Here is a 52132-nt window from a genome sequence, read left to right on the forward strand (position 1 = left end):
CTGATTGTGCGCTCGCTGATGACACCCTCCCTGGCGGCCCTGCTGGGCCGCTGGTTCTGGTGGCCGCAGCGTGTGCGTCCCCGGCCCCTACCTCAGCCATGGCCTCAACCCTCGCGCCAGCAGACCGAGGAGATGCAGCCGGCATGAGCGTCCGAGCGCTACGTTCCCGTTCCGCTGAGTCGCCCTGCGATCACCGAAATGTCAACCGTAAATGGGCCAAAAGCACTCGGCGGTGACGACTCGTCGTCGGCCCAACGAACTCGAAAGGGCGATCTATGATGCGACTTTGACCCAGCTGAAAGCCGCCGGCTACGACGGTGTGACCATGGAAAACATCGCCGCTCGAGCACGCTGCAGCAAGGGGTCGCTGTATCGGCGCTGGCCAGGCAAGCATGCGTTAATACACGCTGCCTTGCGATCCCAGTTGCCGCCGATCTCGACCGCGCCACGTGGTGGGACAGCGCGCCAAGAGCTGTTCTCGGTCCTGAACTCATTCGCTAAAGTCCTCACCGGCAATGCGTCTTACCCTGAATTGGTAGTGATGGTAGGACTTTTCGGTGACGCCGAGATACGGGCTATTTACGACGAACTGGTCGTCGGACGTACCGTCACCATGTTAGAGCGCATCATCCTTGCCGGCATCTGTTCGGCAGAGATCGATGCCGCGGCGGTGACAACGCTAGCCACGCGAATGGGGACGGCCTTGATCGTCCAGCACGTGCTGCTGACGCAGTCCGCGCCTACTGCATCCGAGATCAGGCGAATCATCGACACCATGATCGGGCAGCCCTAAAGCGCGTCGAACAACTCCGATGAGTCGCCGCGTAAGCCGGTGCCTTGCCGCCGGCGATCAAAAGCGACGTCGCAGAGTTCGCCTTGAGGCAAGGGATGGAAGCTGAACAGCGCAATCGTGGTCGGCAGAAAGTCGTGGCGGCTTCAACTGCGATGAGCGATTCGTTGGTTTGGAAACGCTGCGGCTGAAGCAAAGTGGTAGCACCCGCTGGGGGCCTCCGGGCATGTCGCTTCTAATGATTTTGGACCTGTTGGCTCTTCTTTGCCTCACCTGAACCGCCGGCGCGCGCAACCAAGCAATGCATGTGGCCGATTAACGGCGAGGGCGTTGTTGCACCACATCTCGAGCGAACTCGACATACTGATTCGCGATTTGTTCTGGTGTCAGCGACCCGTCGACGCGATACCAACTCGGAATGGCGACACACATGGTGACGATGGCGCGGGCGGCTTCTCGTGGATGGGGTGTGGCGAATCGCCCCAGGCGGGCGGCCGCTTCGACTTCGCGGTCAAGCATTCGTTGCTGGGCGATGCGCATGGCAACGATTTCGCGGCGATTGAGAGGTTTGAGACTGCGCATCTCGGTGGCGCCCACGAAGCCGAGAGCTCGACGGTAGGTGTGCCACAGAGCGAGATGTTCGACGAGCAGGCTGAATCGTTCGACGGCATCGCTGCCTTCGTCGCGTGCACCGGCAGAACGCCCCAGCAGATCGGACGCCGCCAGCTGAAGCAGTGAGCGCAAGATCTCCTGTTTGCTCGCATAGTGATGGTAGACCCCGGACACCGATAGATTGGCCGCTCGCGCAATGTCGCGCATAGACGTGCCGTGGTAGCCAGCGCGCAGGAACTCAGTAAGTGCGGCCGCCAGTACGGGATCGAGGGTCAGCGGAGGGTACTCGCGCCACCCCGAACAACGTGAGAAGCCGATCAGATCGGGTATCGAGGTTGTTGCCAAGGGTTCACGTCGCTCGGCCAAGATCACTTCAGCGCTGCTCTCGAGCGCGTCGGCGATCCGACCTAGCCGGTCCACGCTCAAGGTCGCCTTCCCAGTCTCGATATTGCTAAGGGTGGCGGGGCTTACGTCAACTTTGGCAGCCAAAGTCCGCAAGCTTATTCCCCGGTTAACCCGGAGCATGCGAATTTTCTGTCCAGCGTTCAGTCCATTACGCCCGATGTTTGGCATATATAAACAATACGAGGGCTATCTACTAAACGCCATCTCATCAGTTGACATGCATGTTTGCGATGCCGTAAGCCTATCGGTGGGCGGTAGGCCAATCGATCGTTCGCACTGAACAGTGCGGCTGAGGCGCTGACTGACGGCCAGCCGCGCACTGCTTCGCAACATCCCCGAATCCCGGTCGGTAGACGATGACGACCGCGGCGCGATCGGAGGATACGAACGACAGAACGTGGAGAACTAAGTGTCAACGCACATGTCTGGCCAAGTCGCGGTGGTGACTGGAGCCAGTCGCGGGATTGGGCTCAGCATCGCGCGCCGCCTGATGGACTCCGGCGCCAGAGTCTGCCTCACCGGTCGCGACTCGGATGCGTTACAGGCGGCTGTGGACAGCCTGGGCGATCCCGGGAAAGCGATCGGCGTCGCGGGAAAGGCGGACGACATCGAACACCAGGCCGAGACCATTGCCTGCGCGCTTGAAGTGTTCGGTCGCATTGACATGCTGGTCAACAACGCCGGCATCAATCCGGTGTACGGCCCAATGATCGAGATGGACCTCGACGCCGCACGCAAGATTGTCGAGGTGAATGCGATCGCAGCTTTAGCGTGGGTTCAGCAAGCGCACAAAGCGTGGATGGCAGACAACGGCGGCGCAGTGGTGAACGTTTCGTCAGTGGCCGGTTTCAGACCGTCTCCCGGAATCGGGTTTTATGGCGCGAGCAAGGCCATGCTCGCGCACATCACAAAGCAATTGGCAATCGAGCTGGCACCCCGCGTCCGGGTCAACGGCGTGGCTCCGGGCCTGGTTAAGACCCAGTTCGCCGCAGCGCTCTACGAAGGCAAGGAAAACCAAATGGAGGTGGACCATCCGATGCAGCGGCTCGGAGTCCCCGAGGACGTCGCCGGGGCGGTGAGCTTCCTACTGTCTAGCGACGCTGCTTGGGTGACCGGCCGTGTGATCGTGATCGACGGCGGCATCACGCTTACCGGAGGTGTCTAGCCGTGAAGCGAGAAAGTGTCGAGGCGGTATGCACACCGTCGAAGACCTTCCGCTTGCATCGGGTTGCGAACCCTCGACGCCACCTACGGGCCCTGGATGGGATTGGACGACACCTGGTGGGGGACGCGACAAGTTGGTGCGTATGGTCGCCTCCACTGAGAACATCGGCCAGCAGCTAGCCCATCGGGCAGCTGGAGTACGACGAGATGGATTAGGGAATCGTGAATCACGACCTTCCGGGGCTTGATCTGGTTGCGCTGCAATCCTTCCTGGACGACCACCGTCCAAATCTGATCCAGGGCGAACTGGATGCCACACTCGTCGCGGGCGGCCGGTCGAATTTGACCTACGAAGTCACCGACGGCACCAGCTCATGGATAGTGCGCCGACCCCCGCTGGGCCACGTCTTAGCGACGGCACACAACATGCGCCGCGAATATCAGGTAATCACGGCGCTAAGGCATTCAGGGGTCCCGGTACCCGCCACGATCGTCCTGTGTGAGGACTCCGTCGTGCTCGGCGCCCCCTTCTTCGTAATGGAAAAGGTGACCGGCGAAACTTACCGACGCGCGGACCAACTGCTACCACTCGGGGCCGTCCGGACCCGGACGGTCTGTGAGCGAATGGTCGACACCCTTGTCGTCCTACACGCGGTGGATCCCCAGGAAGTGGGCCTGGGTGATTTTGGACGACCCGAAGGTTTCGTTAGTCGCCAGGTCAACCGCTGGAAGTCACAACTCGATGCCTCCCACAGCCGGGATGTGGCGAAGATCGAGGCGCTGCACACCAAGCTGATAAGCCGTATCCCGCCAACTGCCACCGCGACCATCGTTCACGGCGACTACCGTCTGGACAACCTCCTAGTCGACCACGACGACGCGATCGCCGCCGTACTCGACTGGGAGATGGCGACTCTCGGCGATCCATTCACCGATGTCGCCCTGCTCATGGCCTACATCACTTTGTCCGGACTGGACGGTTCGGATGCGGTGACCGACGCGGGCTCCGCGGCTGGCTTCTTGTCACCAGACCAGGTGCTGGCTCGCTACCGTCAAGTTTCCGGCCGCGACGCCGCTGACATGGGCTTCTATCTGGCCTTCGCGTACTTCAAGCTGGCCGTGATTCTGGAAGGAATCCACTTCCGCTTTACCCAAGGCAAAACGGTCGGCAGCGGTTTCGACCGGATAGGCCCCTTAGTGGAACCCCTGGCCATCGCCGGACACGCTGCGCTACAGGAGATCTGATGGATTTCAGCTACGACACACAGACCGATCAGTTGTGCGCGCGCCTGCTCGACTTCATGAATTCGCACGTCTATCCCGCGGAACCTGTTTTCGAGCAACAACTTCGCGAACGGACCCACCCGTGGAGCACGGTTCCGATCGTCGAAGAACTCAAGGCGGAGGCGCGTCAGCGAGGTCTGTGGAATCTGTTCCTCCCCAGCGACGACGGAGCAGGCCTGACCAATCTGCAGTACGCGCCGTTAGCGGAGATCACCGGGCGCAGCATTCACCTCGCACCGACAGCGCTCAACTGTGCGGCACCCGACACCGGCAACATGGAACTGCTATCACTATTCGGAACCGCACAACAAAAGAAGGAATGGCTCCAACCGTTGCTCGACGGCCAGATCCGCTCGTCTTTCGCGATGACCGAACCCGATGTCGCCTCATCGGACGCCACCAACATCGGCACTCGCATCGAACGGGATGGCATGGACTACGTAATCAACGGCCGCAAGTGGTGGATAACCGGAGCGCTGAACCCTGAGACAAAACTTTTCATCGTGATGGGCAAGACGACGCCCGCGCTTGCTCGACACCGGCAGCAGAGCATGATCCTGGTCCCCCGAGACGCTCCGGGCGTGACGGTCATACGCGGGACGACCGTGTTCGGATACGACGACAGTGACCACGGCGGCCACGCCGAGGTCGATTTCCACGAGGTGCGGGTGCCCAAAGAGAACCTGCTGGGCGGCGAAGGCGATGGCTTTACCATGGCCCAAGCCCGCTTAGGACCGGGCCGAATCCACCACTGCATGCGTGCAATCGGTGTCGCTGAACGGGCCATGGAGCTGGTATGCCGGCGGGCCATCAACCGCACTGCTTTCGGCAAACCCCTCTCCACGCAGGGCGTGATCCGCGATTGGATTGCCGAGTCGCGTGTCCGTGTCGAGCAATTGCGCCTGCTGATACTCAAAGCCGCTTGGCTCATGGATACCAGCGGCAACAAGAGCGCCCACGCCGAAATCCAGGCCATCAAAATCGCCACCCCGAAAACTGTTGAATGGATCCTCGACAAAGCCATCCAAATCCACGGCGCCGGCGGACTGAGCCAGGATTTGCCGCTCGCGCAATGGTTTGCACACATCCGGACGCTGCGCATAGCCGACGGCCCCGACGAGGTACACAAAGCATCACTGGCCCGTAAAGAACTCCAAAAACATGCTCGCGATGCATAATTGAGGCTGTGCATGGGCCCCGCCCCCGCAGCGGCCGACTACTGACCACCAACGACCGTAGGGTCAGCACGCGGGCTACCCTCGCGGGACCGACAGGAATCCAATGACCTGCGTTACTGATGACGCCCGCCAGATCCGCGACACGATCGACAACTGGGCGATATGGCGCGATGCCGGCTTATGGGACCGATTCTCCACAGTGTGGCATGAACACGGGCATATGTCGGCTACCTGGTTCCAGGGACCAGCAAGCGAGTTCATCACCGCCAGCCGCCGCGGTTTTGACGCCGGCGTCCAGATTCTTCACTTCTTGGGCGGAACGTCCGTCGATGTTGTGGGCGACCGTGCGACAGCTCAGACGAGAATGACGATCAATCAGCGCGGTTTAGTCCACGGCCAACTCGCCGATGTCACCTGCACCGGCCGCTTCTACGACTTCTTGCTGCGATGCGCTGACGGCTGGAAAATCGTTCGCCGCCAACCGATCTATGAGAAGGACCGCATCGACTTCGTCGATCCCGCGGCCACCGTATCCCTTGATGAAAGGCGACTCTCAGGGTTCCCCGAAGGCTACCGCCATCTGGCTTACCTGCAGGAAGAAGCTGGCTTTTCGGTTAAAGATGAGTTGCCGGGTCTGGCCGGCGACGCCGTCGAGCTGCTCTACCGCCAGGGCAAAACTTGGCTCGCGGGCGGTGAAAGCGCCTTTCTTGAAGAGCTCGCTCCTCCGCCACTTCCGACCCAACCACATTGTGAGACCGCGTTTTCGCGGGACACTCCGAACATACAGAACTCATGATAGCCCGCATCTAGCCAGTTACGTGGTCACCACCTGTACATTCGCCGATCACCCGCGAGCGACCTTCCGCAAAATCATCAGCACTCGAGCGAGAAGTGACGAATTTCCTTGTGCGGCGCGGGCTGCCACCAAATCCACCCCAAGTCGATCTGGAACCAACCGTCGAAAGCAGACCCCGGCAATGTCAAGCGCGGCAGTCGGTTCAGGGACGACTGCCACACCAAGCCCAGCAGCGACAAGAGTGACCAACGTCGAGGTCTCCTCCACCTCATGGCGCACCCGCGGCACGTAGCCCGCCTGCGCACCCATTGCCATCACCACACTGTTCATCACCGACCGGCCATGGCCGGCGTGCACGATGAAATCCTCTGAGCGCAGGTCGGCTAGGCACAACTTGCGGCGGGTCGCCAGGGCGTGACCGCGCGGCAGGGCGGCAAGCAGACGATCGCGACGCACCGTCTCCACAAGCAGGCGCGGCTGCTCGACGGGCGGGCGCAGCAGGCCGAGGTCAATACGGCCGGCCAGCAAGGCCTCGATCTGTGCCGGTGCCAGCATCTCTCCGCGGACGTTAACCTCGAGCCCGGGCAACTCTTCGCGCAGTGCCCGAACGAGCCGCGGCAGAAGCGAATACGTTGCCGAACCGACACAACCGATCGCTAGGCGGCCCTCGGTGCCTTGGGCGATACGGCTGGCCTGCTGGGCCGCGTCGTCGACGGCGTCGAGAATGGCGATCGCGCGGGAAAGATAAGCCGTGCCGGCAGCGGTCAGCTCCACTCGTCTGGTGCTGCGCTTGAGTAGCTTCACCCCGAGCTCTTGCTCGAGCTGCCGGATCTGTTGTGACAGCGGAGGTTGTGCCATGCACAGCCGCTCGGCGGCCCGGCCGAAATGCAATTCTTCGGCGACCGCTCGAAAGTAGCGCAGATGTCGAAGCTCCATCTATTCATATTGGCAGTCTCTCAATCCGCGCAAAATAGATATTTTGAAATATCAAGACTGATGGATAGCGTCGACCCCCATGGACCTGATGGTCGCGAGGGCCGCTGGGCGCTCCCGGACTACGACCACGACCACCCCGTCGCCTTTCTCCGCGGCTGATCGAGCATGGGAGCGAGCGTGGCCCTAAACAAATTGGTCGGCTCGGCGGCTGAGGCGATCGCCGACATCCCTGACGGGGCAACACTGGCCGTGGGCGGTTTCGGCCTTGCCGGGATCCCCTGGTTTCTTATCGAGGCGCTGCTCGAGCAGGGCGCCGCGCACCTCACCATCGTGTCAAACAACTGCGGCGTCGACGGCGCCGGATTAGGTCTGCTGCTCGAGTCTCGCCGGATCAACCGGGTTATCGCATCCTATGTCGGGGAGAACAAGGAGTTCGCCCGCCAATACCTCAGTGGACAGTTGACTGTTGAGCTCACCCCCCAGGGCACCTTGGCGGAGCGAATGCGAGCCGGCGGCAGCGGGATTGGTGCATTCTTCACCCCCACCGGCGTCGGCACCCTGGTCGCCGAGGGTGGCTTGCCGTGGCGTTACCACCCCGACGGCAATGTCGCGCTCGCTTCGCCTGCCAAGGAGGTGCGGATATTCGGCGGCAAAGAGATGGTCCTCGAAGAGGCGATTGTCGCCGACTTCGCACTTATTCGTGCCGCCGTCGCCGATAGGGCCGGCAACTGCCGATTCCATGCTGCTGCCCGCAATTTCAATCCACCGGCGGCGATGTGCGGTCGCATCACCGTTGTCGAAGCCGAACGGGTTGTTAATGTCGGCGAGCTGCATCCCGACCACATCCACTTGCCCGGCATCTTCATACAGCGAATTGTCGCCTTGACCCCGGACCAGGCCTGTCGCAAGCACATTGAACAACGCACCACTCGGTGGCGGGGAGGCACACGATGAGCTGGACCCGGGACCAGATGGCTTGTCGTGCCACCAGGGAGCTGCGCGATGGGGACTACGTGAACCTCGGCATCGGCTTGCCGACGCTGATTCCCGAGCACATACCGGAAGGTTCCCAAGTCACCCTGCACGCCGAAAACGGCATCTTGGGAGTCGGTCCATTCCCATACGAGGATCAGATTGATCCCGACCTGATCAACGCCGGCAAGCAGACTGTATCGGTGGTTCCCGGGGCATCCTTCTTCGACTCGGCCACTAGCTTTGCCATGATCCGCGGCGGCCATGTCGACGTAGCGGTGCTTGGTGCCATGCAGGTCGCCGTGACCGGCGACCTTGCGAACTGGATGGTCCCCGGCGCGATGGTCAAAGGCATGGGCGGCGCAATGGATCTCGTCAACGGCGCGCGCCGCGTCATCGTACTAATGGACCACCTGACCAAGGCGGGCGCACCCAAACTGGTCACTGAATGCAACCTGCCGTTGACTGGACGCGGTGTGGTCACCCGCGTGATCACCGACCTCGCGGTGCTCGATATATCCGGCACGGCTTTCGAGGTTGTCGAACTTGCCCCAGGAGTGGATTTCACCGACGTGGTAGCCCAGACTGCTGCTTCTGTGACCGATGCTCGCCAACGACGCGGCGTCTCCGGCTTTCCCCCCGAAGAGGCGTCGGCCCTGACATAGGGCCCACCGGAGGAGGACCAAGCCGCGTATTCGTTCATTGAATGAGCGAGCAGGTTCCCCCGTCGCCTCCACTCGCGAACCATCGTCTTTATGACTGCATTCACTGGGCAGCACCCCCGTGTGGCCATTATCGGTGGCGGTATCGGCGGCTTGGCCGCGGCGGCGTTCCTGCACCGTGCCGGACTTTCGAGCGTCGTCTATGAGCAGGCCCCACAGCTCAAGGAAGTCGGCGCCGGGCTGGTGCTGGCGCCAAACGCGGTGCGGTTACTGCGTCGACTGGGTGCGATGGAGCCGCTTCAAAACCGTGCGGTCCCCCTCGATGTGGGGTGGGAGTTCCGCCGGTGGGATGACGGACGGGTGCTGTCTGCTGAGAACCTGGCCGAGTCATGCCAGCGGTTGTACGGCGAACGCACTTATACAGTGCACCGCGCACACTTGGCCGATGCAATTGGCGCGGCGGTTCCCGCCGGAACCGTTCGGCTGGGTAAACGTTGCGTCTCCCTCGAGGCTAGCGACACAGCCCCGGTGCTGACGTTCAGCGACGGCACGTCGGTCGAGGCCGACGTGGTGATCGGTGCCGACGGTGTGCATTCCACGGTGCGCGGCGCGGTGATCGACTCCCGCCCCGCGACCTACTCTGGGATGTGCGCGTTCCGCGCGATCGTTCCCGCCGAGCGTGCCCCCGAATTCGCCCGCCGCCGAGCACATTCGCTGTGGATCGGCCCGGACCACCATCTCGTGCACTACCCGATCTCGGGTCAGACCGCAATCAACATCGTGGCCTTCGCCCCCGCCGGTGACTACACAACCGAGTCCTGGAGCGCCACGGCGACAGTTGAGGAATTCCTTGACGAGTTCGCCGGCTGGGACCCGCGCCTACAACAGCTGATCGCAGGCGCTGGCACACCGGGTCGGTGGGCGCTGTTGGATCGTGAGCCGCTCATGCGCTGGAGCCGTGGCCCACTCACTCTCCTCGGTGACGCCGCGCACCCAATGTTTCCATTCTTTGCCCAAGGGGCCGCCCAGTCCATCGAAGACGCGGCAGTCCTAGCGCGCTGCCTGGCCGAGGGCATCCAAGCGCCGGCCCGCGCACTGAAGCGCTACGAATCACTCCGTATTCCACGGACCACACGACTCCAAGACATCAGCCACGCCCGGGCACACCTCAACCACCTGCCAGATGGACCAGAGCAGGAAGTCCGTGACGCATCGCTCAGCGACGACGATCCCCTCGTCTCCAATGGCTGGATTTACTCCTACGACGCGGAATCGCTGCAGGCGACCGGTGCGGCCTGATACGGCCATGACAAACCTGAGGAACCCCTATATGGAACTGTTCAGCGAAGAGCGCTCGGCACAAGTGGTTACCGCCAGCTTCGCCAACACACCGGATGAGCGGTTGAAAGAACTGCTGGCCACGTTGGTGCAGCATCTGCACGCGTTCGTCAAAGAGGTGCAGCTGACCGAGGACGAATGGGCAGCAGCCATAGACTTCCTGACCCGAACCGGACAAAAGTGCGACCCGGTGCGACAGGAGTTCGTCCTGCTCTCCGATGTTCTCGGAGTTTCGATGCTGGTGGAGACGATCAATCATCGCACCCAAGGCGTCTCGACCGAGTCGACGGTCCTGGGCCCATTCCACATGGTCGAGTCACCACCACGGGAATTGGGCGACAACATTGCGCTGGATGGCAAGGGGGAGCCGTGCCTAGTAACCGGCGAAGTAGCAGGGCCGCACGGAGAACCAGTGCCAGGCGCTCTCGTCGATGTATGGCAGGCCAACGCCGAGGGCTTTTACGACGTGCAACAACCTGATGTGCAGCCAGAGCATAACCTGCGCGGGTTGTTCCGGGCCGACGAGGACGGACGGTTCTGGTTTCGGACGATCGTTCCTCGCTACTACCCGATTCCCGTGGACGGTCCGGTCGGGACGCTGCTGGGCGCAACCGGCCGGCACCCAAACCGGCCCGCGCATGTGCACTTCATCGTCACCGCACAGGGATACCGGCCAGTGACCACGCACCTATTCGTCGACGATAGTCCTTACTTGCACTCCGACGCGGTGTTCGGCGTCAAAGACAGCCTGATTCGGCACTTTCCGGTAATCGATGACCCGGCGCGAGCGGCGGAGGTCGGGCTGCCCAACCCCTTCCGCAGCGTTCACTTCGAGGTCACCTTGTTGCGCACTGAAACGAAGGAGCTCTCATGACTCGCTCATTCACCTATCGAGCGCTGCCGATGCGGGTCACATTCGGTGCCGGGGCTCTTCATCGGCTGCCCGACGAGGTCACAGCACTTGGTCTAGTTCGCATGCTTGTCCTGTGCTCCCCCGACCAGGAAGCCACGGGCAAGCTGGTCGCTAATGCACTCGGGTACCGTGCCGCCGGGGTGCTGGCCGACGCCCACATGCACGTCCCGGTCGAGGTCGCCAACCACGCCCGCCAACGAGCTGCCGAGCTGGATGCGGACGGCTGCATCGCGGTCGGTGGCGGCTCAGCGATCGGGCTGGGGAAAGCTGTTGCGCTACAACATGATCTACCTGTCATCGCTGTTCCCACCACCTACGCGGGATCGGAGATGACCCCAATCTGGGGTTTGACCGAAAGCGGTGTCAAGCGCACCGGCCGCGACAACCGGGTGCTGCCGATCAGCGTGCTCTACGACCCCGAACTGACCCTCACGCTGCCCGCAATGCTATCGGCGACGAGCGGCATGAACGCCATCGCCCATGCCGTCGAGGGCCTCTACGCCCCCGACGCTTCGCCCATCATCTCGCTCATGGCCCAGGAAGGCGTTCGGGCACTGGCCGCGGCGCTCCCGCGAGTGGTCGCCGATGGCGACGATCTCGAGGCCCGGACGGAGGCCCAATACGGCGCGTGGTTGTGCGGGGCTGTCCTAGGTGCCACCACAATGTCGTTGCACCACAAGCTCTGCCACACCCTCGGCGGCACCTTGAATCTTCCCCACGCCCCGACTCACACGGTGGTCTTGCCGCATGTCCTGGCCTACAACGCCGCGGGCGCTCCGCAGGCCATCGCCGCCCTGTCTCGCGCCCTCGGCGATACCGGCGACCCAGCCCGCGAGCTGTGGGAGCTCGCGGGTCAGCTCGACACGCCGCGTTCCCTCCGCGACCTCGGCATGAACCCGGACGACATTCCTCGCATCGCTGAGCTCACTCTCGCCAGCCCATACGCCAATCCGCGCCCGCTGACACGCGAGGCGGTGGAAGCCCTGCTGAAGGCGAGCTGGGAAGGAAGCCCACCGGCGGCTTTGGCATGACCGCTTCCGATGCCGGCAAAGCTTTCGAACAGCGCACCGGGAAGGCCCGCTGTCGGTATGCCACGAACCAGTGACCCCGGGAGAAGTGTCGGCTCTCGCCTGATGCGCGTTCTCTTTTCGTTTCGAGCCGACCGTCCACGCCTGAACATGGCCGAAGTAGCGCAACTGACCGGCATACCACCTGCCACTGTGCGACGACTTGTCATGGAACTGGTGGATGCTGGGGCACTTGCCCGTGAACCCGACGGCCGATTCACGATCGGAGTACGACTGTGGCAACTGGGAACCCTTGCGCCGCTCACGGAATCACTGCGGACATTGGCGCAGCCATTCATGGAGGATCTGTACACCGCATTGCACCAACACGTGCAGCTCGCCGTCCGAGATGGCGAGGAGGCAGTGGTCATCGAACGGCTGTCGGCACCGCACGCCGTTGGATTGGCATCCCAAGTGGGCGGGCGGATTCCACTGCATTGTTCGGGAGTCGGTAAGGTGCTCCTCGGCCACGGTGGGCCCTATCTAATCGAGCGCGTGTTGTCTGGCCCGCTCCGGCGCTACACGCCGCACACCCTTACTGATCCCGCCAAGCTGCGCGAACAACTTGCTGCCTGCCGCCGGACTGGAATCGCGACCGTCTACGAAGAGCTGACCAACGATGCCGACTCTGTGGCTACCCGGATCATTGACTCCGAAGGCCATGTTGTCGCGGCGCTGTCCGTGGTTCTAAAAGCAGGCTCGGTCAAACACCAGGCCGCTGTGCCCTCGATTGTGGCCAGTGGGCTGGGAATCTCCCGACGCTTGGGCTGGCGGCCTGGGATACGTCTACGAGAAACGGGCACTACAGATGCTGTCGCGATGCAGGAAAGATTGATAGGAATCGCAGGGCTCCAACGCCCCGAAGAGTCCGGAGACTTTCCGATGTGAGTTCAGCCAGCGGCTGGTCTCTGGTGTTGAGCGCAATAGCGGTCCGAGGCGCGGTACCCCGGGAACCCAATATCGATGGCGGCGCGCGCCCCCAGACGCCGTACGGCTGAACAAGCGCTGCACCGCGGTCAATCGCGACGCCACAGCGCGACACTGACTTTCGCCGACGGCACCACCGCGCACGCCGATGTGATCGTCGGCGCAGACGGGGTGCGTTCCACGGCGCGTGGCGCAATCATCCCGCCGCCACCGCCGACTTGCTCAGCGATGTGCGCGTTCCGGGCTACTGCGCCTCCACAAAGATCCGCTCGCCGCCAACGGCTGGATCTACGCCTACGAAGCCGACCTCGCGGGCGGCACCCGCCGGAAGCGAATGCCTAGCCGCCCGCAACGGGGTCATGAGAGGGTGAAGATTCGTGGCGTGATCGCGTTCGAATGCCACCACAATCCTCCGGCCGATCTCCGTCAGCTGTCGTTGTTGCAGTTCTGTCAACGCTTCGAAGACATAACGCCGACGGTCGCAACATGACCAGGAGCGCAGGAGATGACCCGCTGCGGTAAGAACGGCAAGAGTGCACCGACCGTCGCGCGAATCGGTACAGCGGCGAATCCACCCACGCTTTTCCAGCCGACCAACGACCTGCGACAGTCGGCCCTGCGATGCCTGCACCATGTTCGCCAGCGCACTCATTCGCACAGCGTCGCTTTCAATCACGGAAAGGGTTGCCAGTACCTAATATTCGACGTGACTCATGCGGCATCACGCTGCAGCTGCGCTTCGAGAGCGGCGGGTAGCTACACAGCGATACCCAGTACAGCGATCCGCACCTGCCGCTCCGCATCATCGAGCCAGCGGGGTTCGGGCGAGTCAGCCGTCACTGGCGGCAGATGCGGCGCTGCTCGAAGGCAACCCGACAGTGTAGGACGCCATCGAGACCGCTCCATACCCGTATCCGTCAACGAGGATGTCGACAGATTCGCTTGCAACACTGGCCAACCCGGCGATGTAAAGCAGCGGGAGGAAGTGATCAGGCGTGGGCACCGCGGCGTGAAAGTCCGGGTGCCCATCAAGCCGGGCGATGTCGGCGGGAGCCGACAACATCCGGTTCGTGGTTTCCTCACCAAAGCGCAACGCCCAGTCGAACCCCGTATCTTCGAGCCGCGCGTCCAACGCCCGCAGGTTGTGGACAATGTTGCCGCTGCCGACGATCAGCACACCGTGTTGGCGCAAAGGAGCCAGCGCTGCGCCCAACTCGAGGTGATAGTCCAAAGATTTGTCCGCGTTGATCGACAGCTGGACCACAGGGACCGAAGCATCGGGAAACGCGTGTTTGAGCACTGACCATGCCCCGTGGTCGAATCCCCAGCTGTCGATGTCGGCGCCCACCCACGTCGGGTGGACGACGTCACTGACCTCGTCCACGAGCCCCGGATAGCCGGGTGCGGGATATTGGATGTCGAACAAAGCCTTTGGGAAACCGTAAAAGTCGTGAATCGTCCGCGGTTGCGACATCGCCGTGATAGCCGTCGCGTTGACAAACCAGTGGGCGCTGACCACCAAAATCGCTCGCGGTCGTGGCAGATTCCTGCCGAGCTCCCGCCATGCGGAGGTGTAACGGTTGACCTCGAGCGCGTTCATCGGACTTCCGTGGCCGACGAAGACGGTTGGCATCTGTCGCGTCGACGCGGCGCCATCGGCATCACGCACTTAACGATTAAAGCAGTCGTTAAGAAATGCTGGCAAGGATCACCACACTTGCCACCGACGCGAGGATAGGTGCTGAGAATCCGATTACATCAGTGCCAGGAGGACCGCCGGATTCCACCCGCATCGCGACCGGCCAACTACCGTAGCGATGCGGTCGAGAGAATCCCTTCCGGGTCCCCCGCATCTTTGGTCCACTCACAGAAGCGGCGGTAGGCGTGATCGACCCACCGGTACTGGTGGGCCGCCGCGGCAGGCATTTAGTCGGACACAATCTTAAAGGCAGGGATTTCAGTCCTTCCCAAGGTGGCCTGGTTCGTGGAACACTCATCAGGATCGTGATGAATAGTTTGCGTTAACCGAGACTGCCGCGTCTTCATGCACCGGTGTGTGCGTCGATGGCCGGCGGCGAGCCTGCCCAGCTTGACCGTAAGAGAAAGGATGAGTCATCTCGATGCACTACGTGCGCGCACTCGACGACGACAAATTGGTAGACACCGGCTTTCCAGGCTACCGCGCGCAATTCATCTCATCACTGGAAAGTGCATTGATGATCGCCAGCCACATTGAAGAGGGCGGCTGTGGTCCCGGACTGCATTATCACCGCAGCGACCAACTCTACTACCTACTGAACGGGTCGATGAACGTCCAACTCGGACACGACATCCAGCGCATCACCGCCGGCACGTTCGTGTTCATCCCGGCGGGCCTGGCCCACCGCAACTGGAACGACGGGCCCGGCCCAGAAACCCATTTCGAAATGATCATCCCCGCCCCCGCGCCGACAGCCCCAATAGCGCTGATGGTCGAAAGCCCCGACCATGTGCCCGCCACCGACCGTACCGACCGGCCCGGTTATATCCGTCGCAACGCTGATGAGCTCAGCCAGATCCTGCCCGGCCTGCGTATGAGCACGCTGACCGGCCCCGGCATGGGCTGCGATCACGCGGTGGTCAACTACATGGAACTCGAGCCAGGAAGCGCCGGCCGCAAACTTCACATCCACCGCTTCGACCAGTACTACCTCGTGCTTGAGGGCGAGCTCACCGTCGAAGTGGCCCTACAAACCCACTTCGTGCGCCCCCACACCCTGGTCGTGCTGCCCGCCGGAGTGCCCCACCACCAATACAACAGCGGCACTACGACCGAAAAACACCTCGCCGTGCACACTCCGCCACCGGAACCGGCCAAACCGTGGGACCACGGCGTGCACTTCCACGCCAACGGCGACGACCATACCGGCCCTCAAACCATTTTCGAGCCCGTCAACCTCGCCTCGCACTAGCGATCCGAGAAAGAAAAACCCACCATGAGCACCCCCATCTACACCGACGTACTTGTCGTCGGCGCCGGAGTTACCGGCCTGACATCTGCGGCGTTACTTGCGCGCCAAGGTATTCCGGCTGTGACTATAAGCAAGTACCCCAGCACCGCAAATACACCTCGGGCGCACATCACCAACCAACGGACCCTAGAAGTGCTGCGGGACCTGGGCATTGAAGACCGCGTCTACCAAGACGGGCTGCCAATGACAGTGGTACCCAACACTACTTGGGTCACCTCGCTCGCCGGTCGCGAATTGGCTCGACGACGTTCCTGGGGCACGCACGTGGACCGTCAGGCCGACTACCAAGCGTCCAGCCCATGCTCGATGGTCAACATCGGCCAGCATCTCCTGGAACCGATCATCCATCGGCGAGCTGTCGAACTCGGCGCTGACATACGATTTTTGAACGAGCTAGTGGAGATCGCCCAGGATGATTCCGGAGTGACCGCAACGGTGCGCTATCGCCCAACTGGGGATGTGCACCAGATCAGAGCCAAGTATGTCGTCGGCGCCGACGGTGGTCGATCGCTGATCGCCGATCAGCTCAATTTTAGATTCGAGGGTGAGACGAATTTGGGATATGCCCTCAATGCATGGTTCGAAGCAGATCTGAGCAAATTCGTCGCCCACCGGCCAGGCGTGCTGTACTGGACGAGCTATCCCGGGCGCGACGACCTGTTCGGGTCAGGCACATTCCTGGCGGTGCGACCGTGGAACGAGTGGGTCATCCAATTCAGCTACGACCCCGCAAGCGAGAACCTGGACACCTCCGAAGAGCTCATTTTGCCCCGGATCCGCTTGGCAATCGGTGATGACACTGTGCCGGTCGAGATAAAGGCCATGACCAAGTGGGAGGTCAATCATGTTGTGGCACAAGACTATCGGGTAGGAAGAGTATTCCTTGCCGGAGACGCGGCCCACCGTCATCCCCCCGCAAACGGCCTCGGCTCGAACACCTCCATCCAAGACGCCTACAACCTCACATGGAAACTGGCCTTGGTGCTTCGCGGCAAAGCCGATCCGTCGTTGTTGGATACCTACAGCAGCGAACGTCAACCCGTTGGACGCCGGATCATCGATCGGGCCATCGAATCAGTGGGCCTAGCAGGCGATATCTTGCGCGCGATGGGCATCGAACGCGGCCAGGACGAGCAGCAAGGTTGGGCCGCCCTTGACCGCTTGTTCTTGCCGACTACCGACGGCGAGTTTCGACGTCAAGAGCTGGACCGGCAGTTGGAGCGGTTCGACTACGGCGTGAACTGCCATGGCGTCGAGATGGGTCAACGCTACGAAACAGGGGCGCTCGTCGATGACGGAACCCCTTGGCCCCCATACCGACAAGACCCACAATTGTTCTACCAGCCGACCACGCACCCGGGCGCGTACCTTCCGCACGTCTGGCTCGAACATCGAGGCGCCCTGGTGAGCAGCCTGGACGTGGTTCCTGAAGACTCCTGGGCGTTGCTCACCGGCGTCGACGGTGAGAGCTGGCGCGGGGCAGCCAAACAGGTCGCTGATGAACTCGGTGTCGAACTTGTCAGCTGCGCTATCGGACGCGGGCTCGACTACGCCGACGTCTACGGCGACTGGACAGCGACTCGTGAGATTACTGATCGCGGATGCCTATTGGTCCGTCCCGACAGGCACATCGCCTGGCGCAAGGTGGACACCTCGAGTGAACCGGTCACCGAGCTGCGCGATGCGCTGCGTCGCATTCTGCACCCGTCGACGTAGGAAACTCCTTGTCCATGCCTTTCACCGGCCGCACCGCTGTCATATCAGGCGGCAGCCGCGGTATCGGTCTCGAGATCGCTTCCGCACTCGGCTCCCGGGGAGCAAACATCGTGCTGCTGGCCAAGACTGCCGAACCGACTCCGAAGTTGCCGGGCACGATTCACACCGCTGTCGCGGAAATCGAACGCCGCGGCGGCACGGCGGTCGCGGTTTGCGGGGATGTTCGCCACCAGCAGGATGTGAGGCGGGCAGTCGACGTGGCCGTCAATCATTTTGGCGGAATCGACATGTGCATCAACAACGCCAGCGCGCTCAATCTCAGCTCCACGACCGACTTGGAATTGAGCAAGTTCGACCTGATGATCGACGTGAACATCCGCGGCACATTTGCCCTTACACAAGCATGTCTGCCCTACCTCAAGACATCACCGTGCGCGCACATCCTGACGCTGTCACCGCCGATTAATCTGAGTCCGAAATGGCTAGGCGCACACCCGGCTTACACGCTAAGTAAGTACGGCATGAGCACCCTTGCGCTTGGCTTCGCCGAAGAGCTGCGGGCATTTGATATTGCCAGCAACTGCCTGTGGCCCGAAACAACGATTGCCACAGCGGCGGTCAACAATGTCCTTGGCGGTGAACAAGCGATGCAGCGAGCGCGCCAACCGGCGATCATGGCCGACGCCGCTTGCCTGATCTTGCAAACCCCCCCGTCCCAGCTAAGCGGCCAATGCCTCATCGACGCTGACGTCCTCACCAATGCAGGTGTCTCCGACCTGAGTCGCTACGGCGGCCAACCACCATTGCAACTCGACATATTCGTCGATGCCCGCTCCGAATGAGGTGATGAATACTATGCGTCTGGCCACATATCTGCCCGGGACTACCGAACGCCCCGCAGTCGTCGTCGGCACACGATTGTGCCCTCTCGACCACGCGGTCGACCATGCCGGCATCGCTGCCAGTGTCGACCCGGGATCCGTTCGGCGGCTTTTGGCTACCAGCGGCCGGCCCGATTGGGGCGCTATCGTCGACAGCGCCCAACAAATCGTTGCTGCTGACCCTTCGGCCTTTCCCCGCATCGACTCGGTCGCGCTGCTGCCACCGGTCCCGGATCCGCAAAAGATTTTGTGCTTGGCCCTGAACTCCAAAGACCACTGCGCAGAAGTCGGCTTGCCGGAGCCCGCCATACCGTGGTTTTTCCCAAAGTGGACCACATCACTTACCGGGCATCGCGCCACGGTGCACCCCGCTCCGGCAATCACCCAGCTCGACTGGGAAGGTGAAATCGCCGTCGTCATCGGCAGTATCGCAAAATGCGTTCCAGCCGAGCGCGCTTTGGAGCACGTCGCGGGGCTGACGATTGTCAACGACCTGAGCGCACGCAATCTCATCCACGGAATTGAGACGATCGCGGTAACCAAGGCCGGCGACGGCCAGGCTCCATGTGGCCCCGCCCTGGTGACCCTAGACGAGGTTGGTGACCTCAACGACCTTCATTACCGGACACTGGTCAACGGAATCGTCAAGCAGGACGGTTCAACCAGCGACTACATCTTCGGTATCGAAGACGCCATCGCCTCCATCTCTCGCGTGATCACGCTGGTTCCCGGCGACATCATCTCGATGGGCACCCTTCCCGGCGTGGGGCTTAGCCGCTCACCGCAAGAGTTTCTGAATGAAGGTGATGTCATCGACATCGAGGTCGACGGTATAGGCACGTTGCGAACAACGATCGGTTCTCCCAGCGCGACACCGCAGCTTGGTCCATTGGCAGGCAGGGCCCACTCAACGACGGTGGACACATCCGCGGTGGACGGATCGCATGCAGCCCTCAAGTGACAACCGCGACGAACGCTCACTTAGCTACCACGGCTATCGCCCTCGCCCCCAACAACTGCCACTTCACCGCGGCGTGGTCGACTTCACCGACGAGGACGGTGTCAAGCAAGTCGCGGCGTTGATTGGAGACGCCGAGCTGCCCCCGGTCGAAACCGCCGCGCAGCCGTTCGTCGGTGTTACCACTGACGGACTGCCCGTATATGGCCTCGACGCCGGAGGTGATGGGTTCAACCCTGCACCGGCAATCAATGCCGCGAGCGCCTATCTGCGTGCGCTGGATACCGGCCAACGGAAGGCGGCGACGCTGCCCCTGGATGCTCCGGAAATACGGATGTGGTCCAACGCCTTCCTCACGTTCCCCGAACATGGATTGCTGTTGCAGGAGCTGTCCACCGAGCAGCGCCTCCGCGCGCTGGCCGTCATCGAGGCAACATTGAGCGCGCGGGGATTTGCACAAATGCGCGAGGCCATGCGGCTCAACGCGCAGCTGGGCCATTTCGTCCAAAACTACGAAGACACTCTGACCGAATGGTGTTACTGGTTCACCATTTTCGGAGATCCCCAAGCAGGCCAAGCATGGGGATGGCAATTGGCCGGCCACCACATCGACCTGCACGCGGTGATCGTCGACGGTCACTTGGTCGTCACGCCGGCGTTTCTTGGCTGTGAGTTCGAGGCGCACACCATCTTCCACGATCACCGGCACGCCGCCCTGACGCTCATGGACGGCCTGGGGCCTCATCGGCAAGGCAAGGCCTTGCTTCATGGGTCAATGCTTAGCGCCGAACTACCGGCCGCGCTGGCGGGGATGGTAGACGGCCGCCACCGCGCCGGAGCCGGCCGCGACAACTTAATACTGCCCTATGCGGGGGTTCGCGGCGACGCTATGAGCTCTGGCGAACGCGAACTACTCCGTCGGCTCCTGAACGTGTACGTCACTAGTTTGCCGACCGGCGGACCGCGCGAATCACGAATCCGATCGATCGAGAACCACCTCGACGAAACATATCTGGCGTGGATCGGGCGCTGGGATGAGAAGTCGCCGTTTTACTATCGCGTACACAGTCCTGTCGTGCTCATCGAATACGATAACCATCCAGGAATATTCCTTGACAATGATGAGCCCGAACCGTTCCACGTGCACACGATTGTCCGAACGCCCAACGGCGGTGACTACGCAAAGAACCTGTTACGCAACCACTACCACCGCCACCATGGAGAGTCATGACCACGACATCCCGTAAAGCCCCACCCTGGCTGTCGTCGTACGGCGATGGCGTGCCCACCAGCATTACTCCGCCACACGACACCATGCTCGACGTCTTCAATTCGTGTGTGGCGCACGCACCTGACCAGACGGCCATCAGGTATTTCGACGGGCGGCTGACGTGGGCAGAACTTGATGAGGCTGCCGATGCACTGGCATCGGCCCTGCTCGCCTGCGGATTCGCACTAGGCGATCGCGTGGCGCTGTACGTCCAAAACAATCCATCGTTCATCATCGGCCTTATCGCGGCATGGAAATCCGGCGGCATCCCGGTCGCCGTCAACCCGATGAACAAGGCACGTGAACTCACCAATATCCTGACCGATAGCGGTGCGACAGCCATCATATGTCTTGACACGCTGTGGCATTCGACTGTGCAGGCAATCATCGCGAGCGGTGCGGAACCTCAGCTACGAACAGTCATCACGTGCTCAGCTAGTGACTTTCAGTCACGAAACGACAAACGCGTGATGGAGCCGATCGACGATCTACCGATACAGGCAACCCTTCGGCTCACGCATTTGCTGACCGATTACCGCAGCGCCACACCGCGCGGGCCGCAGCCGAGTCCGGATGACCCAGCTGTGCTGACCTATACGTCCGGAACCACTGGCGTGCCGAAAGCGGCGATCAACACACATCGCGCAATGTCGTTTAACTCCTATACATTTCGCGAGTGGTTAGGCCTGTCGTCCGAGGACAGCATCCTGGGAATCGCACCGCTGTTTCATATAACCGGTCTCGTCGGCAACATTGGTGCGGCGCTGGCCGCCCCGTGTCCGCTCGTGCTCACCCACCGCTTCGAGCCGAACGTCACGCTAGAAGCGCTCCGAGAGCATCGCCCCACCTTCACAGTGGCCGCGATCACCGCCTTTACCGCCCTGCTCTCACACTCCGAGGATCCAGCGGCGGACTTCGAACCATTGCGTGCGATCTACTCCGGCGGCGCCCCGGTGTCCCCCTCGCTCGCCGACGATTTCAGGCGCCGCACCGGCCGCCAGATCCACAATATTTATGGGCTGACTGAGACAACATCAGTGTGTCACGCGACGCCCCTGGGTGCCGCGGCGCCAGTTGATCCGCGTACCGGCGCCCTGTCTATTGGATTGCCCGTCTTCAACACCCTGTCGCGCGTGCTTGATGACCACGGAAACGAACTACCCGCAGGGCAATTGGGAGAGATCACGATAAAGGGGCCACAGGTCGTGCCCGGCTACTGGAACAATCCAGCCCAGTCCGCGCAAACCATCGTTGACGGGGAACTCAGGACCGGTGACATCGGCTTCACCGACAACGAGGGCTGGTTCTATGTCGTCGACCGCAAGAAAGACATGATCAACGCTTCAGGATACAAAGTATGGCCACGCGAAGTCGAAGACGTCCTCTACACCCACCCGGCCGTGCACGAAGCCGCCGTTGTCGGCGTGCCCGATCCCTACCGCGGTGAAAACGTGAAGGCATACGTGTCATTGAAAGAAGGTGCGACCTGCTCGGCCGATGACCTGATCAGCTTCTGCAAGCAAAACATGGCTGCATACAAGTACCCGCGCGAAATCGAAATCGTTGACGACCTTCCAAAAACCAACACCGGCAAGATACTTCGGCGCAGCCTACGTGAGCCCGATGCCAACCGCTAACGTTCACCGCGGTGCCCTCAGGTCAAGCAGTGTACGACAGATCGAACCGTCTTCATGAATTGCCCAATTAGGGGGGTGACGTCGGTCGCGCGATAGGCGACTGCAAGTGACACCGTGATCTCAGGCGTCGTAAGAAGCGGTCGAAACGTTGCCCCTTTGAATGCGTAATGCCTCAGCGAGTCGGGCATCAGCGCGACTCCCATATTGCCTGCGACGAGCGCCACCATTGCGGCTGTATCGGAGACCGTTTGGCGGATCTTGGGTATAAAGCCGGCCGAGTGGCAGGCGTTGAACATAATCGCGTACATCGTGGCGGGCGGATCGCTGGGCAGCGAGATGAACCATTCATCGCGTAGATCTCTCAACTCGATGTGGCGCTCGCTGGCCTTAGGATGCGAATCGGCGAGCATGACCACTACGGGTTCTTCTCGTATCGTTTCCACGGCCAACCCCTGCACCGACAGTGGCCCACGAAGTACGCCCACGTCCAACCGGCCATTGAGTAACTGCTCGACCTGCGCCGGGGTGGTCAAGTCGCCTTGGACATCAAGGGTGACATCGGGATACTCGGCGGCATACGTGCGGACCAACGACGGCAGTAACTCATGGGCCCCCGAACTGGTGAATCCGACGGATAAATGCCCCAAATGACCACGCGCGGCCTTGCGACTGGCCTCGACGGCTTCATCAATAAGACACTGCACGCGCGCGACCCGCTCGTAGAGCACCTCCCCTGCGCAAGTCAACGCCACTGTTCGCGTGGTACGGGTAAACAGCTCCACGCCAATTTCACGTTCCAGTCGGCGGATCTGCTGGGACACCGGCGACTGCGCCATATTGAGACGCGTTGCGGCGCGAGTGAAGTTGCGCTCCTCGGCGACCGCCAGGAAGGAACGCATCTGTCGTAGCTCCATCGGATCTCCCTCAGCCCGCCATTCATTCAGTCGATTCTCGTCTTAATCGGGTGGATTTTAGTCTTTCACAAAAATGTCCGGCGCGTGGAACACTCATCAGATCGGTGATGAGTAGTTTGCAAAACTGGCGCAGATGCCTTGCTGCTTGCCGTGTCACGAGTCAAGTCTGTGGGGTAGACGGGTCCTGAGCCCGGCCTCAATGAAAGGGTGAGTCATTAGATGCACTACGTGCGCGCATTCAACGACGAGAAGTCAGTAGCTACCGGCTTTCCGGGCCACCGCGCGCAGTTCTTGTCCTCGTTAGAAAGCGCACTGGTAATCGCCGGCCACCTCGACGAAGGGGGCTGCGGTCCCGGACTGCACTACCACCGCAGCGACCAGCTCTATTACGTGCTCGCAGGGTCGATGGATGTCCAACTCGGACACCAGGTGCACCGCATCACCGCGGGCGCGTTCGTGTTCATCCCGGCGGGTCTGGCCCACCGCAATTGGAACGATGGACCCGGCGCGGAAACCCATTTCGAAATGATCATCCCCGCACCGGCGCCGGCGACCGCTACGACCTTGTTCGTCGACACCCCGGATGATGTGCCCGCCGCCGACCGTACCGACCGGCCCGGTTACATCCGCGGCACCGCTGACGAGCTCAGCCAGGTTCTGCCCGGGCTGCGTATGACCACGCTGACCGCCCCTGCCATGGGGTGCGACCATGCAGTGGTCAACTATATGGAGCTCGCTGCTGGCGGGGCTGGACCGAACACGCACATCCACGGCTTTGACCAGTACTACCTCGTGCTCGAGGGAGAGCTCACCGTCGAAGTAGCCCTGCAAACGCACGTGGTGGGACCCCACACCCTGGTCGTGCTGCCCGCCGGGGTCCCCCACCGCCAGTACAACAACGGCTCCACGACCGAAAAACACCTCGCGGTGTTGGCCCCACCACCAGAACCGATCAAACCGTGGGACCGCGGCGTGGAGTTCCGCGCCAACGGTGACGATCACACCGGTCCACAAACCATCTTTGAACCCCTCGATCTCGCCTCGTCCTAGCGATTTCGAGACGGAAAACCACACCATGATCACCGCCATTCGCACCAACACCGCGATCATCGCTCCAATCAATACGTGGTGACGTGATGGCAAGATCCACGTCGGGCGAAGGTGTGCTGGAGAGAGCCGTGCGGATTCTCGAAGTCTTCGACGGCGATACTGCTATGGCCTCCGTTACCGACATCGCGACGAAGGCTGGGTTGCCGCTGTCCACGGCATCACGGTTGGTCGATGAGCTCATCGGCCACGGTTTGCTACGGCGCGATCACCAGCGGCGGGTGCATATCGGGATTCGCTTGTGGGAGCTCGGCTGCCGCGCCTCACTGACCCACGACTTATTGGACGCCGCGATGCCGTCACTGCAGCAGTTACATTCGGCCATCGGCCACCATGTGCAGATCGGCATCCTGGAGACCCACGAAGTTCTGTTCATTGAACGACTCAGCGCCCCTGGTGGAGTGCGTAACTTGGCGCGCGTGGGCGGCCGGCTTCCTTTACACGCCTCGGCATCCGGATTGGTGTTGTTGGCATATGCACCGACGGAGCTTCAGCACCGGATTGTCAATAGACCGCTGCCGCGCCTTGCCGACCAAACTGTCACCGACCCCAAGCTTTTGTGTGTGATCTTGGCGGAAATTCGTCGCATCGGTTACGCGGCCTGCCCTGCGTCGGTCAACGCCGAGGCGACAGGATTCGCTGTGCCCATCAAAGACGCCGCAGGCACTGTGATCGCAGCACTTTCGGTGGTGGTGCCTCGAGGTACCCCTGCAAGCCGCTGCATTCCGGCCCTCCTGGCCGCGGCGGACCGTATCCGAGGTGCTATCACCCGACCGGCCGTTGCCGCAGTCGCCGTGGACACAAACGGTTCGGCAAGACTCGGCGCTCACAGGTCCTTCCCGATAGGCACAGCTGCTCATGCTAGAACCGGAAGACCGGATGACGCCGCCGTTGGGGGCGAGACCGAGCCGGGCGGCATGCGCTGCGTGAAATGAACGCCCGAGACCCTGAGTCGGCGGCAGGCGCCTGCGCTGACGTATTTACCACCATCAAGAACATGAGGAATAGTTGGTGTGCTACGCGCCGGGCGTGATCCGGCCGCCGTTAAGACCGTCGCTTGACTGCATTCCCAACATTGACATCGACCTCCGCCCCACGGCGGAAGTCCTTGTTACGGCGGAAATATCACTTATGCGATGAACTGGTTGGCCTTTGGGTTACCGCGGTCGGCACGAATTCCCGCGCTGCATCCGACGCGCTGATACTCGCGGTTGCCCCAGTTGCTGGTAGATCAGACCTCCTGAACCGTTTGACGCATTCCGTAGGCGGCCGGCGAGATATGCATTTGATGGCGAAAGAAGCGGCCGAAGTTGGCGGCGTCGGTGAAGCCGAGGTGGGCACCGACGGCATGCGCGTTCCATTGGGCGTGGACGAGGAGGCGACACGCCTCGAGCAACCGTCGCTCATTGATGACCTCACGTGCTGCCTTGCCAGTGGCAGCCCGTACAGCGCGGGTGAGGGTGCGCACCGAGCAGCCAAGTAAACGCGCGTACTCGTCGGCGCGGTGGAGCTCGCGGAAGTGCAGCTCCAGGGCGTCGAGGAACTGTTCATAAACGGCGAGGCGGCTGGTGCTGCTGAGCGGCAACGCCGGGCCGGGTCGGCTAGCTGGTAAAGCCGGTCCTGCGGCGAGGTTCAGGTTTGAGACACGCGGGGAGTGCGCGAGGCGCAACAGCAAGGCTTCGAGGAGACTGCGTCGCAGCGCGTGCTGCGGTCCAAGCGGTCGGCGGCCCAACGCGCGGTGTTCATCGAGAAGCTGGAGCGCGGTCTGCTCTAGCCACGGGCCGTCGTCGGCATGTGGCGTCCAGACCACCGTGGACTCGTGTGCGGTGGCCGGGGTCAGCTGACGGGCGGTTTCGGGGGAGAGCACCTGCGGCTCGAAAAGGATGAACAGGCCTCGCGCCGTGCTGGGGTCGTGCCAGCACTGCACATGTCCAGGGCGCACCCACAGCCACTGACCGGGCGTGACGATGCGCGTGACGTGATCAACGTCGTGCCGCAGTACGCCCTGTGTGACCAGGATGAGGTAGTGGAAGGTGGCCCGACCCGGATGCGGCGGATTCCACGGCCAGTCGTCGTGGTCAGTATAGAAGTCCTCGAGGGTGGTCACTTCCAGGCCGTATGGCGTGCCGACCGGCGGCTGGAAGCCGTACATCGGTATAGAGCCTGCGTGGCCGCGTGCCACGGAATGCGGACGCGAGGAGGCGCGCGGCGCAAAAACCTCATGGTGTCGTCTAATGACCATAATGTGTCCGCAGATTACCATCCGACATAACGGTCACGCGGAAACCATGGTGGGGACGACTCGAATGCCGACATCGACCGAGGAGCACACCAACCATGAACGGAACAACGCTGCAGAAGGCCGCGGCCGACTGCGCCAAGCAACTACCCGAAAGTGTCTTGGAGCATCCCTTCGGCCCCGACTGGGAGGTGTTCAAAGTCGGTGGCAAGGTCTTCATGTTGATGACCGAGGTTCCTGGACGTCCCGTCGTGATCCTGAAGGCGGATCCCGCCGAGGGCGAGGCCCTGCGGCAGCAGAACGCGAACATCACGGCCGGCTACCACATGAACAAGAAGCACTGGATCACGCTGGATAGCGGCAGGGCAGTCGACAAGAAGCTTGTTGAGGAACTCGTGACCGAGTCCTACCGTCTCGTGGTCAGCCGTCTCCCGAAGGCCCAACAGCCTGTCGACCCGCAAACTTACGGCCGCAGCGCCTGACCTCGTCATGTCGCTGAATGGCGAGAAGCTACACGAGACGGCGCGTAGCACGGCCCTCGCGTTGCCCGGGGTCAGCCACGGGCGCCCCTTCACTGAGCAGCTGGATGTCTACAAAGTGGCGGGCAAGGTCTTCCTGATCGTCACCGACGAACCGGACGACCCGGCTGTCACACTGAAGGCGGAACCCGAACACGGGCGACAGCTACAGAAGCAGCACAACTCGATCACCCCCGGCCGCTATCTCAACAAACGACACTGGATCTCCGTGAGAGCCGGCCGAGGCGTCACGGCGGACCTGGTCGCAGACCTCGTCGCCCACTCGTACCACCTCGTCCTGGAGACGGTTCCGCACAACCGACGTCCCGGATGACCACCGCCCCGTTGATGGGGACCACACCCGCCGCGATCGACCTAGGAGGCAACGTGGAAGAACCGACCACCGGTCAGCAACGTCGCACGTTCAGCGAGCGCGCAGGCACGGGCAACCACAATGACCGGGCGCGCACGATGCGGGCCATCGTGCTCTCAGAGCCCGGCGGCTCAGAGAAGCTCGTCGTCAAGGACGTGCCGCTGCCCGAAGTCAAACCCGGATGGGTGCGCATCAGAGTCAAGTCGTTCGGAATCAACGAATCCGAGGTGACCACCCGCAAAGGGTTGTCCAGTCCGGATGTCACCTTGCCGCGCGTTCCCGGGATCGAATGCGTCGGCCTGATCGACGAAGCACCCCGGGACAGCGATCTCAAGCCGGGCCAACAAGTAGCCACCATGATGGGCGGGATGGGACGCTCCTTTGACGGGGCATACGCCCAATACACGCTGGTTCCAGTCAGCCAAGTCATTCCATTCGACTCGACGCTGCCGTGGGAAATCCTTGGGGCGCTGCCGGAGATGTCACAAACTGCCTACGGATCCCTGAATACTGGGCTCGACCTTCACGCGGGACAGACCCTACTGATCCGCGGTGGAACATCAACGGTCGGGCTGACCGCGGCCGCCATGGCGAAGGAACTTGGCGCCACCGTGATCTCCACCACCCGCCGCACCGAGCGCACACAGATATTGCGCACACTCGGCGTCGACCACCCGATCATCGATGATGGGCACATCTCTGGAATCGTGCAGAAAATCTGCCCGAACGGTGTCGACGCGGCGCTGGAATTGGTCGGCACCCGCGATCTCGCGGACACACTGCGGTCGGTACGCGTCCACGGCACGGTCTGCTTCACCGGTGCACTGTCCGACGCATGGACTGTCAAAGACTTCAGCCCTCTCGGGTACATCCCGAACGGCGTCCGGCTGACGGCCTACGGCGGCGCGGCCACCGACCTGCCCGCCGAAGCATTCCAGCGCCAACTCCAGGCCATCGCTGACCACCGACTCAAAATCATCATCGCCAAGACCTACCACGGCCTTGAAAGCGTGCGAGAAGCCCAGACCCACCTGGAATCCGGCACGACACCAGGCAAGCATGTGGTGGTACTCGACTGAGACCCAAGTGACCCAGTTGGGGAAGTTTTGGCGCTGCAACTCGCTGATCAACTATCGTCCGCAGCCACGCTTTTCCATTCAATAGCTTCGAGCGTGACGGTGCGGCTGCGGCCTGCACGCCCGTGTCATCGACTGCCCCCACAGACGGCAACCGAACCGCGCCTTCGATACTGAGGGTTCCTCGAGCGACAAGGCGATGAGCAACAACAGCGGCCTCGAGAGGTCGGTTCGGCCACGAGGTGCGAGGGATCTGATATCTGATTGTGCCCGAATCCTTTTCATCGTTTGGAGCCGCCCGGCAGCTCCTGGACATGAGACAATTCTTGGTTTGCGCTCTGCGTGTGTGGGAGCTATTGGCCGCGTCGTGGGCAGCATGAAGCCAGCGGTGGCATTACCCGTCAGAGGTGCGCTGGGAGGCCAGGCTTCGTGAAATGCCCTGTGCTGCCACGTTCAGCGCAGCTAGCAGCCGCGTTCGATTTCCTTTGAGCGAAGGCACGACGAAACCCAGCGCAGCAACAACATCGTCGCCGCGCAAGACTGGAACGGCCACCGAGCACGCCCCAAGGGCCATTTCCTCATTAGTAGTTGCGTTCCCGTCGCGCCGCACGCGGTCAAGTTGAGCAGTCAGTACCCCGCGGTGAGTGATCGTATGCGGAGTGACGCGCGTCAGGTGTCTCAAGACATCTTCTTGAACATTCGGGGGCGCATGCGCCAGCAGAACCTTGCCCACGCCCGTTGCATGTAATGGAAGACGGCTTCCAATGGTGCTGACTACCGGCACCGAGGAGTGGCCTGCAAGCCGGTCCAGGTAGAGCGCCTTGTCACCGTCGCGGGCTGCGATGTGCACGGTGGCAAGAGTCGCCCCGTACAGGTCATGCAGAAATGGTGACGCTACCTCACGCAGGTCGGTCTGCACGGGGGCTAAAAGTCCGATATCCCAGAGCCGCCGGCCAACGACGTAGTCGCCGGTCGGGCGGCGCACCACGGCACCCCACGCTTCGAGCTCCTTGACCAGACGGTGCGCAGTTGACAGCGGAACGTCTGCGCGTCCTGCCATTTCGGTGAGTGAAAGCCGCCGATGCCTGGAATCGAATGCGCCGAGCAGTGCGAGCACCCGTGACGTCACCGTGACAGCGGGTCGTGAAGTATTGCCCGCCACGTGCTACCTCCGCACACCAGCCCCATCGCCCCGTTCTTCCGCTGAACGGAAGTCTAACCTCGCCTGATCCCCGACCGCACATTTATGGTCCTGTTCCATGCACACTGTGGCGCTACCGCCCGGCATGGCTTCTCAGCGTGAGATCTCTGCCGAAATCAGCGAACTCGCCGCGCATTGGGAACGCAACGGCAGCGCCGATACTCAGCCGCGTATCGACTACCCTCCGTATCGAAGCAGCAGGCTGCGCCACCCTAAGGCGGGTTTGCAGGAGGTGAACCCCGAGGAGGCGGAGCGCTGGGCACCCTGTTTTGGAGAGCAGGACGTCTCACCGCTTGACGCCGATCTCACCGCCGGCCACGCAGGCGAGCCCATCGGTGAACGGATCATCGTCACAGGACGAGTAGTCGACGACCAGGGCCGTCCACTGACCGGACAGCTGGTCGAAATATGGCAGGCGAATGCCGCCGGTCGCTACAGCCACGCAAGAGACCAACACCCCGCCCCGCTAGATGCCAATTTCACCGGTAAGGGCCGATGCCTGACCGGGCGCGACGGAACATATCGCTTCCTCACGGTCAAGCCAGGCCCGTATCCCTGGCGCAATCACCACAATGCGTGGCGCCCTGCGCACATCCATTTCTCACTCTTCGGACGCCAACTCAACCAGCGGCTCGTCACACAGATGTACTTCCCGGGCGATCCGCTGCTCACGCTGGACCCTGTCGCCCAGTCCATCCGCGACCCCGCCGCACGCGAGCGGCTCATCGCACACTACGACCACGACACCTCGGAACCCGAGTTCGCGACGGCATACCACTGGGACATAGTGCTGGCCGGAAGTCGACGGACCTGGATGGAAAACCGCGCCACTGATGGCTAGCCACGCGCCGACCCCAGGGCAGACCGTAGGCCCGTTTTTCCACTGCGGGCTGGTGTTCCCAGGCGATAACCGACTGGTCACACCCGGACGGCCAGCGGCAGTCCGGCTGCACGGAGTCGTCTACGACGGCGCCGGCGAGCCTATACCCGATGCACTGATCGAGCTGTGCCAAGCGGACAGCGCGGGAAGCGTTGTGTCGCAACCGGGGTCGCTGCATCGAGACGGGTGGACGTTTACCGGCTGGGGTCGCTGTGCTACCGACGCCAGCGGTCATTACACCTTCACCACCGTCGCACCTGGCGCCATCACTGCCGGGCGACCGCCATTTTTCGCGCTCACTGTTTTCGCCCGCGGCCTGCTGGACAGGCTCTTCACCCGCGCGTACCTGCCCAACAGTAATCTCGATACCGATGCGCTGCTGCGCAATTTGAGTCAAGAGCGTCGACACACCCTCATCGCCGCCGCAGAGCCCGATGGGTATCGGTTCGACATTCGTTTGCAGGGCGACAGAGAAACCGTCTTCCTCAGGTTCACCGACAGATGACAAATCTGCTGTGGCCGGGTGATCACCGCGCGGGAAGCCTCATGACGGATTCCGCGATGCTCGACGCCATGGTCGCCGTCGAAACGGCATGGTTGCATGCGCTGTCCGCGCATGGTCTCGTACCCAAGGAACTGCACGAGATCGACTTGCGCGGGCTGCTTTCCGCCGACACCTCCGCTCAACTCGCCGACCGTGCTGAGGCCGCCGGCAACCCCGTAGTTGAGCTGGTCGCGTTGCTACGCGAACGCGCACCCGAGCACGCACGCCGCTGGATTCACCGCGGGCTGACCAGCCAAGATGTCATCGATACCGCGCTGAGTATGTTGATCCGCGCCGCCGTCGACGAGTTGCTGGGCCAGCTGCTGCAACAAATCTCGACTTTGGCCGCACTGGCTGAGACCCATCGGCGCACGCCGATGGTCGCGCGAACCCTTACGCAGCATGCGATTCCGATCACCTTTGGCGTGAAGGTGTCCGTTTGGTTGGGTGTTATCGTTGATGGCTACGGCAAGTTGAACTCTGTCTCCACGCCGGTGCAGATTGGCGGCGCCGCCGGAACCCTCGCAGCCTCAACCGAATTAGCTAGGTTGCAAGGCACCCGGGGCGATGCTCCGACGATCTCCGTTGCTCTCGTGCATGATCTGGCTGACTCGGTGGGTTTGTCGTTCAGTCCGCCATGGCACACTGCACGATCGGCGGTAACCGACGCGGCCGACGCCCTCGTCGGCTGCAGCGACGCTTGGGGCCGCATCGCGACCGACGTTGTGACGCTGTCTCGGCCAGAAATCGGGGAAGTCACCGAATCAACGACTGTCGGACGCGGTGGGTCATCAACCATGCCGCAGAAGAGAAACCCTGTGCTGTCCATACTAATTCGTCGGGCAGCCATCACAGCTCCAGCACTGGCGGCAAGCCTGCACGCCTCAGCTGCGCTCGCCAACGACGAGCGGCCTGACGGGGCCTGGCACGCGGAGTGGGACACCATCAGAACCTTGGCGCGGCGCACGCTCGTCGCGGGATCGCAATGCACGGAGCTGCTGCGCGACATCCAGGTCCATCCGGTGCGGATGGCACAGCAGCTCGCCGATGACGCCGTGCTAGCAGAGCAGCGCAGCATTGCCCAGTTGGTGGGCGCGCCACCGTCACAAACGTATCTCGGCGCTGCAGAGGTGCTCATCGACGCAGCGATCAACCGCGCCACACATGTTTTGAGGGACAAGTCATGACCGTTCCCCGAATCGCGTTCAACCACTTGGCTGGATCGGCCCACTTGCCGCTGCTGGTTGTCGGCCCATCACTGGGTACTTCAGTGGCGGCATTGTGGACGCCGGCGGCGCGATTGGTCGGTGACACCCATTGCGTCGTCGGATGGGATCTGCCGGGGCACGGCGCCAGTCCCCCGCCGCGCGCCCCGTTCAGTGTGGGCGACCTGTCGCAGGCGGTTGCCGCCAGCGTCCAATTGGAATTTGGCGCCCCGTTTACCTACGCCGGCGTGTCCGTCGGGGGCGCGGTGGGACTGGACATGATGCTCAATCACCAGGGTTGCGTCTTGGCGGCGGCGTTGATCTGCACAGGCGCGGTTATTGGCTCAGCCGCCGACTGGCATGCTCGTGCTGAACGTGTCCGCGCAGACGGCACCGCCACATTGGTGCAACTGGCCCGACAACGTTGGTTCGCACCAGGGTTCGCCGAGTCCCAACCGCAGACAGCCGCTGGGTTACTTGATTCACTGTGCGAGGCCGATGACGAAGGTTACGCACTGCTTTGCGAGGCGCTTGCACAGTTCGATATGCGCGAACGCCTGACGAACATCCAGACGCCGGTATTGGCGGTCGCAGGTCGCCATGACGTCGCAACCCCCCCAAAGTCGTTACTGGAGATCAGCACTCGGGTCCGCGATGGCCGGTTCATCGAGCTGCCCTGCGCCGCACACCTGGCCCCGGCCGAAAGACCTCGGCGCATTGCTCAGCTCGTCGCATCGTTGACGGAGAGGGGCAGTCGTTGACCCAAAGTGACGGGCGTTTTGAACGCGGCAGCAAGGTCCGCCGAGAGGTACTCGGTGACGAGCACGTTGATCGCGCAAGGGCTGCGACCACGGATTTGACCGCTGACTTTCAACATATGATCACCGAATACGCATGGGGAGCCATTTGGGCCCGTCCCGGTCTGGATCGGCGGTCCCGATCGATCATCACGCTGACCGCGCTGATTGCCCGTGGGCACCACTCCGAGCTGGCCATGCATATCCGCGCGGCACTGCGCAACGGTCTATCACGCGATGAGATCAAGGAGATTCTGCTGCAGACCGCCATCTACTGCGGAGTCCCTGATGCCAACGCGGCTTTCCGTGTCGCCCAGGAGGTCTGCGCCGACCTTGACGATCGATATGCACCTGAAAGGTAAGACGTGACCACTAGGGCGACCGGTCCCGGTTACCATCTGCGCACGCAGGTCGCGATCATCGGCGCTGGGCCCGCTGGGTTGTTGCTGTCGCATCTACTCAGCGCTGAAGGCATCGAGTCGGTACTCATCGAAACCCGGTCTAAGGACTATGTGTTGTCCCGAATCCGCGCTGGCATCCTCGAACAATCGACAGTTGACCTGCTCGATGGTTGCGGGCTGAGCCACCGACTACGGCAAGAAGGTTTGGAACACAACGGAATTTATCTTCAATGGCCCGGCGAACGGCACCACCTCAACTTCGTCGACCTCGTCGGGCGAAGCGTATGGGTATACGGGCAGACCGAATTGACAAAGGACTTGGTCGTCGCTCGAGAAGCCGATGGTCAGCCGGTGTTCTACAACGTCGCCAACACGGTGCTGCATGACGTGGACACCGATGCACCGTATGTCACGTTTACCGAAGCACGCGGTGGGCTAATACGCGTTGATGCCGCGGTCATCGCTGGCTGCGATGGGTCGCACGGGCCGAGTCGCGCGACAGTGCCGAACAAGGTCCGCCGAACATGGGAGCATGTTTATCCCTACTCCTGGCTAGGCATTCTGGCCGCGGTGGCACCGTCAACGGACGATCTGATCTATGCCTGGCACCCCGAGGGATTCGCACTGCACTCCATGCGTTCGAAGACTGTGAGCCGGGTGTACCTACAGGTGCCCAACGACACCAATTTGAAGTCATGGTCCGATGAAAGGATCTGGGACGCACTCAAAACCAGACTGGGCCATGGAGAAGACGGGTGGGAACTCACCCCGGGTCCGATCACGAACAAGAGCGTCCTGCCCATGCGCAGCCGCGTACAAAGCCCGATGCGTTACGGTCGTCTGTTTTTGGCCGGCGACGCTGCTCACACGGTGCCGCCTACCGGCGCAAAGGGCCTCAACCTCGCGGTGGCCGATGTCGCGCTGTTGGCGCCTGCGCTCACCGCGCTGCTGCGCAAAGATGATCCGACGCTGGCCGACGCCTACAGTGAAACCACGCTGCGCCGAGTGTGGCGGTGCACGCATTTCTCGTGGTGGATGACCACCATGCTGCACGTCAACGACGTGGCAGCCGGGATGGATTCCTTCGATGCCCAACTACAGTTATCCCAATTAGCTTGGGTTACAACAAGTCCAGCGGGGTCAGCGGGCTTAGCAGAGAACTATGCGGGCATGCCGATCGGGTACTGAAGGCGTCAGGACCGAATCGCCAAGCGCAGGAGCGAACTACGTCCTCGGCGCTCGCCAAGGAGTTCCGCGACCTCACTCATGCGGATACCGTCTCGTCCAGCATTCCGAGTAACCCATGTCTTGCACGGATTCGACCGGAATCTCATACACCTCGTTACGTCGACGGCGACGAACGGGAAGCGCCCTGTTGGCCCGAACCGCGGTGCGGGCCGAGCATCGGTCCGCACCGGATGCCACTCCTGGGGCCAACCCCCCGTGGCACCAGCGCACGGGGGCGGGGATGCCGATCGGCCGAATCCTGTACGGCACAGTCGCTTCGCGCTCGAACCGGGCCGCTGGAAAAGACAGAAGCGCCAGCGACGGCAGGGCCGCGGTCGTTGCGGGTCAGTCCCACGGCGGCCTGTCAACCGGCGATCACCGTCGTTTCCTGGGGAGGTTTCCGACGAGATTCATCAGTCGCTGGGAACCCGTCGCGGCGAGCACCGCCTGTTCTATAGGCGCCTTGATTATCCGGTCAATGGGTGGACGCTCACCTGGTTGCCGGCTTTCCCGGCCCATACGCGGATTCAGGCTGCAGCGGATGGCCATCCCCAGCGCCAGTCGACGCATACAAACATTGTTGTGGTCGCACTGGACGATCTCGTGAGTTCGGCCATCGCGGATCTTGTTCGCATACTCCGGGTCGGCAAGCAGTTGACGTGCGATCATTACGGCGTCGGCGCGACCCTCAGAAATAGCGCGCGCCGCACTGCGGTGGCTATGGACACTTCCGATCATCAGCGGGCACGACACCGCTTCCCGGAAGATCTGCGCTTCGCCGTGCGCGACCGTCGGAGTGTCGGCATTACTCGCATCCATCGATTCGTAGTTGCCGTCGGTCAAGGCCACGTAATCCAGGCCCTCACGGTGCACGCGCTGCGCGATGGCCGCGAATCCCTCCGGCCCCTGACCACCCTCGACATGCTCGTTAGCGCTGATGCGCAAACCGATCGGGAACGAAGGGCCAGTCCGTTCGCGGATAAGGCGCACGATGTTCACCAGGATCCGGGCCCGGTTTTCCAGATCGCCGCCGTATTCGTCGGTTCGCCAGTTCGACCTCGGCGACAGAAACGACGCCAAAAAATAGCTCATCATCGCGGCGACCTCGACCCCGTCGAACCCAGCCCGCTGAGCACGGACCGCAGCCATGGCCGTGTCCTGCTCTATCTGATGAATCTCGTCGACGGTCGCCTCCCGCGGCACTGGGGTGACAACGTCGGTCGGCGAAATGATTCCCGTCGGTAACCGATCCCGTCTTATCACCACATTCTTCGGACTGGCGGCGATGAGCGGCCACTCCGGCGAAGACTTGGCCATTGTGCCGAAACCTGGCGTGAGTTCAGCAAAGATCGAGGTCCCGTGCACGTGGACCGTGTCCGTTAACCGTTTCAGATCGGACACGAAACGATCATCATCGAACCGGAGCAGCCCCTTGACCGCAGCTTCATCGTAGCCGCGGCGAGTGGCCACGGTACCTCCCAGGATCACCAGGCCGACGCCGCCCTTCGCGCGCTCAGCCAGGAACGCGAGCGATTGCTCACTTGGCCGCCCGTCGGGCAGCGATGCTAGCGCCGCCATCGGACTCATCACAATGCGGTTGGCGATCGTCACCGAGTTGATCGTGAGGGGGGAGAATAAGACCCCGCTCAGCTCAGCATCGTCAGGCACAAAGCCCTCCCATCATTGAGTGAACCCATCTGGAATAGGGGTGCTACTAAGGAATCTGGACGGTGAGCGGGCCGAGATCGCTGTTACGAGCGGCTAAGGTCGAACACGACCTGCCAGTAACGGCGCATCGCCTCACCCATCGGGGTCCCCCGCCCCACCTCGGTCAAACGCGCATCATGCGACGACGAGGGACGACCGTAACCGGTACCGGTGTCCAGCTCCGACGACGTAACAGTCATCCATCCCTCCGAATTTCGCTTACGCCGGCTCTCCGAATTTCGCTTACGCCGGCGCACCGACGAGGTTGGACTGCACGATGAAAATTCATCACACAATGCCCAACGTACGCCTAGCACTGATACCCGTCAATGATGTATTCGTCAGATGCGCTGAGCGCCTCCGTAAGCCGCACGGCCGAACCATTCCACGCGAGCTCGCCCACCCGTGAGACCGCCCGCACCGCAGCAGCCGCCAAACCGAGCAGAGCCAAGCGGCGAGATCCCCCAACGCTGGACATCGTGATCGTTAGCCAGCAGCCAGTCGTGCACAGCCACACGGATACGAGGTTCGCACCGCACACCCCTTGGACCGCGCGTCGCATACCGGCGTACAGATTCACGTAGCACGCTGCGTGCGCAGTCCCGACAATAGAAACCAAATCCCACCCGCTGCGGCCGCCGCGCTCAGCCGTCAGACATTCACCGCCACAAGATGATTCGTCATCACAGCAATCCGCCGTGGCGTCCGGCGTCATGCTCGCTGGCTCCCCCGCCAGATGTCCGCTAGCTTAGCGAATTTCCGGCAACAGCGGCGATGCCGAGACGAGCCGCAGCGCGCGCTTTCCACGCGTTGAACCATCATCAGAAATGACGTCGCGTCTCACGACGGTGGCAGAGGTAACCGTGCGGCGCACCGACGCATGTCATTTGCCTTCGCAACCATAGTGCTGTTAGAGCGAACTGGACAAGCCGGTCGACTCCGCCAAACCTGTTGCAGGGTAGCGCTTCTCGCAGCTGATTACATGAGGTGACGACACAGTCGGGCGGCTGTCGCTATCATTGCGTTACGATTCTGCCCAACTGGCAGCTGTCTCAAGAACGAAGTGTTCGAACCGACGCGGGGGATAGCCGAGCAACTGGGTGAACTGGTCGAGTTCTTCAGGCGTTGCTACAAGCACCCCGGCCTGGTAGTACTCGTATTGTCGGCGAAGCGAGTGCGCGAGCGCCTTGGACTCTACGGTGCCAACAAACGCCTCGAAGTCGTCGAGTGAGAGCGGAGCGTACCGCACTTCACGCCCCAGTCCGATGCTCCACGTCTCCGCAATTCGACTGCCGGACAAATTTTCCGGGCCGCACAAGGTATAGGTGTTACCGTTCGCGTGCGGGTTGCCGAGAACCGTGACCACTGCCGCGGAGACGTCTTTGAGATCGACCCGTGCCACGCCGGCATCGCCGAATGGTGCGGGATAGAAGCCCGCCTTGATCGCATCAGCGAATTCGTAATCGATCTGCATGAAGGTGCTAGGGCGCAGTAGCGTGGCGGTCTTGCCGCCCCGACGAAGGACTTCCTCGGTAAGCGACTTGGGGGCAACGGTGGGTACGCCGAGCATGAGATCCGGTGACTGTCCGCCGATGTATACGATGTGCTCGACTGTGGGACTCTTTTGCGCTGCATCGACGGTGATCAGATTGCCGACAAGTTCCATTTCTCCGGTACCGATCAGGATGAGTGCGTCGATACCTTCGAGTGCCTGCACCATCGAGCTGTAGTCGGTCATCGAGCCTTCAACTGCTGATGCTCTGTCCGATATCGCCCTCACCTTGTCGGCTGACCGGCTCAGAAGGGTTACGTCGTGCCCGGCCTCAATGAGTGCGGGCACGAGTGCGGTGCCGATTCTGCCGGTCGCGCAAGTGGCCAGGATCTTCATCGTTCTCCTTTTGGGCTGGACCGTTGGCAAGCTGGACACAGGGTTCTCAGTCTCTTTGCGCATCATTTTGGCGCCCGCCCCTGGTCAATCGGTCGATACTGCTTCATCTGCGCTGAGCGGCTTGTTCGATCATCCGTTCCAATGCCTGTTCGGCGGAGGGGAATTGGCGTTCGGTTGCGCGCTGGAACGCTGCTACGCTGCGCGGCGCCGGCCAGTCGGTCGGCAGGAACTTTGTGGGAAGACCCGGGTCGGTTCGGAGAAGTTCCAGCCAGTCGGCGACCATCGCGGTATGCGCCGCCAGGGGGTGAGGCGGTGCTGGCGCCTCGCCCGACCATGTCGCGATGAACGCCTCATGATGCGCACGCAAAGAGTGGAGATCCCATGCCGCAGCAACGATGTCACGTGATGCCTGCGCGTCGACCGGAGCGCCCGCGAATGCGAATGCGACGGCGTCGTCAACCTTGAGCATGTCGAGAATCGAACGCACGTCGACCGTGCCTGGCGCGATCCACAGACCGTCGCGGATCCGTCCGAAGCCAGACCACAAAAGTTGCGATCGCAGTCGGTGGCGCAGGTCCCTCCGTGACTCAGGAATCGAATAGCTCAGCAGCGTCCATTCGGTGCTCTCGCGGTGGAAGGGGTCGACCGAGCTGACCCTTTGGTCACCTTCGCGCAACATCTCGACGGCTTTCTTGGTCAAACCATAAGCCATGGTCCGACCAGCTCGGCGGCGGTCGAGCAGGCCGTTGTTGACCATTCGGTTCAGGGTGACCCGAGTGGTCCCCTCATTGATATCCAGCGAATCGAGAAGATCGATGATGACTCGGGCATGGATATGTTCGCGCCCGGCACGGTCGAGGACGAACGCGCCCAGGAACGCCAGCAGCAGCTGTGTCGCTGTTGCGCGCTGCACGCGGTGCGAAGACGGTGTGTCGGCAACGGCCGAGTCGGCTGCGGACAAGTCTTCCACCTCCACGCTATTTGCCGGTCGGCGCTTTGCCGGCCACCCTCTCGGCGCGATGGTGCAGCGCCGAAATTAATTTAACACTATATTGACGCTCGACACGAGAGAGTTATAGATTAGCGTCGGGCCCGAGTCCCGGAGCAGTTCACGAACCGGGGGCCAGTTGCATCACCCGTCGTAGGAGCATTCGCTTGATCTACACACCCGAAGTCACTGAAATCGACGTGCCGCTAATGAATCTCGCCGACTTCATTCTGGCCCAGGCAGGCGACGCCCGGTCCGGCAATTTGGCTGTGGTCGATGCGGTCTCCGGTGAAGAGCTCACGTATGGTGACCTCGACGACCTTTCTGCGCGGGCGGCGGCAGGGCTCAGTGCCGCGGGCGTCAGGCCGGGGGATGTCGTGGCGTTGATCGCTCATAATCAGCCGTTGTTCGTCGTCGCCGTTTACGCCATCCTGCGCGTGGGCGCCGTCGTCAGCCCCATGAATCCCGTCCTCACCGACGAGGAGATCCGCAAGCAGCTGCGCACTGCGCAGGCGAAGGTCGTCATACATGGGCTTGACAGCACGCGTTTGCCGCGGTTAACGGTCAACACCTCGGTCGAAGTCGCTTTTTCGCTCGGCCATACACAGACCGATGCCGCCTTCCGTACACTCTTTGCACACGACCGCCTGACCGCATACCAACCGCGCTCACCCAGGGAGATTGCGGCACTCCCGTTTTCGAGTGGCACGACAGGGGCCGGCAAAGGTGTCATGCTCAGCCACGGCAACCTTATTGCCAATCTCGTTCAGTTGCACAACGTGTGGCCGCTTACCGACGGGGACGTGGTCTGTGCGGTCCTTCCGCTGTTTCATATTTACGGATTCTCGGTGATCATGAACCTCGCGCTGCGGGCTGGGGCGACGATGATCACGATGCCGCGTTTTGATCTCGACAGCTATTTGCGAGTTATTCAGGACAAGGGTGTGACATTCGGACACTTGGCTCCTCCAATCGTGCTGGCGCTCGCCAACTCTCCCGCAGTCGATCAATACGACCTCTCGTCGATGAAGAGGGCGATCTCGGCGGCGGCACCGCTCGACGAGAGCCTCGCCAATCGAGTGCAGGAGCGCACTGGGGTCGTCATCCGGCAGGCATACGGGATGACCGAAGCAAGCCCAGGAACCCACAGCGTCGCATTCCGGGATTACGACGCGACGCCTCCAGGCGCTGTCGGGCGTCTACTTCCAGCAACCGAAGCACGTATCATCGACCCCCGGACCGGAGCCGACGCCGCTCCGGGCGAGCCCGGCGAACTCTGGGTGCGCGGCCCCCAGGTGATGTTGGGCTATCTCGATCTGCTAGAAGCCACCTCGGCCACCCTGGTCGACGGATGGCTTCGTAGCGGCGACATTTTGCAATGCCGGGAAGGCAACTTCTATGTCGTGGATCGGCTCAAGGAGTTGATCAAGTACAAGGGATATCAGGTTGCTCCGGCCGAACTAGAGGCAGTCGTACTCTGTCATCCGGCAGTGATCGATGCGGCCGTCATCGGCATCCCCGATCCTGAAGCCGGCGAGTTGCCGGTGGCGTATGTGGTCGCCGACGTCAACGCAGGGCCAAGGCCAGACGCTGCATCGGTGATGGCTTTCGTGGCCGAGCGTGTTGCGCCCTACAAGAAGTTACGTGACGTCGTGTTCGTTGATCAGATCCCGAAATCGGCGTCGGGCAAGATCCTGCGGCGGTTTCTCAAAGATGAAGCGATCAAGGTTCACTCATCCACCGCCGCGCACTGAAGGCTGTGACCCGTTCCCTAACACCAGAATTCGTGAACGCCGCGTCGCATACGTCAATACGGCGAAGGAGTGGCAATGAATCTCGCACACAAGGTAGCAATCGTAACCGGCAGTGGCCGAAGGCTAGGGCTGGCCTACGCGAAGGAACTCGCGCGCCAGGGCGCCGCGGTGATCATCAATGACGTAGATCAGCAGACCGCCGCCGCGGCCGCTGCCGAGATCGGGGCCGCGGGAGGACGAGTGAAGGCGATCGCGGCCGCCGTCGGGTCCATCAAGACCGCGCAACAGCTGGTCTCTGCTGCAGTCGATGAGTTCGGTCGCCTCGACGTCATGGTCACCAACGCGGGAATCTTACGAGACAAAGTGCTGTGGAAGATGACCGATGACGACTTCGATACGGTCATCAATGTGCACCTCCGGGGCACCTTCACCTGTGCGCGCGCCGCCGTCCAGCGATTCCGTGAGCAAGGTGACGGTGGACGTATCATCGCGATCGGTTCACCCGCCGGTCAGCGCGGAAACTTCGGGCAGACAAACTATTCCGCGGCTAAAGCCGGTATCGTCGGAATGGTCCGAACCTGGGCGCTTGAGCTTAAGCGGGCGGGGATCACCGCTAACGCCGTGTGTCCGGTGGCGGTCACTGCGATGACCGAGACTGTTCCCATCTTCGCGCCGTACATCGAAGTAATGAAGCGGACCGGCACCCTGCCCGACCTCATCCGCCGCGAGGTGGGAATGGGGTCACCCCAGGACGTAGCAGGTCTCATAGCATTCCTGGCATCGGATGCGGCCGCCGACATCACCGGGCAGACCTTCTCCATCGGCGGGGACCGCCTTGCGCTGTGGACACATCCACGATTGACCGCCACGGCGTACCACCGCGACGGGTTTAGCGCCGACGACGTGGCCGCGCGCTGGCCCGACGATTTCGCGGACAGTGTCGAGTCCGTAGGCGAAGAGTTCCCGGCGGAACTAACGGCCACGTCCTGACGCCGTGCCCACCCGATACGAATTCGGCATCGATCTCGAGGCCGTTCGCGCCATCGACATCCATGCGCACGTCCAACTCGACAGCTGCGGTCACCACGCCCTGGACAACGAGACACTCGCAGCGGTGCAGAAGTACTTCAAGTCAGGCGACAACCAGAGTCCGACCGTCGACGACGTGGCGGACTACTACCGGGCGCGCAACATCGCGGCCGTTGTGTTCACCGTCGATGCCACGTCTGCATCAGGGCACGAACCAAATTCGGTAGAAGAGATTGCGGAGGGTGCTGCGCGCAACAGCGATATCTTGATCCCGTTCGGCTCCGTTGACCCGTTGCAGGGCGCCGCGGCGGTCAAGCGGGTCCGGATGCTTGCCGATGACTACGGTGTACGCGGCTTCAAGTTCCATCCCAGTATGCAGAACTTCATGCCCAACGACGCGCGCTACTACCCCCTCTACGAAGCCGTGCTCGAGGCAGGAGTACCGGCGTTGTTCCACACCGGACAGACGGGCATAGGTGCCGGCATGCCCGGCGGGCACGGGATCAAGCTGCGATTTTCGGATCCTATGCTTCTAGACGACGTCGCAGCGGACTTTCCGGACCTGACGATCGTGATGGCCCATCCGGCCGTGCCGTGGGTCGACTCTCAGATCTCCATCGCGACCCATAAGGCCAATGTGTACATCGATCTGTCCGGTTGGTCACCGAAATACTTTCCACCGCAATTGGTCCGGGCTATCAATGGCCCACTCCGACGCAAAGCACTCTTCGGATCAGACTCGCCAGTCTTGCAAGTCGACCGATGGCTGAGCGACTTCGCCGAACTGAACATCAAGCCAGAGGTGGAGCCTTTGTTATTCAAGACCAACGCCCTCGACGTTCTTGGCATCATTCACTGACCTCACCCGGCCGCCACGCGGCGCCCGACGAAGGACTGCTACATGACTGCCACTCCCAACACAACTCGCGTTTCAACGCTTGCCGATCTGGAGCCGCTTGCCGGCAAACACCTCGGGGCGAGTTCGTGGATCACCGTCGACCAAGGCAAGATCAACACATTTGCCGAGGCCACCGGTGACCATCAATGGATTCACACTGACGTGGAACGGGCGAAAAAGGAGAGCCCGTTCGGTAGGCCGGTTGCGCACGGTTACCTAACCCTGTCGCTGATCATCCCGATGTGATCAGAAGTGCTCACCGTGGACAGTGTGACCACCGCGATCGACTATGGATTGAACAGGGTCCGATTCACCAGTCCGGTGCCCGCCGGGGGTCGCGTCCGCCTCAACGCCACATTGAAGTCGGTCGAACAGCTGCCGAAGGGCGGCGTGCAGGTCGCCGTCGAGGGCGTCATCGAGATGGAGAACAGCGACCGGCCAGCGGTCGTCGCCGAAGCGCTCTACCGATTCTTTGAGTGATCCGAAAGGCGGCGTCTGACACGCGAAGCGAAAGCCCGCCGAGGCATTCGCTAGACGGTTGCCATGCTTGCTTCCTCCGAAGTCGCAGCGCGCCTTGCTGACTGGGAATGTCACAGACGGTCGACCGTGACTTCTATCTGCGCCTGGCGATGGGGTCTGCTGGGAGGCAGCGTCGGTGATACCACTAGAACTTCGGTCAACGACGCGTTGCAGGAAAAGGGGCCACGACGCTGACCATGAAAACATCAGCGCGCGCAATGCCCTGCTCGCCCGGTACCTCAACTCGTGGTGCACGACAAAGCGGCGAGTCGGTGGTTGGCGCTGCTGTGGGCCGACATGGCGGCGTCGGCGATCGGTACGACCGAGCCCGAGTACGGGTGCGGGTAGGGACCTTTAGACATTCGGACAACAGCCGGTACGAGACGGTGATCACTAGTGATTTGCAGCGCCATCATCAAGACGGCTGGTGATTGGGGCGAAATCGTCGCTGCACCTAGCGACATCCAAAGCCGCATCGGCCGCGACCGGATAAGCGTCGTCAAGAAACCAGACACCAGCGACGAGGTATAGGGCCATCGGAAACGTGGCCCGAACGCCCTTATCGCATTCCAATCCCGTTATGACGCACAGTAAACAGAGCCTCAACTCAGCGACGATGCCGCCTAAAACAGTCAGGACCCCCAGGGAACGCCGCTAATTCGTACCGGCAGCTGGGCGACCCAGGCGTTCACTCTGGCAGAGCAGCTAAGCAGGGTCGTGGCGGTAGCCGGTGTACTCGAGAAGGCCGTGGATGGTCCAGAGGAAGCTGTGAAGCGCGCCCATCACGTCGCCCCGGAAATCAAGGCCGAAGCTTCCCGCAACGCGTCCTTCTCCAACCCGGAATCGGCCAATAGCCGCTTGAGCGAGGCGTTCTCGTTCAAGGTCTTTGAGCCTCTTGCGTTCTCGGCCTTCAAGCCGCCGATCTGATTGCGGCCCCCAGGGATAGGTGGCCCCGGAAACACCGAGCTCGCCGCAGACCGCCGCGGTCTGCTTGCCCTCAGTCAACAGCCGGTCGGCGGCCATCAGCTTGCGCACAATCTGCTCCGGATTGTGCCGTTTCCTCGTCGCCATGATCTGTCGAGCCTTGAGTGCCCACAACTGGGCCGCAAGACTGTCACAAGCCATGGATCAACGGACGGGGGTCGGGAGAATCGTGGTCACAGCGCTAAGCTTTGATCGATTTCCTGCTACACAAGCCCGACAGTCGGCCAACATCGGCGGACGCGTCCTTGCGTTGTCAGCTGATGCGAGTTGGGCCTGTCGATGCGCCAAAACGACTGCGACGCCGCTCGAGTCGGGAGCCGCTCTCCTGGGCCCGCGCCGGATACCTGTATTCGGAAAAATGTTCGGCACCCTGCATTGCCTCGTCGAGGCGAACACCTTCTTTGGCCAGTTCCCGCGAAATACCTCGTGCCGCGGCCTGCAGCAAGGGCACGAGCGCGCGCGGTGTTGCGTAACCCGTCGGCACGACCAGCGCGAGCGCGGACACGACAGTACCCTCGGGACCTCGCACCGGCACTGCCACCGACAAACTGTCAGCGGTGATCTGACGGTCGTTGACGGCAAACCCCTGTGTTCGGACGTTGGCCAAGATGCGGCGCAATTGCACAGGGGAAGTCACTGTGTAAGGCGTATAGCGTTCAAGCGGTTCGGCGAGCACCATGTCCTGCACCGCCGGCGGAGCGTGAGCCAGCAACACTCTCCCGACAGCACTGGGGTGTAGCTGGAAGCGCCCACCAATCCTGTTGAGGACCGGCAGCGTGTCGCGATCGGTGATTCGTTCGATAAACACCGCTTCCTTACCTTCACGTACTGCAAGCTGGACGTGGTGTCTGATGATCTGGAAAACGTCCTCCATGAACGGAAACGCGGCTTCTCGCAGACCCACCCCGCGTGGCGCCAAAGATCCGAATTCCCAGACGCGCAAGCCCATCTGGTAGTGCCCAGACAGGCGACGTTCCAAGATTCCCGATGCGCGCAGGTAGCCGACAAGCCTGTGGACGGTGGCCACTGGTATCCCGGTAATTCGAGCCAGTTCCGTCAACGTCAGTGCAGGCCGGTCTCGGCTGAACGCCGACAGGATCTTCACGACGCGATTAATGACAGGGCCTGTCTGTCCCTTGACAGGTCGCTGATGCGGTCCGGTTATGACCGCATCAGCGGCAGGCGTCGCCGCAGTGGGGACGCCGGCTCGTTGGCCCACCACATCGGGCACGACGTCGTCTTGTATCACCGAGCTCTCTTCTCCCGCGTCGTTCGAAGCTGGCCCAGTCGCGGGTGGCCACATCTACGCCGGCACTCTTTTCACTGTGAACCCACCGACGCAAGGACGCATAGCCGAATTCCATCCAATGGGAATCCGACGGTTTCAGGCGAAGACGCTCGTCTTAACGCGCATCAGTGCTGTCCGGTTGTCGGAGTGGCTCATTCAGTGTCGACGAACGCGAGCATTTCATGATGGCGTTGCGCGAAGTCCTGCGCCATCCACGCCTCGCACTCCTGAATGTGCCGCAAGAGCTAAAGCTGGCCTTCGTGCAAGCTATCCACCGCCATCCTCTCAACGGTGGTGATTGTGGTGTCTATGCTCGCAGTCCCGCTGCATCCGCAGTACGCCAACCTGGCCGGTAGAGTTCACGCGCCGTCGCCGCGTACGGCGCAGGGCTGACCGTCGCGCGTACGGCTAGCTGCTCGTGAGGGGTGACAACCACCTTTTGCGTCCCTCCGTTAGGTTCTCCCCATATGATTTGCACCTCGGCGCCCAGAGGGACACTGGTCTCGACCGTCGCCAGGGATAGCGCCCTGCGCTCATTGACGGTGTAGCCGGTGAACAGGGACATGCCCACCGCTTGCCCCTCGGCATCAATAACGGTGTCGTAATTGGAAGATCCGTAATTGGCCAGTGGAAGTTCGAACGCCTGGTAGCCAGGGCCTTCAGGATCAGCGGGGGAAGCCAGCAGTTTAGCGAAGTCTTCGGGATGCCATGCAAGAGTGACCTTTCGGCGCAACTTGTCGGGCTGGTGAGCTTCAAGCGCCTCACGACCGATGAAGTCGTGGTCGAACCGGACGAAAGAGCCGTACCCCAGCTCTGACGGTGTGAGGTAGTATTCCTCGATGTTCGGCGAGACAAAGCTGCCCGCCAAGGAGTTGACGGCTTCATAGCTGGTGGCCGGCAACCATTCTCGGTAGCTGCGCATATCGTCGTGCGTGTACACGGCGGGCAATGGCGAAGGTATCCATCCCGATTCGAGCGTGTTCGTCGCATACGTACGCGATCCCACCGGCTCTAGTCCAAGATCGCGGCCTGCTTCGAGGAAGATTTCACGAACCCGCTGATAGCTCTTATAGGGGCCCCAGATCTCCAGCCCCGGGGCTCCGGCCATTCCGTGGCGCAGCGTGCGTACCGGCTCACCGCCGACCAACATCGTGCCCATGTGGAAGAACGGCAGTTGCTCGACAGGTCCGCCATTGACTTTTTCGATGATCGGCCAGGCGGTGGGGCCTTGTATCTGAAGCCGCCACAACTCGCGGTGCACGGCATTGCCGTAGGGGCGCATCGGTGACCGCTCATCCAGTCTCACTTCGACGTCGTAGCCGCCGGACTCGGCGCGAAATGCGAGCCAATTGGACAGGGGCGCCCGTCCGACACAAACGAACTCGTCCTTGGCGAGCCTGAACAGGATGCCGTCGCCGATAACGTGGCCATGTGGGTTGACCGCCACGAGCTGTTTGGCTGTGTCGACGCCGAAGTGCGCCACGCTGTTGACCCCGGTCTCGGCAACGAGCCGCAATGCGTCGTGACCGCAGATGAACAGGTTGGCCATGTGGTGAGATTGGTCGAACAGCGCCGCGGTCTCTCTCCAGGCGTGCTGTTCGCGTCGCCAGTTCGTGAACTCGGCCGGTACGACCGGATAGGTATATGCGCCCAGCTGCGAGTTTCTCAACAGCTCAACTGTGTTTTCCGTCGTGTCTAGCAGTTGCTGCAGATTGCGTGGACTCATCTTCCCCTACTCGTCTGGGTGCGCGGCCCCACCACGAAACTTGAGGCGCTGAATGAAATGGTCACGTGATCGGCGGTCGCGGCAGTTCCGCGGTTCCGGGTCGCATCACAAAGGTTTGATGAAGTGAAAACCATGGGGGGCGTACCTGGGGATCGGTGGGATGGGGTTCGGGATGCTCGGTGAGATCGCCGACGAGTGCGTGGGTGACCCCGAACTGCACGTCCGAATCGAGATTTGGGTCGTCGCGGACATAGATTTGGGAAATCATCGTCTTGAAATCTTGTTTGTAGATCAGGAAATGCAGGTGTGCGGGCCGGTAGGGATGGCGGTTTTGTGCCGCAAGCAACTTGCCTACAACGCCATCCGTTGGGATGGGGTAGCCCGACATCTTGACGGTGCGGAACCAAATTCTGCCGTCCGCATCGGTAGTAAATTTGCCCCGCAGGTTCATTGGAGCCGCGTTCGGGTCCTGATTGTCATACAGTCCTTGTGGCGACGAATGCCACACATCCACCTCAGCGTCAGCAATCGGATTTCCTGCCTGATCAATGACTTTGGCGTCAACGAACAGCTCAGGGCCGTCTAATGAGGATCGCACGATCGTTCCACCGCTTTCGGTGCGGGGAGACTGCATTCTCCAAAAAGGACCCAAAAGCGATTGCTGCGTTTCGGTCACGTCGTCGTTGCAGTTGTTGACGAGACACACCAGCGTCGAGATCCCTAGCGATCCGGCCATGAGCACGGCCTCGTTATGTGCGTCATTGCTGGCTTGGCCGATTTCATTGACGAGCGCAGTTGCTTGTTGGAATTCCTTTTCGCTAAGGTGCACCTCTCGTACAAATGCGTGCAGGTGCCTCACTGCCGATCTCATGATCTCGCGCAGTCGAGGGTCCGTTGTCTGATCCATGACAGCCATCGCCGCCCTGGTGACATCTTTTTCATCCGAGATGATCACGGGATCTCTTGCTATTTGACACACAAATCCGTTCGTCGCTGCCGCGTCTGTGGTGTCCCGGGTTTCCGAGAGCCGGCCAACGACGTCAACCCCAGTTGCTGGGACCCCAAGTCCGACCTCACCCGCGAGTACACGTGTGGGCTGAATCTTGATTTTGTCCACCAAACTTCCAGCGTTACAGGCGGCTTTCATGTTTTGGAAGTCCTCCTGTCGGAACAGCTCTCACAGCCTGCCTGCTTCCAGAAGATGGAAATCTTGTTGTTCTCGAGCAGCCGGCCGTCGAGCATCCGAGGAGACCTGCTGGCTGGCCGAAGGGGTGATGATGCTGTGACGGTCGCCGAAATGGCTCGCGCACTTTACGATGCGCATCGCACTCGCACGCCCATTCCGCCCTTCACCGATGTCGAGCCGGAACTGGGCATGGAAGACGGCTATGCGGTTCAACAAGAGTTGCTTGCCTTGCTTTTGGCCGATGGCGACCAGGTGGTAGGCCATAAGGTCGGGCTGACTTCTGCGTCGATGCAACAAGCCATGGCCATCGGCTCGCCGGACTACGGGCCGGTGCTGGCCTCGTCGGTCTACCGCGATGGTGCCGAAATTTTGCTGAACAACTTCGTCTCGCCCAAGATCGAGGCTGAGATTGTCTTTTTATTGCGCGACAGACTTGTCGGCCCCGGCATCACCACCACTGCTGCGCGCACCGCGATCGCTGGGGTGGTTGCCGGCATGGAGATCATCGATTCGCGGATCGAAGGCTGGCGAGTCAAGCTCGCCGACACCGTGGCGGACATGGCTTCTCACGGTGCCTTAGCTGTTTCCAGTCGGGTTGTACCGATCGACGGGATCGATACTCGGCTGATTGGAATGACACTCACCCGCAACGGTGAATTGGTCGACACCGGCGCAGGTGCTGCCACACTGGGCGACCCGCTCGCCGCCGTGGCCTGGCTGGCAAATGTTCTGGGGCGCAATGGCATAGCCCTTGAACCCGGACACCTGATCATGAGCGGCGCGCTACACGCGGCCGTCCCGATCGCCGCCGGCGATGTGTTTCGCGCCGAGTTCGACAGGCTTGGCCCGGTCACAGTGCGGGTGGGAGAATCAGCATGATTTCGAGCCCAGACGTCACCGAGCTGGCGGAGCGGCTCAACAAGGCGGCGGCCAACCGAACGGCGATCGGTAGGCTGACCGATGAGCACCCGGACCTCGACATCGCCACCGGATATCGCGTGCAGCGCGAGCTCCGCTCGGCCTGCGGAGCACTCGCTGGGTGGAAGCTGGGCCTGACTTCGCGCGCTAAGCAGAGCCAGATGGGCGTGAGCAGTCCCATCTACGGTTTCCTGCCTGCCGCGGCTGCGTTAGACGTCGGCGAACCGCTCGACACCTCGCAACTCATACAGCCGCGCTGCGAGCCGGAAATTGTTTTCGTCCTCGGTCGAGACCTTGCCGGCCCTCACGTGACGGCTTCGGACGTCGTCGCCGCGTGCTCTGGGGTGGCGGTCGGCGTTGAAGTTCTGGATTCCCGATTCCACGACTACGACTTCACCATGGCCGACGTCGTCGCCGATAACACCTCGGCCGCAAGGTTCATGATCGGTGTCCCGGTTCCTGCGGCGAACATCGATCTCCGGCTTGTCGGGGTGATCTTTGAGCACAACGGTCAAGTGATCGGCACGGCCTCCGGCGCTGCCTCGCTCGGTCACCCCGCAGCGGCAGTAGCGTGGCTGGTGCGGAGTCTGGCCGCTCAGGGCGAAGGCCTAGCGGCCGAGCAGGTCGTACTTTCCGGCGGCCTGACGGCTGCTGTGCGGGTCGGCCCCGGTGACGTGGTCGTTGCGACAGTCGATCGGCTCGGATCGGTAGAACTGGGATGCCGTTGAAAGGGTAGGCCCCCAACGGGGCAGCAGCTGTTCCAGCGCCGACGGCGTTCAGGTCGATGATGCCGAAGCCGCGCAGAGCTGAATGAGATCTCTTTCCGATATGTGGATAATGGGTTTTCCGTGCGCCGCTGGCTGAGCAGACTTTGACAACAGGATCACAGAACGCGTCCCGACGGTTCGAATCGTTCGAGACCGGAAGCCCCTGCAAGCCGTGGCGAGGAGGTCGGCGCTATTCACGTGTGTGCTGCTCATCTTTTCCGCGCCCGATTGTGGTTGCGCGCAGGAGAGTTGATGTGTGTGGCAACTGGGTCCATCGACTGGTTGATGTGAGGTGCTGTTTTGACGGGGACAACAGTTTCGGTGATAGGTGAGGGGTGGCAGATGACAGCGGTCTCCAACCATGGACATTGGTCGAGCACCGCGCTTGTCGTTGATGGCGCCGACCCTCTGCGCCCTCCAGGAATTTCAGCACACAACTGCCGCGACGACGCGGATCGGGTGAATTGGCTGAATCTCGGTGGGCGAGTCGCGTGAGCGAGCAAATGAAGCGCCTCGGGTTCGGGCAGCGCGCTGGTCCGACGCGTAAGACAACAGTTCGACGATGCCGCGGCCACAGGCATGTAAAGGGCTGGACAGCTCATCGCAACTTGAGCGTAACGTCGTGATTGGCTTGGTTCGCTCCATCAACTTGGCTGTCGGCACTGCGGGCGTGGTTGGAGATTGGATCTTAAGCATGCTGTGTCCCATGGACCGGGAAGGGCCTGCTCGCGCCCGCCGTTATGAGGTCGCGTTAGCACCAGCCGATCGTTCACCATTGGCGACGGAAGCGGCGCGACGTGACGCGGGTGACATCCAGTCCGTGGCTCACCTCCCTGCGAGAGCGGTATGGCCAAAGACGACCTGATGGTGGATGCACGAGTCCGCGATGATGCCGCTTGGATGCTGCGGCGAGCTGAACAGATGCATCACCCCATTGCATCTCTTATAGAGATCTGTCCCACCCTGGACGCCGCCGATGCATATGCAGTCCAGTGCGCCAACGTCGCCCAGCGGATTGCTAACGGTGCGCGCGTGGTGGGGTACAAGGTTGGCCTGTCACCGTCGTTAATGCAGCGGATGATTGGTGTGAACGAGCTTGGCTTAGGCCACCTGCTCTCGGACATGAGAGTCGAGGACGGAGGGACGGTTGCGGTTTCATCACTGTGTCGTCCACGCGTTGAGGTCACGGTGGCATTCGTCCTCGGCACGGCTCTTGCGGGACATGACTGCACCGCCATCGACGTGCTCGCGGCTACCGACTACGTCGCTGCGGCCATCGAGGTCGGTGAGATCGACATCGGCCGGCCGAACCCTCTTGCGGCCCAGCGCGAACCGCGCCGAGGAGGCGTTGTCGGCCACGAACTCGATGATGCCGATCTGCCGTTGCTGGATCCGACTGTCGATGACCTCGATGGCCGCAGCGACGTAGTCGGTAGCCGCGAGCACGTCGATGGCGGTGCAGTCATGTCCCGCAAGAGCGC

At 61.9% G+C, this 52132-nt stretch carries 49 protein-coding genes and 2 pseudogenes (1 of these 51 running past the window's edge); 36 read left to right on the forward strand and 15 right to left on the reverse strand.

Translation table 11 applies throughout. The features are described 5' to 3' along the window. On the forward strand, positions 1-147 hold the 3' end of the coding sequence (locus A9W96_RS25620) for an RND family transporter (protein ID WP_067144036.1). The gene continues 2754 nt to the left of window position 1, outside the view; 147 of the gene's 2901 nt are visible here — the last part of the coding sequence; its start codon lies off the left edge, out of view; it ends in the stop codon at positions 145-147. A 64-nt stretch (positions 148-211) separates the two neighbouring features. After that, entirely contained in the window at positions 212-793 is a 582-nt protein-coding gene (locus A9W96_RS25625) for a TetR/AcrR family transcriptional regulator (RefSeq protein WP_067144038.1), read from the forward strand. A gap of 312 nt (positions 794-1105) precedes the next feature. Here the strand turns inward: A9W96_RS25625 and A9W96_RS25630 are convergent, their stop codons facing one another. Beyond that, on the reverse strand, positions 1106-1975 hold the full coding sequence (locus A9W96_RS25630; protein WP_067144040.1) for a TetR family transcriptional regulator: 870 nt from the start codon (positions 1973-1975) through the stop codon (positions 1106-1108). A gap of 253 nt (positions 1976-2228) precedes the next feature. Here A9W96_RS25630 and A9W96_RS25635 point away from each other — a divergent pair, with 253 nt between their 5' ends. From A9W96_RS25635 to A9W96_RS25650, 4 genes are all read left to right on the forward strand, one after another. Then, entirely contained in the window at positions 2229-2972 is a 744-nt protein-coding gene (locus A9W96_RS25635; RefSeq protein WP_197499655.1) for an SDR family oxidoreductase, read from the forward strand. A 221-nt stretch (positions 2973-3193) separates the two neighbouring features. Beyond that, positions 3194-4216: a phosphotransferase family protein gene (locus tag A9W96_RS25640; RefSeq protein ID WP_082972614.1), complete on the forward strand. Its 1023-nt coding sequence runs from the start codon at positions 3194-3196 to the stop codon at positions 4214-4216. After that, positions 4216-5433 carry an acyl-CoA dehydrogenase family protein gene (locus A9W96_RS25645; protein ID WP_067144046.1) on the forward strand — a complete coding sequence of 406 codons (1218 nt, stop codon included), beginning with the start codon at positions 4216-4218 and terminating at the stop codon, positions 5431-5433. The genes A9W96_RS25640 and A9W96_RS25645 overlap by 1 nt, the downstream gene beginning before the upstream one ends. Before the next feature lie 103 nt (positions 5434-5536). Then, positions 5537-6229: a nuclear transport factor 2 family protein gene (locus A9W96_RS25650; protein WP_067144048.1), complete on the forward strand. Its 693-nt coding sequence runs from the start codon at positions 5537-5539 to the stop codon at positions 6227-6229. A gap of 48 nt (positions 6230-6277) precedes the next feature. On the opposite strand, the gene A9W96_RS25655 is transcribed toward A9W96_RS25650, so the two are convergent. Further along, positions 6278-7165 carry a LysR substrate-binding domain-containing protein gene (locus tag A9W96_RS25655; protein ID WP_067144050.1) on the reverse strand — a complete coding sequence of 296 codons (888 nt, stop codon included), beginning with the start codon at positions 7163-7165 and terminating at the stop codon, positions 6278-6280. Between the two features lie 165 nt (positions 7166-7330). Here A9W96_RS25655 and A9W96_RS25660 point away from each other — a divergent pair, with 165 nt between their 5' ends. The 6 genes from A9W96_RS25660 (at position 7331) to A9W96_RS30880 (ending at position 13005) form a co-directional block, all read left to right on the forward strand. After that, the gene (locus tag A9W96_RS25660) at positions 7331-8119 is read left to right on the forward strand and encodes a CoA transferase subunit A (RefSeq protein ID WP_369830873.1); all 789 of its coding nucleotides are present in this window, start codon (positions 7331-7333) and stop codon (positions 8117-8119) included. Then, positions 8116-8802 (forward strand): 3-oxoacid CoA-transferase subunit B, encoded by a 687-nt coding sequence (locus tag A9W96_RS25665; RefSeq protein ID WP_067144054.1) that lies wholly within the window; start codon positions 8116-8118, stop codon positions 8800-8802. The genes A9W96_RS25660 and A9W96_RS25665 overlap by 4 nt, the downstream gene beginning before the upstream one ends. A gap of 90 nt (positions 8803-8892) precedes the next feature. Beyond that, on the forward strand, positions 8893-10098 hold the full coding sequence (locus tag A9W96_RS25670; protein ID WP_067144056.1) for an FAD-dependent monooxygenase: 1206 nt from the start codon (positions 8893-8895) through the stop codon (positions 10096-10098). 31 nt (positions 10099-10129) lie between these two features. Then, complete coding sequence (locus A9W96_RS25675) at positions 10130-11011, forward strand: intradiol ring-cleavage dioxygenase (RefSeq protein ID WP_067144058.1); 882 nt, start codon at positions 10130-10132, stop codon at positions 11009-11011. After that, a complete protein-coding gene (locus A9W96_RS25680; RefSeq protein WP_067144060.1) occupies positions 11008-12081 on the forward strand; it encodes a maleylacetate reductase in 1074 nt (357 codons plus the stop codon). The genes A9W96_RS25675 and A9W96_RS25680 overlap by 4 nt, the downstream gene beginning before the upstream one ends. 102 nt (positions 12082-12183) lie before the next feature. Continuing rightward, positions 12184-13005: an IclR family transcriptional regulator gene (locus A9W96_RS30880; RefSeq protein ID WP_197499648.1), complete on the forward strand. Its 822-nt coding sequence runs from the start codon at positions 12184-12186 to the stop codon at positions 13003-13005. A 283-nt stretch (positions 13006-13288) separates the two neighbouring features. Here A9W96_RS30880 and A9W96_RS32355 read toward each other — a convergent pair whose 3' ends face one another. Both A9W96_RS32355 and ygiD read right to left on the reverse strand, forming a co-directional pair. Next, the gene (locus A9W96_RS32355; RefSeq protein ID WP_197499649.1) at positions 13289-13696 is read right to left on the reverse strand and encodes a MarR family winged helix-turn-helix transcriptional regulator; all 408 of its coding nucleotides are present in this window, start codon (positions 13694-13696) and stop codon (positions 13289-13291) included. A gap of 177 nt (positions 13697-13873) precedes the next feature. Beyond that, entirely contained in the window at positions 13874-14677 is an 804-nt protein-coding gene (gene ygiD / locus A9W96_RS25690; protein WP_067144132.1) for a 4,5-DOPA dioxygenase extradiol, read from the reverse strand. A gap of 487 nt (positions 14678-15164) precedes the next feature. On the opposite strand from ygiD, the gene A9W96_RS25695 reads away from it, so the two are divergent. The 6 genes from A9W96_RS25695 to A9W96_RS25720 all read left to right on the forward strand — a co-directional run bounded on the left by A9W96_RS25695 (position 15165) and on the right by A9W96_RS25720 (position 22517). Beyond that, a complete protein-coding gene (locus tag A9W96_RS25695; RefSeq protein ID WP_067144064.1) occupies positions 15165-15995 on the forward strand; it encodes a cupin domain-containing protein in 831 nt (276 codons plus the stop codon). 24 nt (positions 15996-16019) lie between these two features. Further along, positions 16020-17771, forward strand: coding sequence for an FAD-dependent monooxygenase (locus A9W96_RS25700; protein WP_067144066.1), 1752 nt, complete (start codon positions 16020-16022; stop codon positions 17769-17771). 14 nt (positions 17772-17785) lie between these two features. After that, positions 17786-18613 (forward strand): NAD(P)-dependent oxidoreductase, encoded by an 828-nt coding sequence (locus A9W96_RS25705; RefSeq protein WP_067144067.1) that lies wholly within the window; start codon positions 17786-17788, stop codon positions 18611-18613. Between the two features lie 13 nt (positions 18614-18626). After that, positions 18627-19613 (forward strand): fumarylacetoacetate hydrolase family protein, encoded by a 987-nt coding sequence (locus A9W96_RS25710; protein ID WP_067144069.1) that lies wholly within the window; start codon positions 18627-18629, stop codon positions 19611-19613. 73 nt (positions 19614-19686) lie between these two features. Beyond that, positions 19687-20841 (forward strand): DUF3500 domain-containing protein, encoded by a 1155-nt coding sequence (locus A9W96_RS25715; protein ID WP_067144072.1) that lies wholly within the window; start codon positions 19687-19689, stop codon positions 20839-20841. After that, the gene (locus A9W96_RS25720) at positions 20838-22517 is read left to right on the forward strand and encodes an AMP-binding protein (RefSeq protein WP_067144073.1); all 1680 of its coding nucleotides are present in this window, start codon (positions 20838-20840) and stop codon (positions 22515-22517) included. The genes A9W96_RS25715 and A9W96_RS25720 overlap by 4 nt, the downstream gene beginning before the upstream one ends. A 17-nt stretch (positions 22518-22534) precedes the next feature. On the opposite strand, the gene A9W96_RS25725 is transcribed toward A9W96_RS25720, so the two are convergent. Continuing rightward, positions 22535-23431, reverse strand: coding sequence for a LysR family transcriptional regulator (locus A9W96_RS25725; RefSeq protein ID WP_067144076.1), 897 nt, complete (start codon positions 23429-23431; stop codon positions 22535-22537). A gap of 219 nt (positions 23432-23650) precedes the next feature. On the opposite strand from A9W96_RS25725, the gene A9W96_RS25730 reads away from it, so the two are divergent. After that, positions 23651-24481: a cupin domain-containing protein gene (locus A9W96_RS25730; RefSeq protein WP_067144078.1), complete on the forward strand. Its 831-nt coding sequence runs from the start codon at positions 23651-23653 to the stop codon at positions 24479-24481. An 86-nt stretch (positions 24482-24567) separates the two neighbouring features. Next, entirely contained in the window at positions 24568-25473 is a 906-nt protein-coding gene (locus A9W96_RS25735) for an IclR family transcriptional regulator (RefSeq protein ID WP_067144080.1), read from the forward strand. A 296-nt stretch (positions 25474-25769) separates the two neighbouring features. Here A9W96_RS25735 and A9W96_RS25740 read toward each other — a convergent pair whose 3' ends face one another. After that, on the reverse strand, positions 25770-26690 hold the full coding sequence (locus tag A9W96_RS25740) for an AraC family transcriptional regulator (RefSeq protein WP_067144082.1): 921 nt from the start codon (positions 26688-26690) through the stop codon (positions 25770-25772). A gap of 185 nt (positions 26691-26875) precedes the next feature. On the opposite strand from A9W96_RS25740, the gene A9W96_RS25745 reads away from it, so the two are divergent. The 3 genes from A9W96_RS25745 to A9W96_RS25755 are packed head-to-tail and all read left to right on the forward strand — an operon-like array spanning position 26876 to position 28747. Further along, the gene (locus tag A9W96_RS25745; RefSeq protein ID WP_067144084.1) at positions 26876-27259 is read left to right on the forward strand and encodes an MmcQ/YjbR family DNA-binding protein; all 384 of its coding nucleotides are present in this window, start codon (positions 26876-26878) and stop codon (positions 27257-27259) included. Positions 27260-27266: 7 nt separating this feature from the next. Further along, complete coding sequence (locus tag A9W96_RS25750; protein WP_067144086.1) at positions 27267-27629, forward strand: MmcQ/YjbR family DNA-binding protein; 363 nt, start codon at positions 27267-27269, stop codon at positions 27627-27629. Between the two features lie 53 nt (positions 27630-27682). Continuing rightward, positions 27683-28747 (forward strand): zinc-binding dehydrogenase, encoded by a 1065-nt coding sequence (locus A9W96_RS25755; RefSeq protein ID WP_231999899.1) that lies wholly within the window; start codon positions 27683-27685, stop codon positions 28745-28747. A gap of 391 nt (positions 28748-29138) precedes the next feature. Here the strand turns inward: A9W96_RS25755 and A9W96_RS30890 are convergent, their stop codons facing one another. After that, positions 29139-29906 carry an IclR family transcriptional regulator gene (locus A9W96_RS30890; RefSeq protein WP_082972618.1) on the reverse strand — a complete coding sequence of 256 codons (768 nt, stop codon included), beginning with the start codon at positions 29904-29906 and terminating at the stop codon, positions 29139-29141. A 97-nt stretch (positions 29907-30003) separates the two neighbouring features. On the opposite strand from A9W96_RS30890, the gene pcaH reads away from it, so the two are divergent. Genes pcaH through A9W96_RS25785 form a run of 6 tightly spaced genes read left to right on the forward strand, consistent with a single transcriptional unit; the run spans position 30004 to position 34960 of the window. Beyond that, positions 30004-30786, forward strand: coding sequence for a protocatechuate 3,4-dioxygenase subunit beta (gene pcaH / locus A9W96_RS25760; RefSeq protein WP_067144088.1), 783 nt, complete (start codon positions 30004-30006; stop codon positions 30784-30786). Then, on the forward strand, positions 30779-31330 hold the full coding sequence (gene pcaG, locus A9W96_RS25765; RefSeq protein ID WP_067144090.1) for a protocatechuate 3,4-dioxygenase subunit alpha: 552 nt from the start codon (positions 30779-30781) through the stop codon (positions 31328-31330). Before pcaH ends, pcaG begins: the two co-directional genes overlap by 8 nt. Then, entirely contained in the window at positions 31327-32556 is a 1230-nt protein-coding gene (locus A9W96_RS25770; protein ID WP_067144093.1) for a lyase family protein, read from the forward strand. Before pcaG ends, A9W96_RS25770 begins: the two co-directional genes overlap by 4 nt. Next, positions 32553-33335 carry an alpha/beta fold hydrolase gene (locus A9W96_RS25775; RefSeq protein ID WP_067144095.1) on the forward strand — a complete coding sequence of 261 codons (783 nt, stop codon included), beginning with the start codon at positions 32553-32555 and terminating at the stop codon, positions 33333-33335. Before A9W96_RS25770 ends, A9W96_RS25775 begins: the two co-directional genes overlap by 4 nt. Continuing rightward, positions 33332-33733: a 4-carboxymuconolactone decarboxylase gene (gene pcaC, locus A9W96_RS25780; RefSeq protein WP_067144096.1), complete on the forward strand. Its 402-nt coding sequence runs from the start codon at positions 33332-33334 to the stop codon at positions 33731-33733. Before A9W96_RS25775 ends, pcaC begins: the two co-directional genes overlap by 4 nt. A gap of 3 nt (positions 33734-33736) precedes the next feature. Beyond that, positions 33737-34960, forward strand: a complete 1224-nt coding sequence (locus A9W96_RS25785; RefSeq protein WP_231999900.1) for a 4-hydroxybenzoate 3-monooxygenase — start codon at positions 33737-33739, stop codon at positions 34958-34960. A 414-nt stretch (positions 34961-35374) separates the two neighbouring features. Here the strand turns inward: A9W96_RS25785 and A9W96_RS25790 are convergent, their stop codons facing one another. The 4 genes from A9W96_RS25790 to A9W96_RS25800 form a co-directional block, all read right to left on the reverse strand. Next, complete coding sequence (locus A9W96_RS25790) at positions 35375-36667, reverse strand: NADH:flavin oxidoreductase (protein ID WP_067144098.1); 1293 nt, start codon at positions 36665-36667, stop codon at positions 35375-35377. 83 nt (positions 36668-36750) lie between these two features. Beyond that, positions 36751-36906: a hypothetical protein gene (locus A9W96_RS32910; RefSeq protein ID WP_231999901.1), complete on the reverse strand. Its 156-nt coding sequence runs from the start codon at positions 36904-36906 to the stop codon at positions 36751-36753. A gap of 824 nt (positions 36907-37730) precedes the next feature. Continuing rightward, positions 37731-38594 (reverse strand): SDR family oxidoreductase, encoded by an 864-nt coding sequence (locus A9W96_RS25795; RefSeq protein WP_197499651.1) that lies wholly within the window; start codon positions 38592-38594, stop codon positions 37731-37733. Between the two features lie 103 nt (positions 38595-38697). Further along, complete coding sequence (locus A9W96_RS25800; RefSeq protein WP_156765413.1) at positions 38698-39555, reverse strand: PaaX family transcriptional regulator C-terminal domain-containing protein; 858 nt, start codon at positions 39553-39555, stop codon at positions 38698-38700. 194 nt (positions 39556-39749) lie between these two features. On the opposite strand from A9W96_RS25800, the gene A9W96_RS25805 reads away from it, so the two are divergent. The 4 genes and pseudogenes from A9W96_RS25805 (at position 39750) to A9W96_RS25820 (ending at position 43743) form a co-directional block, all read left to right on the forward strand. Then, complete coding sequence (locus A9W96_RS25805) at positions 39750-41336, forward strand: AMP-binding protein (RefSeq protein WP_067144103.1); 1587 nt, start codon at positions 39750-39752, stop codon at positions 41334-41336. 75 nt (positions 41337-41411) lie between these two features. Then, complete coding sequence (locus tag A9W96_RS25810; protein WP_067144106.1) at positions 41412-42326, forward strand: SDR family NAD(P)-dependent oxidoreductase; 915 nt, start codon at positions 41412-41414, stop codon at positions 42324-42326. A 4-nt stretch (positions 42327-42330) separates the two neighbouring features. Beyond that, the gene (locus tag A9W96_RS25815) at positions 42331-43224 is read left to right on the forward strand and encodes an amidohydrolase family protein (protein ID WP_067144108.1); all 894 of its coding nucleotides are present in this window, start codon (positions 42331-42333) and stop codon (positions 43222-43224) included. 42 nt (positions 43225-43266) lie between these two features. Then, a pseudogene (locus A9W96_RS25820) lies at positions 43267-43743 on the forward strand (MaoC family dehydratase). An 851-nt stretch (positions 43744-44594) separates the two neighbouring features. Here A9W96_RS25820 and A9W96_RS25825 read toward each other — a convergent pair. The 4 genes and pseudogenes from A9W96_RS25825 to A9W96_RS25840 all read right to left on the reverse strand — a co-directional run. Beyond that, positions 44595-44853: pseudogene (locus A9W96_RS25825) on the reverse strand (transposase); the annotation flags it as partial. A gap of 166 nt (positions 44854-45019) precedes the next feature. Next, a complete protein-coding gene (locus A9W96_RS25830; RefSeq protein ID WP_231999902.1) occupies positions 45020-45871 on the reverse strand; it encodes an IclR family transcriptional regulator in 852 nt (283 codons plus the stop codon). Positions 45872-46361: 490 nt separating this feature from the next. Next, positions 46362-47780: a glycine cleavage system protein T gene (locus A9W96_RS25835; RefSeq protein WP_067144112.1), complete on the reverse strand. Its 1419-nt coding sequence runs from the start codon at positions 47778-47780 to the stop codon at positions 46362-46364. 61 nt (positions 47781-47841) lie between these two features. Beyond that, on the reverse strand, positions 47842-48735 hold the full coding sequence (locus A9W96_RS25840; protein ID WP_067144114.1) for a dioxygenase: 894 nt from the start codon (positions 48733-48735) through the stop codon (positions 47842-47844). A 327-nt stretch (positions 48736-49062) separates the two neighbouring features. On the opposite strand from A9W96_RS25840, the gene A9W96_RS25845 reads away from it, so the two are divergent. The 3 genes from A9W96_RS25845 to A9W96_RS31815 form a co-directional block, all read left to right on the forward strand. After that, on the forward strand, positions 49063-49845 hold the full coding sequence (locus A9W96_RS25845) for a 2-keto-4-pentenoate hydratase (protein WP_197499652.1): 783 nt from the start codon (positions 49063-49065) through the stop codon (positions 49843-49845). Continuing rightward, entirely contained in the window at positions 49842-50612 is a 771-nt protein-coding gene (locus tag A9W96_RS25850) for a 2-keto-4-pentenoate hydratase (RefSeq protein ID WP_082972622.1), read from the forward strand. The genes A9W96_RS25845 and A9W96_RS25850 overlap by 4 nt, the downstream gene beginning before the upstream one ends. Before the next feature lie 885 nt (positions 50613-51497). Further along, positions 51498-52132, forward strand: a 635-nt coding sequence (locus A9W96_RS31815; protein WP_156765414.1) for a 2-keto-4-pentenoate hydratase, incomplete at its 3' end; no start/stop codon positions are given.

The organism is Mycobacterium sp. 1245852.3 (assembly GCF_001669335.1).
GTDB lineage: Bacteria > Actinomycetota > Actinomycetes > Mycobacteriales > Mycobacteriaceae > Mycobacterium > Mycobacterium europaeum_A.

Bases quoted from the DNA above. Each gene is read 5' to 3' on its own strand.
- A9W96_RS25700 (WP_067144066.1), top strand. From the start codon at position 16,020: ATGAGCACCCCCATCTACACCGACGTACTTGTCGTCGGCGCCGGAGTT.
- A9W96_RS25720 (WP_067144073.1), top strand. From the start codon at position 20,838: ATGACCACGACATCCCGTAAAGCCCCACCCTGGCTGTCGTCGTACGGC.
- A9W96_RS25710 (WP_067144069.1), top strand. From the start codon at position 18,627: ATGCGTCTGGCCACATATCTGCCCGGGACTACCGAACGCCCCGCAGTC.
- A9W96_RS25770 (WP_067144093.1), top strand. From the start codon at position 31,327: ATGACAAATCTGCTGTGGCCGGGTGATCACCGCGCGGGAAGCCTCATG.
- A9W96_RS25850 (WP_082972622.1), top strand. From the start codon at position 49,842: ATGATTTCGAGCCCAGACGTCACCGAGCTGGCGGAGCGGCTCAACAAG.
- A9W96_RS32910 (WP_231999901.1), bottom strand. From the start codon at position 36,906: ATGACTGTTACGTCGTCGGAGCTGGACACCGGTACCGGTTACGGTCGT.
- A9W96_RS25695 (WP_067144064.1), top strand. From the start codon at position 15,165: ATGCACTACGTGCGCGCACTCGACGACGACAAATTGGTAGACACCGGC.
- A9W96_RS25655 (WP_067144050.1), bottom strand. From the start codon at position 7,165: ATGGAGCTTCGACATCTGCGCTACTTTCGAGCGGTCGCCGAAGAATTG.
- A9W96_RS25750 (WP_067144086.1), top strand. From the start codon at position 27,267: ATGTCGCTGAATGGCGAGAAGCTACACGAGACGGCGCGTAGCACGGCC.
- A9W96_RS32355 (WP_197499649.1), bottom strand. From the start codon at position 13,696: ATGAGTGCGCTGGCGAACATGGTGCAGGCATCGCAGGGCCGACTGTCG.
- A9W96_RS25835 (WP_067144112.1), bottom strand. From the start codon at position 47,780: ATGAGTCCACGCAATCTGCAGCAACTGCTAGACACGACGGAAAACACA.
- A9W96_RS25795 (WP_197499651.1), bottom strand. From the start codon at position 38,594: ATGAAGATCCTGGCCACTTGCGCGACCGGCAGAATCGGCACCGCACTC.
- A9W96_RS25810 (WP_067144106.1), top strand. From the start codon at position 41,412: ATGAATCTCGCACACAAGGTAGCAATCGTAACCGGCAGTGGCCGAAGG.
- A9W96_RS25630 (WP_067144040.1), bottom strand. From the start codon at position 1,975: ATGCCAAACATCGGGCGTAATGGACTGAACGCTGGACAGAAAATTCGC.
- pcaH (WP_067144088.1), top strand. From the start codon at position 30,004: ATGCACACTGTGGCGCTACCGCCCGGCATGGCTTCTCAGCGTGAGATC.
- A9W96_RS25660 (WP_369830873.1), top strand. From the start codon at position 7,331: ATGGGAGCGAGCGTGGCCCTAAACAAATTGGTCGGCTCGGCGGCTGAG.
- A9W96_RS25735 (WP_067144080.1), top strand. From the start codon at position 24,568: ATGGCAAGATCCACGTCGGGCGAAGGTGTGCTGGAGAGAGCCGTGCGG.
- A9W96_RS25675 (WP_067144058.1), top strand. From the start codon at position 10,130: ATGGAACTGTTCAGCGAAGAGCGCTCGGCACAAGTGGTTACCGCCAGC.
- A9W96_RS25635 (WP_197499655.1), top strand. From the start codon at position 2,229: ATGTCTGGCCAAGTCGCGGTGGTGACTGGAGCCAGTCGCGGGATTGGG.
- A9W96_RS25725 (WP_067144076.1), bottom strand. From the start codon at position 23,431: ATGGAGCTACGACAGATGCGTTCCTTCCTGGCGGTCGCCGAGGAGCGC.
- A9W96_RS25680 (WP_067144060.1), top strand. From the start codon at position 11,008: ATGACTCGCTCATTCACCTATCGAGCGCTGCCGATGCGGGTCACATTC.
- A9W96_RS25740 (WP_067144082.1), bottom strand. From the start codon at position 26,690: ATGTACGGCTTCCAGCCGCCGGTCGGCACGCCATACGGCCTGGAAGTG.
- pcaG (WP_067144090.1), top strand. From the start codon at position 30,779: ATGGCTAGCCACGCGCCGACCCCAGGGCAGACCGTAGGCCCGTTTTTC.
- A9W96_RS25745 (WP_067144084.1), top strand. From the start codon at position 26,876: ATGAACGGAACAACGCTGCAGAAGGCCGCGGCCGACTGCGCCAAGCAA.
- A9W96_RS25665 (WP_067144054.1), top strand. From the start codon at position 8,116: ATGAGCTGGACCCGGGACCAGATGGCTTGTCGTGCCACCAGGGAGCTG.
- ygiD (WP_067144132.1), bottom strand. From the start codon at position 14,677: ATGCCAACCGTCTTCGTCGGCCACGGAAGTCCGATGAACGCGCTCGAG.
- A9W96_RS25650 (WP_067144048.1), top strand. From the start codon at position 5,537: ATGACCTGCGTTACTGATGACGCCCGCCAGATCCGCGACACGATCGAC.
- A9W96_RS25645 (WP_067144046.1), top strand. From the start codon at position 4,216: ATGGATTTCAGCTACGACACACAGACCGATCAGTTGTGCGCGCGCCTG.
- A9W96_RS25775 (WP_067144095.1), top strand. From the start codon at position 32,553: ATGACCGTTCCCCGAATCGCGTTCAACCACTTGGCTGGATCGGCCCAC.
- A9W96_RS25705 (WP_067144067.1), top strand. From the start codon at position 17,786: ATGCCTTTCACCGGCCGCACCGCTGTCATATCAGGCGGCAGCCGCGGT.
- A9W96_RS25625 (WP_067144038.1), top strand. From the start codon at position 212: ATGGGCCAAAAGCACTCGGCGGTGACGACTCGTCGTCGGCCCAACGAA.
- A9W96_RS25670 (WP_067144056.1), top strand. From the start codon at position 8,893: ATGACTGCATTCACTGGGCAGCACCCCCGTGTGGCCATTATCGGTGGC.
- A9W96_RS30880 (WP_197499648.1), top strand. From the start codon at position 12,184: ATGCGCGTTCTCTTTTCGTTTCGAGCCGACCGTCCACGCCTGAACATG.
- A9W96_RS25730 (WP_067144078.1), top strand. From the start codon at position 23,651: ATGCACTACGTGCGCGCATTCAACGACGAGAAGTCAGTAGCTACCGGC.